This window comes from Methanofollis formosanus (assembly GCF_019633745.1).
GTDB classification, from domain to species: domain Archaea; phylum Halobacteriota; class Methanomicrobia; order Methanomicrobiales; family Methanofollaceae; genus Methanofollis; species Methanofollis formosanus.
This window is the reverse complement of sequence record NZ_CP037968.1, coordinates 1-57,671: the sequence shown is the minus strand read 5'-3', so window position 1 is coordinate 57,671 and position 57,671 is coordinate 1. Positions and strand designations below refer to the sequence as shown.

Here is a 57,671-nt window from a genome sequence, read left to right as displayed (position 1 = left end):
CGCACCTCCTCGTCGCAGAGCGGCGAGATGGTGATGATGTGGTCGAAGCCCTGGTATATGCCGGGGTAAAAGTTGTTGACGGTATCTGAGAAGGCGAGGTTGCCGGCGTTGAGTCTGGGCGTTGAGTGGGCGGTGAGCACGGTCACCGCTCCGCTCAACCGTTTGTTTGCCAGGGCGAGGGGGCCGAAGGTGTGGTAGTGGACCAGGTCGAAGTCCCGCCCGTGGGCGTTCCATGAGACCTCGGGGCCACCGTTGCCGTCGGCAAGCGCCCGGTACAGCGTCTTTGCCAGGGTCGCGCAGCCGATATATTTGAAAAAGAGCATGTCCTCGACGAAAAAGTTGACTTTCATGAAAACTCCTTCGCAAACTCGATGACGTGACGGATGCATCCGTCCATATTGAGGTACTCGAACTCGGAGAACCGGCCGACGAGCCCGATCCCGAGGCCCTCGCAGTAATCCCTGACGATCTTGATATTCTCCAGGTAGGCGAGGTCGTAGATGACGTAGGCGTATTTCTGGCGTTCGACCGAGGTGGTGAGCACCTGGTCGCGCGAGGCGATGACCCCCATCTCCATGAGGCCGTCGACGGTGGAGGCGACGAGGTCGTCATCGGAGAGGGCCGCGGTGGGGTCGCCGTCGCGGTAGGTCACTTCGGCGAGGACCGAACTGCATCCTTCGGGGGCGTTGGTGTCGCTGTAGCCTGAGGGGAAGGAGATCCGGTTGAAGGGGCCGAGTTCTTCCTGCGGGACATAGACCCAGGAGTACGGCGGGACCTCGCCCTTGAGCCCGAGGCAGACGCAGGCGACCGAGTTGTACTTGAGGGCCCGGCAGGCTTCGGTCACGTCGGCCGGGACGCCGTCCAGCGCGGGGAGGAGGGCCTGGAGGGGGATGGTGGAGACACACCGGTCGGCGACGACCTCTTCGGTGCCGTCGGATATCACCCAGCGGTCGCCCTCGCGCCTGACCGACCTGACCACAAACCCGGTCCTGATGGCGTCTTCCACCGGGGCGGCGACGGCCTTCACCATCGCTTCGATCCCGCCCTCCTGCGGGTACGAGAAGATCGACTGATGGGTGTAGCCCTCGGTCTCGATCCCGACCGCCGACCTGACCACGTCCTCCACCGGGGGCCTGGGCACGCGGCCGTCCATCCAGTGGGCCGACATCTCCTCCGGCGGGAACTTCCAGATCTTTCGGTTGTACGGGAGCATGTAGCACGCCGCGATCCCCTCGCCGAAGGTGGTGCGGATCCACTCGCCGAAGTTCTCGGGGGGTTTCACCTCACCCTTCTCCGCGGCGATGAGCGCCTTGATGAACTCGTTGATGCAGAAGAAGAGGTCGTCCTTCGGGAGGTCGGCAAGCCCGTTCTCGAAGGGGTACTTCACATACCGCCCCTTGTAGAAGATCTTCGTCTTTCTCTGCCGTTCGGTCCGGTTCTCCCCGAGCGCCTCCTTCATGAGGGAGAGGACCTCCGTATCTCTTGAAAATATAATGTGCGACCCGCCGGTGTCGAAGGTGAAGCCGTCGATGACCTTCGACCGGCAGAGCCCGCCGTACCCGGACTCTGCCTCGAGGACCACCACGTCCTCGCCCTGCTGGCGCAACAGTCGCGCCAGCGTTACGCCGGTCAGTCCGCCGCCCAATATCGCCGTTTTCACGGTGTAATAGGTTTGCGGAGGATTCATTTATGGTTGTTGATATTCGGTGGACGGCCGGGTGCGGGGGTGTGGGGCGGGAAAATTACTCAGCAGTGACCGAGGCGATCGTTTGCGCCTTCAGGCCGCTGCGTCGTCCCGACAATTAGATGAAGTGATCACTATATTTATCCTCGCAAAAAAGGGATGCTCTGTCATGAAAACCCCGGGAAAACGTACCTCGACCCTGCTTATCGCCATCGTCCTCCCTCTCGCCTTCATGGCATACTGGCTGGTGCGGATGTTCAATATCTCCATCGGCCCTGAAGCGATCGCCGGGGCGGTGTTCATCGCCGGGGTGTTTGTCGCCGTGGGCCTCGGCGCCGTCGCGCTGAAAAAAGGAGCGAAGGTGCATTGGGTGGCGGTCTCGTTCGTCGTCGGCGCCGTTCTCTGCGTCCTGATCTTTCTCGGCATCAGTCTCAGTCTCGCCTGGCATGAGAGCGTCCCTCCCCTCGTCTCCTACCATGTCTCGGTCGTCGGCCTGGATGGTCGGACCGGCGACGGGTCCACCACGATCCTCGTCCCTCTCCCGATGAAGGACGGCGAGGTCGTCATCCCGTCGTCAGAACTTGCGGACCGGACCTTCGACAACTGGACGACGACCATGGTCGGGACAAAGGACGGGACGATGCTGGCATTTCAGCACCGCCAGAAAAACCTGACCGATATTGATGCCCGTTTTTATCTGTATGAGAAAGATATCAGCGGGACCGAGCGTCTCCCTGAGGAATATCTCTCCCCGGTCCTGGAAAAAATCACCGACGAGGAGTATACCACGGTGATCTATGTGGACGAGGGGGTCAGGCCACCAGGAGACCTGACCGTGAACCTTGAACTGAGTGCAGGGGGCGGGCTCTTTCATGGGATGTTTGAGGACATGTACCAAACAGAGGTCCAGGAAAGTGTGCCGGCCGGGACTGCCGGGCGGATCGTCGTGACGGCGGAAGTTGAAGAGTACAGGCCGTCGGGACCGTGAGAGTGTTGGTGGTGAAGAGCGAGAGGGACATTCTTTTTGATCTTCGTGAGGGACAATTTTCCCTCATCATGGTCTCCCCTCCGCCTTCCTGTCTCTGTTGTCATCCCAAAGGGCCAGCACGATGTTCGACTTCTAGTCGCTCCTCGGCCGCAAGGAGGGGGATCAAGGATCGATCAAACTGCGATATGAGTTTTCATCACGTATGCTTGAACCACTGGTTCATGAACAATTCCACAGAGTCTGAAGATCTGATCTTCCTATCAAGAAAATGCTCTCCATTTTCTGTGCGCGAAAAAATATTTCATATTTTATCATCATGAAATTTTTGATTGCCTGTGTTCTCAAGATTTCATCCAGTGCACCGCTTGGACCCATGGGATCGGATTTGGCTATGAAAATATCCCAAAACTCTCTGAGGCTTGAACTGAAACCCTCCTTTCCAGGAATTTTGAATGTGAATCTTCCGCCGGGGGGCTGCCGCCCCCCGGTCCCCCCGCAGAAGATAGGAGGAGGACGCTCATCGCCTTTTCAGGATCATCAAGGATGCCTTCCCGTCCCTATCGCCATCCCGGGGGTCCGGGGGCAGCGCCCCTGGGAGGGGCGTGGGGGAAGGCGACGAATGCGTGGGTACGCGATGAAAAAGCAGGGATCTCTTCACTATCATCCATCGCTATCATCGGTGAGGATGAGGGCTGGAGAGTTTTGGGATGACCTCTATGTTAAAAAGGCAGAGAGGAGATTGTGAACAGAACTCTTATCATCCTCCGTGATCTTTTTGCAGGGTGGCTTTTTGTTCTTGAAATACATGATGAGGATGTATAAAAGTAGAGAGATACCTTGACCAATACCTACTCAAAAATGTAATCCAATCAAAGATAGAGAGGTAGTATCCCTCTGGTTTACGGTCCCGGCGGCCTGTACTCTCCAACCTCCGCTGTCACGACAATCCGCCCTGTCGTTCCAGCTGGCACAGTTTCCTGAATCTCTGTTCGGTACATCTGCTCAAACATCCCATGATAGAGTCCACCCCCTGCACTCAGTCTGAGGTTCACGGTCAAATTTCCTGGTGGCCTGATCCCCTCGTCCACGTAGATCACGGTGGTATACTCCTCGTCGGTGATATTTTCCAGGACTGGAGAGAGATATTCTTCCGGGATACGCTTAGTACTATTTATATCGTCATTTGCGATATAAAAATCGCCCTGAATATCAGTCAAATTATTATGCCGGTTCTGGAATGCCAGCATCCTCCCGTCCTTTGTCTTTACCATGGTCGTCGTCCAGTTATCGAAGGTCTGGTCCACAAGCCTTGAAGATGGGATGACCATTTCCCCGTCCTGCATTGGGATAGGGACGAGAATCGTTGTGATGAGCCCTCCGGTTCGACCTTCCAGGCCGTTAATCGAGACATGGTATGAGACGAGGCCAGGACGGGTTTCAGACCAACCAGCCCATAGATTTATACCAAGAAAGATCAGGGCACAGAGAATGGCACCAATAATGAATGAAATCGCCACCCATCGGGGTGCCTCTCCTTTCTTGAGTGCAACAATGCCAAGGCCTATGCTGGCGATCACGCCCCCTGAGAGTATAATCTCTGCACCTGGTGAGACAGCGCTCATTCGAAGAAACCAGTAAGTAAGATAGGCAAGGGGGAGTATGATAGCAATGAGCAGGGTTGATAACTTTTTTCCTGAAATTTTCATGACAATCACCCAAAAATGTTGGATTTATTTTTAAAAAACATAATTAATGACCAGAATCAAGAATAATTCACAGCATAGTCGACAAGACCCATATTATAACGCAACGCCTCCTCCAAGACATCTTCTGTATATTCGACTACAGTGGGATCATTCTTCCAATCGGGATCGTTATTGATTTTATCGTCAATGTAACTAAAATAACGACTTGAGAAATCTGCGAGGTTGCCTGCACTTTCTGCGGGACTAGAAATTTCATAGTAATAAAGTGGAGCGTTTGTAATCACTTGTTTGAAGTTATGGCCACTTACCATCTCGTCCAAAACGTAACCCTTTTCGTAGGTTTCATGATTTCCCTGAGCCCAGAGTTGCTGGGTGTGCCAAGGATTGGCAACATCTGACATATAATGCATTGCCCATGATAGATATTCATAACCTTGAGGATCATTGGGATCTTCCATAAAGACTGCTGCTGCGCGATTTGCATACTCTTGCGTTTTTTTCCCTGCCCCACCCCATGAATAGTGTTCTACCATTTGCGGTATGCCCCAGGTGTCTGGATCAGCAGAATTTTCATTGAGAATTCTACATTTCTGTGAGGATAGTCCCATATTTTGTCCAGCAGTTTCTGCAAGCACATTATGGGTACCATCTGCATTATATTCTGTATATCCAGACCAGAAGGGCCGAATGTTAGAATCAATCCTATAATGACTGAGAACAATAAGTGAGGCCTGATTAATTATTTCGTTCCGTTCACTTTCAGATAAATTTGGATCCAATGACCATACTTTCTCTAAGTTGTTTATCAGGTCGTCTTTCTCATCCTCTGAAAGGGAGCTTGATTCAATCGCTGTTATGACGTAATTTTTCTCTTCAAATGAAGGAATAAAATGATCATCAACAGGCTCCACATGCTCCGGTTCGATGGGGCCGTATCGCTCTCCATCGATGGATGCACTCACTGCCGACACCAGAAATGTGCCGGCGATCATCAACGCTATGATAGCGCCGAGTCTGCATTTTGTTTGCATGGTTTTTCCTCTGTTTTTTGCATCTCCAGAGGCACAGAACCGACAAGGATATATCAAGTGAATAATCCATAGTTACATTGCCTCCGGGCAGCGTGGGGGTCTGGAGCAGTTCTGTACAAACACTCAGACCCCTGCGGGACACCCAATCGGGAATCCACGACATAGAATATAATATTGGTTGAATATATGCCTTATGAGCTATCTCTCTAACTCTCAGAGGGCAGATAGACGATTAAACCACAAACATTAAGGTTAGAGATCTTTATCCCAAATATTTCGATGTCATACTGGCAGAAAAGACTGTTCCATTCTCATCATCGCTGCGCGCTCAAACCGCTCTGACAAAAAAATATGGATTGCCGATCGATAAAGATCAGTCTCCTCCTCGTATCGATCTTCAAAATTTTTTCAGAATCTCCCATCCCCACCAGTATCCCCCCTTGCGGAGAAGAGAGATAGACCCAGGAAAGATCTCTCCCCTCACTTCAGGTACCGCGAATAACTCTCTATCGTATAGACCGCCGCGAGGGGGTTGTGGCCGAGCAGGCGGTCCTTGGCGGCGAGGACGGTGCAGGGCGCCTCTGAATATTTCATGAAGAGGGAGTCGTGCCCGACGCAGAGACCGAGCATGATGTTGAACTCGGTCTCCGCGGCATTGAGGAGCATGGCCTGGAAGATCGGGTTGCAGATCTGCTCGTCGGTGCCCGGCGCCACTTTTTCGTGGTCGGAGACGCCGAGAGTCTCTTTCGGGACGCGGCCCGCCTTGCAGACCACCGAGACCACCTCAAAATCCCGGCCCCTGAAGAAGCGCTCCACCGCCGCCGCCTCCTTTGCAAGGCCGGTGCAGAAGGCGAGGCCGAGGCGGCGGTACCCCATCTTCCCGGCAAACTCGGCCGTCTCCTCAAGCCGGCACTTTATCGGTCGGAGCCGGCCGTACCCCCCCTCCTTCTCCCCATAGCCCTCGCCCTCCTGGACGGCCGCCGCCCTCGCGAACGCCGCCACGGCAGGGCGGCGGTATTCCTCCATCGCAGCGGCCAGGAGATCGGTCTGCCCTGCCGTCGGGCATCCGGGGATCGACCTCCCGTCTTTTGTCCTGCAGAGTTGGTCGTCTTTTTTGATCCCGCATCTGGCGCATGCGGGGTAGCCTCCTTCCATGGATCACTCCTGGGAGGCGGGAGAAAAAAAGGCTGTGGAGAAATATTCCGGGACGCTCTTGTTGCAAGAGAGGGACCGGTTTTCCGATCTTAAACAACCTCTTCACGATCGACCCTCTCTGCCTTCCCTGCCCGATCTTCATCCCGGGGGTCCGGGGGCTGCGACCGAAGGGAGCTTGAGAAGATCTTCGATCTTCGACAGCGTCCCCCGCGCGAGCATGCGGGAAGGCGTGATGGAATGATCAGGCGTGCCGCCCTCATCGCAGAATCTTTCCTGGAATCTCGCGCCTGGGGTTGCACCCCCGGACTCGAAGACCTCCGGCCTTCTCGAACTCGCTAACGCTCGTTCCCCCCACGGACAGAAGATGGCCGGGGGGTGGCGATGAAACGAGATTCTCCGGGCGTCCTGTCGTAAGAAGAATCCACACTTTGAAGCGCCGCTTAGAACAATTGTTCAATTGCGTATGCTTGAGCCTCTGGTTCATGACCGATTACTATGAAAATGATCTCAAAGATCGGCACTCTAGATCCGCTTGAGGATTTGAACGCATCAAGGGCCATCATACCTGATCTACAGAGACCAAAAACACTCTCAGAACGATCAGGCTCTCTGCCTTCCCGGCCCTATCTTCGTCCTGGGGGTCCGGTGGAAACGAGCGTCAGCGAGTTCGAGAAAGCCGAAGGCTTTCGAGAGAGCCCCCGGCACGAGGATGTGGGAAGGCGGGATGATCAGGCATGCCGCCCTCAATTGCAGCATCTTCTCCGCCGTCTCGCGCCGGGGGTTTCACCCCCGGACCCCCACGGACAAAGATAGGCGGGGGCGGCAGGATGCTCGATTTCTGTTCATTCCTCGGTCGCAAGGGAAGGAGCAAGGATCCTTCCACACATCGGAGATCTGCTCAGAGCAATTTTCATTCGGTATGCCTGAGGCACGCTCTCGACGCATGCCCTATTCAACAGAACAAAAAAAGAAAAATTGCGGCAGTCCGTTCACCGGAGGTGGATGAACTTGCCGGTCAGCGTGGCGTCGAGCACCTCGGAGTCGGTCTTCGTGGTCGCCATGCTGACGACGACCATCGTGACCGCCGAGAGGAGGAAGGCATACATGCTGAAGTGGAAGGGCATCTTGTCGACCACATAGTACCAGTAGCCAAGCGCCCCGCCTGAGATCAGGCCGACCAGCATCGAGGCGATGGCACCCTCTCTGGTCGCACCCCGCCAGTACAGTCCGGCGAGGAGGGGCACCGCAAAGGTGGAGAGCATAATCCCGATCCCCGACCACATCAGCCACGCGAGCATCGCCGGCGGGTTGATCGCGAGGAGGAGCGTCCCGCCGGCGGCGACGACGACCGCCACCCTGGAGACCAGGAGCACCTCTTTGTCGCTGGCCTCAGGCCTGAAGATGTTCTTCCAGACATCCCAGGCAAACATCGAACCCACGGTGAGCATCAACCGGTCGGTCGTCGACATCACGGCCGCGAGCACGATCACTGCGAAGAACGACCAGACCCAGAGGTTGGGCATGGCGTACTCCAGGCCGGAGACGAAGATGAAGTCCTGGGCGTTGGGCACATCGGGAAGGACGATGCTTCCCTCCTCGACGAGCACCCGGCCGGCAAACCCGGCGAACTTCACCAGGAGCATCACGGCCGCGTAGACGGCGAAGGCGATCAGCGGCGACCACTTGAAGTAACGCTCTTCCTTTGCGGCCAGCACGTTGTTGACGACGTGCGGGGCACAGGCAAGCCCCACGGTGAGCATCAGTCCGAACGAGAAGAGGAACTCGGGCGTGAAGGCCATCCCTTCGGTGAGGTATGGCTGGACCAGCGTCGGGTTGATCCCGGCCATCACCTCGTTGATGTGGGTCATCCCGCCGGCCTTCATGATGAGAATCGGTGCGATCGCGAACACTCCCACGATGAGGAGGCCGCCCTGGATCACCGTCGTCCACGAGACGGCGTACAGCCCGCCGACCACGGTGTAGGCGGTGATGATGACGCCCGAGATGATCAGCGCCTGCCAGTGGGGGATCTCAAAGAGCCAGACGAGCACGATGGAGATCGCAGTGTACTGCCCGATCAGGTAGATGAGGGAGACGATGATCCCGGCCACCGCCGAGAGCCCCCGCATGACCTTCGGGCTCTCGAAGCGGTCGGCGAAGTAGTCCTCGACCGTCAGGTAGTTGTTCTTCTTCCCGATGCGGTGGAGCTTGACGCCGAAGACGATGATACAGAAGGAGGCGGCCAGCGGGACGAAGAGTTGTTCCCAGATGGAGGGCCACCCGGTGGTGAAGCCGAGTCCGCTCACTCCGAGCAGGGTCATACCCGAGCAGATGGAGGAGACCATCAGGATGGTGAAGACCCAGAAGCCAAGCGACCTTCCGGCGACGATGTAGTCCTCGGTGTTGTGGATCTTGCCCGAGGCCCAGGCGCCGATCACGATGAGGACCAGAAAGTAGAGGCCGATGATCGCGGCCGTGACCGGTTCGATCATACCCTGTCCTCTTTGAAGACGAACGCCCAGAGGGTGAGCATGACGGTGACCGCAATGAAGGCGGTGCTGACGATGGCAAGTGTCTCGAATGGAAGGCCGATCATAGTGCTATGTCAGCGTGTGTCATGCCAACATATAACATGATCGGTCGGAGCGGTCGTCGGCCCCCGAGCGTGAGGAGAGGAAAGCTCTGGGGGGAGGGGGGAGAGCGGGTACGAATAAAGGGGTGAATACAAGATTTGGCCCTCTGTAGGATCTATCCAGATTGATATCTTTGCGGAGGCTCGCCTTTGAAGATCTCAGGTCTTCCCATGCTCCTTTCAGTCGCACCAGACGTCAGGATAGTGCCGGTGAGTTACTCATCTCTTCAGGATCTTCAAGGTGGTCTCTACCCAGACCAATTACAAAATGATTCCCGTGAATCTTGACTTTCGAGATCCATTGGGCCGCGCCCCTGGCGAGAGCGAGAGGGAAGGCGGTTGATTCGTGCTGTTATTGAGAATGGACAAGATTTTCTGCAGAGCCTCTTGTTCCATTTTCAGGAACCTATTCCATCCCTATATCCTGATATGATGTTCCATCAGAACGATGATGATGCCGCCGACACACCAGAACCGCAAAGCACATATTTTGTGTCACCAGGGGTTGAATCATGGGAATCTTTAGATGTATGATCGTGGCACAGAAGGAGTTTGTCGACCACCTCACCAGCAAACGTTTCTTTGTCATCATGGCACTCTTTCTGATCATCTTGATCATAGGGATGTACCAGGGCCTTGGGGAATACAACGAAAACCTCGCAGCATACCAGGAAAAGATGACGGCTGTTGAGAGTGGCACTTTAACCGGATGGACGCCAGATAAACCCTCCATACTCTCCGTATTCTCAGCGATTTCAGATCAGGTCGTTATCATCGGGGCGGTCCTCGCCATCGCGATTGGTTTTGACCTTGTCTCAAAGGAGAAGGAAACAAAGACGCTCAAGACTCTTCTTTCCCACCCTATTTATCGTGACGAAGTGATCAACGGGAAAGCCATCGGCGGGAGCGCGGCGATCCTCCTCGCGATCGGGGTGGTCCTCCTTGTCTCTCTTGCGATGCTCCTTATCGTCGGCATCCTCCCAACCATCGACGAGTTTTCTGCCATCCTCACCTTTGGGGTGGTCTCCGTCCTCTTCCTCCTCGTCTATTTCACCCTCGCCCTCACACTCTCCACCCTTGCGCCGGACAGCGGGAGCGCACTCATCGCCACCCTTGTCGTCTTCATCATCCTCTCCTCACTCCTGCCCATCGCAGGCGAGATCACCATCGACACATGGGCGGGGGAGCAACCGGAGGCGCCGTTCGTGCAGACATTCATAATGTCAGGGGATGGTGCCCTCATCTCAACAGGGGAAGAACGAGATCCCCAGGAAGAGAAAGAGGTGATGATGAAATATGAAGCTGAAGCCGAGGCATATTATGAGAAAAAAATGACCGTCACCGCCATCGTCGAGGCCGCCTCCCCGCAGACGAACTACAAAAAAATCATCGGTGCGATCGTCGATCCCTATCATGTCGCAGTGAAGGAGAACAGTCCATCAGGCCCGTTCACTGTTATGGTCACCGACCCTGACACCGCGCCGCCGCACTTCATGGACGTCCTTGCAGGTATCTGGGGGAACATCGTCCTGCTCCTGGCCCTCCCGGGCGTGCTCTTTCTCACTGCCTATCTCTGTTTTATGAGGATAGATGTGCGATGAGGACAGAATAACGCCTCATACAAAGACCAGTTCCAGTAAATAATACTGGATCCGAGGAAAAATAAATATCAGTTTTATTTTTTGAACCCTTTATCCCACCTCACGCTGAAATGATGTTTCATCAAAGAGGAACAGAGGGGTGTTTCATCTCTGAAATCGTTGACCACCACAGAAATGACCCCCAAGGAGGTATTAAGTCATGAAAAAACTTGGCATTACTGTGATCCTGCTGGTATCACTGTGTGCGTTCTATGGCGGGGTAACTGCCTCTCCGATCTGCGAGAGTAGCAATGCCCTGGAGTATCCCGTAATTTCGGGATCATCAGATGTGTATAACATCATAAACCCTGAAATTGGGATCCTTAGTTATACAGATTCCTTAAATCCCGGTGAGGCACATGTTTTTTCCACTGAATTCTCTTGGTCGGAGGGAATCCAGATCAGCCTCTCTGTCTCATGGACTCCTACGAACCAGACATTGTATGCTGGCGTCTATGACGGGGCGACAGGAGAGTATAGTCTTGCAGTCTGCACCGGTGGTTCTGCTGAGCCCACTATCACCATACCATGGACCAGTGATCACTGGCAGATTATGATTGCAAGTCCACATGAAAACACAGAAACTATCACGTACACGCTTCATGATTGAAATATGTACGCCAGTTCCTGTGAAAAGGATCCCTTTCAAAGGGGATCCACCTTTTTGGAGAAAAGACTGAAATCATTTCTGTGTTGTGAACCAGTTGGCACTGGCCGGAACCTAAAATGTCAAGCAGGTGAAACCATGACTTACAATAGATGAGAGCGATCTCCTTCAAAGATCGCAAACTGATATTCCACAACATTACGACCAGTTCAAATAAATATCTTTGCTGTCGTGATAGAGATACTCTACAGATCAGATAAAAGAGCCTATTTCAGCCTATGGGCATAAATATATTGATAGTTCACCTGCGGAAGTTCGAAACGATGATGGATCACGAGAGCCGGCATTCCAATCAACCACAGAGCACCCATGGGAAGATTGGTATTGCGTGCAGATCGAGGCATCATGTTTCCCCCAAAACACTAAAACGTCCTATATATTCTGTTTTTACAATGCTATATGGAACCAGGACTGATTGTGTGTGGGCAGTTAGCCGATCCGCTCACAAAGTTTAAGCCTCCCGTTTCAGAACCAATGGTTGGAAGGCTATCCGTACAGGAGAAGGGCATGACTTCACACCGGAAAAACCCATTTTCACCATTAAATGATCCAGACTGCATAAAAAAATACCATAAATCCAAGAAAGAGCCGAAATTCTCGAAAATATGATAAAAATGGATCAGAGAGGAAAAACTGCTCTTGCAGGAACAATTCTCATAACTGCGCTATTCACTCTTGCATCTATATTCATCCTCCCACAGCAGGTGCAGATTGTCATCGGAGAAGAGACTCCAGCGATCTATTATGTGCCTTCTGTCTATGCTCTCTCCGACTGCCTCCTCCTCGCGTCTGCCTCATTTCTTCTCGGTGCAAGTCTGTCTTATCTTCTGATAGTCTGGCGCCCCTTCTCCGGGGAAAAGACGCTTGGGTCAGTCGTCCATGAAGAAGAGAACGAAGACGTCCGGATCACGGCACCAGACGTGCCGGAACCTGCCGAGACGATGGTTTCAATCCCCACGGATGTCTCGTCAGATTTTGAGGCTACCTCACCGGTGCAACTTCATGTCACCGAAAGGACAGATCCCGTTCTTGTCGACTATCAGCAGGTCATGCTGAGAATGTTGAAAGGGAACGAGCGAAAAATAATCGAGACATTGATCGATCACGGGGAGATGAACCAGACCGAACTTTCTGACAGAACGGAAATTCCCAAGTCAACCCTTTCACGGACGCTCCAGGATCTTGAGGCACGCAGTCTGGTACATAGGTACGAGAACGGGATGAGCAAGATGGTAAAACTGGAGACATTAAAGAGTGAGATAGGCTCTTGCCATCACACAACCACATCTCGGGATTTTTGAGAAACCTTCATTGTTCTGGTGAATTATCCCTGTATGAGTATGGATCTCCCACCTTCACCTTGTCTCGCGCTGGAGATTGCACCCCTGAACAGCGAAAATCATAGATTGTCTCAGTTTCTATCGGTTGTTCCTCAAGATTGGGCCGGGAAGGCAGAGTTAGATATCCTGAAGAGCATGGTGTCCACCCCCGACTCTATCCTGATGCGGAGTGACCAGGAGGCAGCCACCCCCCTCCTTCGGTACACCAGAATAGAGATCTTTTACAGAGAGCATATCCCAAAACCCTCTGAGACTTGAACTGAAACACTCCTTTCCAAGAATTTTGAATGCGTATCTTTCGCCGGGGGGCGGCCGCCCCCCGGTCCCTCTGCAGAAGATAGGGAGGAGGACAGTAATCCCGCCTTCGTGATTATCAAAGATGCCTTCCCCCTCCTATCGCCATCCCGGGGGTCCGGGGGCAGCGCCCCCGGCGCACGTGTGGGGGAAGGCCAGGGGTGCTTCTTTGTGCTATGAGGGGCTGGGGATCTTTCAACCATCATCCATCGTTATCTTCTGTGAGAATCAGACCCGAGAGTTTTGGGATGACCTCAGAGCCAGATCCAGAAGCGTTCAATGAAGGTTGCCCGGGCTCTCTCTACCTTCCGCCTTTCATCCCCCGCATCAGCGCAATCTTCCCGGTCCGCACGAACTCCTTGATCCCGTACTGGCGCAGGAGACGTTCCAGGGCGTCGATCTTCTCCGAGTCTCCGGCCACCAGGAGGATGACGCTCTTCGGGCCCACATCGATGATCTGGGCCCTGAAGATACCGGCCACCTGCATCACCTCGGCCCTTCCCTCGCCGGGTTCGGCCGCCACCTTGATGAGCGCGAGTTCGCGGTCGACCGTGCTCTGCTCGGTGATGTCGGAGACCTTGATGACGTCGATGAGTTTGTTCAGCTGTTTTTTCACCTGCTCGATCCTGGCGTCGTCGCCCAGGACGACGATGGTCATCCTGGACATCCCAGGCTCCTCGCAGGTGCCGACGGCAAGGCTCTCGATGTTGAACCCCCGGCGGGAGAAGAGGCCGGCGACCCTGGAGAGGACGCCCGCCCTGTTCTCGACGAGGACGTGGAGGGTGTGCGGCCTCATCCGCCCCGCCTCCCGATCATCTCGTTGATCGCCGCCCCGGCCGGGACCATCGGGAAGACGTTCGCCTCCCGCTCGATCCTGACGTCCAGGACGAACGCCCCCTCGGCATCGAAGGCCGCCTCCAGGGCCGGCCCGACCTCGTCCGGGTTCTCGACCCGCATCCCCTCGACCCCGTAGGCCTTTGCAATCCCGACGAAGTCGACAGGACGGAGCTCGGTATACGAGTACCGCCGGTCATAGAAGAGTTCCTGCCACTGCCGCACCATCCCGAGGTAGAGGTTGTTGAGGATGACCACCTTCACCGGGAGATCGTACTCGACGACCGTGCCCAGTTCCTGGATGTTCATCTGGAAACTCCCGTCCCCGGCCACCAGGGCGACGGTCTCGTCCGGGCATGCGAACTGCGCCCCCATCGACGCCGGGAACCCGTAGCCCATCGTCCCGAGCCCGCCGGAGGTGATCCAGGTCCGCGGCCGCCTGAAGCAGTAGTGCTGCGCCGTCCACATCTGGTTCTGCCCCACCTCGGAGACGACGATGGCGTTCTCGTCCAGGAGAGCGTTCATCTGCCTGATCACCGCGGCCGGGCTGAGTCCGTCGGCGGTCCCGGCCGCCCCGGCCCCTTCCTCCTGCCACCGCCGCACCCTGGAGAGCCAGCCATCTCCCCTCTCCTGGCGGGCGAGTTTTGCGGTGATCGCCCTGAGGACCAGTTTTGCGTCCCCCACGATCGGGACGTCGACCGGTTTGTTCTTCCCGATCTCCGCCGGGTCGATATCGATGTGGATGACCGCGGCGTTCGGGGCGAAGGCCTCCACCCGGCCGGTGACCCGGTCGTCGAAACGCACCCCGACGGCGATGAGCAGGTCGCACTCGGTGACGGCAAAGTTCGCCGCCTCGGTCCCGTGCATCCCGATCATCCCCAGGGAGAGCGGATGGTCGCACGGCACCGCCCCCAGGCCCATCAGCGTCGAAGCCACCGGGACGGCCGTCAACTCCGCGAGGGCGAGGACTTCGACGGCCGCGCCCGAGGCGACGACTCCGCCGCCGATATAGAGCAGAGGGCGCTCGGCCTCCCGGATGAGCGCGACCGCCCGCTCGACCTGCCTGGGGTGGCCCTCGTACGTGGGCTGGTAGCCCCGCAGCCGCGCCTCGCGCACCTCGGGGACGTGCTCGACCTGCGTGGTCATCACATCCTTGGGGAGGTCGATGAGCACCGGGCCCTGCCGTCCGGTCCCCGCGATGAAGAAAGCGTCGCGCACCACCTGGCCGATCTCGGCGGCCTCTTTGACGAGATAGTTGTGTTTGGTGATCGGGAAGGTGATTCCGGTGATGTCAGACTCCTGGAAGGCGTCGTTGCCGAGCATCGTCGTCGGTACCTGGCCGGTGACGGCCACCAGGGGTACCGAGTCCATGTAGGCGGTGGCGATCCCGGTGACCAGGTTGCAGGCGCCCGGGCCAGAGGTGGCCAGACATACCCCGGTCTTCCCTGAGGCGCGGGCATACCCGTCTGCCGCGTGGGCCGCCGCCTGTTCGTGGCGCACCAGCACATGCCGCAACGGGGCGTCGTAAAGTTCGTCATAGATAGGCAGGACCGCACCGCCGGGGTAGCCGAAGATCGTCTCGACCCCCTCGCGCTGCAGCCCTTCGACCAGCAGTCGTGCTCCAGTCTTCATCGTCTCTCCTCAATCAGTCTGTTCATGCCGGCGATCATCGCCTCCACGCTTGCCATGATGATGTCGGTCCTCGCCCCCCGCGCCGTGAGTGTCCGACCTTCGTGGCTGAGCCGCACCGTCACCTCGACGAGGGCGTCGGTGCCCCCGCTGATCGCGTCCACCCGGTACTCTTCGAGCCGCACCTCGGCGGCACCGGCGACCGCCCGCCGCACCGCCTCGACGGCGGCGTCGACCGGGCCGTTCCCGGTGGCGGCGCAGGTCACCTCCTCGCCGTGTACGAGGAGGGTGACCGAGGCCGTCGGGATGACGGTGTTGCCCGAGACCATGGTCGCCTGTCTGAGGGTGATCGCCGGTGCGCTGCTCACCCCCGTGACCGAGTCGGCGATGGCCATCAGGTCGGCGTCGGTGACCCGCCGCCCTTCGTCGCCGAGGGCCTTGACCCTGGCGACGATCTCGGCGTGCTGCACCTCGGTGCAGTGGTAGCCGAGTTCTTTGAGTGCGGCCCCGACCGAGGCTGAGCCCGAATGTTTGCCGAGCACGATCCGCCTGGTCCGCCCGACGCTCTCGGGCGTGAGCGGTTCGTAGGTGCTCGCGTCTCGCAGGACGCCGTGGGCATGGATCCCGCTCTCGTGGGTGAAGGCCATCTCGCCGACGATCGCCTTGTTCGTCGGGAGCGGGACGTTGGTCAGCCGCGAGACCGTCGTCGCAAGCGGGTAGATCTTCTCGATTCTGAGCCCGGTCTCCACCCCGTAGAGGTGCTCCAGGGCCACGGCCAGTTCTTCGAGGGCGGTGTTCCCGGCGCGTTCTCCCAGGCCGTTCACGGTCACATGAGCGGCAGTCGCCCCGGCCTTGAGCGCGGCGATGGTGTTGGCGAGGGCGAGGCCGAGGTCGTCGTGGCAGTGGATGCTCAGCGGCGCAGAGAGGAGTGCGGGGATCTGCTCCGCGACCAGTTCAGGAGTCATGAGCCCGACCGTGTCGCAGAAGCAGAGGCGGTCGGCCCCCCGCTCCACCCCGCCCGCAAAGAGCATGGCCAGGAACTCCTGGTCTGCCCGTGAGGCGTCTTCGCCCGAGAGTTCGACGACGAGCCCGTGGTCTTTCGCATACTCCACCGCCTCCCAGGCCATGGTGCAGACCGCGTCCCGCGTCTTCCTCAGTTTTGCCTGGATGTGCAGGTCGCTCACCGGCACGACGAGGTGGACGCAGTCGACCCCGCACGCGACGGCATCGTCGATGTCGCCGGGCAACGCCCGCACGAAGGTGGCGACCTCCGCACCGAGGCCGGCGTCGGCGATCAGAGCGATGGCTTCACGCTCTCCTTCCGATGCGGCGGCCGATCCTGCCTCGATGGTGGCGATGCCAAGGTCTGCGAGCATGGTTGCGATCTGAAGTTTTTCGGCGGGCTTCAGCGAGACGCCCGGCGTCTGCTCCCCGTCCCGCAGGGTAGTGTCAAAAAAGCGGATCTTTTCAGAGAATAAAGCAATCACTCATAGTGATAGTCACCACCTGATGTGGGGGGCGGCCGATATATATTAGTTTGTATATCCTGTCCGGCGGCATAGAGGTCACCGTATACTCCGGGGAGGTCGTGAAAACCAGCACCCATAAATCTCCTGAGGACGACGCTCTTCTGACATTTATGCCGAACTACTGCCCGAACTGCGGCACTCCGCTGAAGGAGAGGGACGGCGCCGTCTGTCCTGAGTGCGGCACGCCCTTCCGACACACCAGGGAGAAGAACCCCACGATCGCCGTCATCTGTGCATTCCTGTGCCCCGGCCTCGGGCAGGTGTACAACGGCGAGATCGGAAAAGGAGTGCTCGTCCTCCTCGGGACGGCGGTGGGCATGCTCTTTCTCATCCCGGGCCTGCTCGTCTATCTCTATGGTATCTATGACGGGTACCGGACTGCAGAGAAGATGAATGTCGGGGAGGTTCCATTCAGGGAGACCAGCATCCTCTTCATGCTCCTCTTTGTCGGCCTCCTGATCCTGGGCTCTATCGTGCTCATGCTGATGGTGATCTCGGCCGCGTTCATGTACGGGGTGACCGGGTTCTAATGTTTTTTTATTCCTGAGATTGAGAGATCTCAAAGACACGAATCGAAGAGAAAGCCCAGAACAAAATAAGAAATCACAAATATAGTCACATCAATTTTTCAAATAGTATGGCTGGCTACTGTTCCAACTGCGGCACCCCCCTTGAGCAAGAGAACGCCGGGTCATGCCCGGAGTGCGGTGTGCAGATACGGCCCCCGGAGGAGAAGAGCGCCGGGCTCGCCGCGCTCTGCTCATTCCTGATACCCGGTCTCGGGCAGGTGTACAACGGGGACCTCAAGAGGGGGTTTATGGTCCTCCTCGGGGCCGCGATAGGTACGGCTCTCCTCATCATCCCGGGCATGATCGTCTGGATCTATGGGACCTATGATGCGTATAAGACGGCACAGAGGATCAATGCCGGAGAAGTTCCGTTTGGGGCGACCGGCGGCCTCAAGATGATACTCTTCGCCGGTCTCTGGTTCGTGGCTTCCATCGTCGCCAGTGTGTTCCTTGCGGTGATCCTGCTCTTCATCGGATACGTTCCTTGAAATGGGCTTTGTAGAATCAGGCATGAACCCCCGGCTCAGGCATACGCGTTTGACCATGATCGTGTGTCTCTGGAGTAGGCATGGATCCCTGCTCCCTCTTTGAAGCAAGACATCACATAGGATCACCCTCGAATTGCCGCCCCCGCCAATCATCGCCGTGGGGGGTCGGGGGGCAAAGCCCCCCGGTACACAATTCCAGGAAAGATTCTACGATGAGGGCGGCACGCCTGATCATCATGCAAACCTGGAAAGATGATTCTCAGGATCATTTTCATGGTAAACCATCTATTTTTATCAAAGAGCATATCCCAAAAGTAGCCGGAGCTCGATCAATCGCCTTGATAGAGACTCTGATCGGTCATTCCTCTGCCCTCCATGCTTCAATCACAATCCAAGGGATTCTTGGGACGCCGCCCCCGGCGTGATTACTAGTGGTGGGCGGATCGATCAGCCATCTCGCGAGAGGATAGGGGTGGGACGGCATGAGATCGTGTGCTCCTCGGAATCATGATCAGCCCATCCCTTCCGGGATCCATCCTCAGGGTCATGATGCCATGACGACATGCTGATCAGAACATGCCACCCCTATCGCACGATCGTTCCTGCCGTCTCGCGAGGAGATGGGGTGGGGGCGGCGATGGAAAACGATCCCCACGGGTTCTCCTGTCATGAAAAGAGAGAGAGAGAGCAAGCGACGAGAAACTCACATCGTGTATGCTTGAGGAGTCCTCTCGCCTCATGCAGAATTACTATGAAAATGATCCTGAAGACCATCTCTTCAAGTTTGCATGAGAGTTTGAACTCGCCATATCCCGTTGAAGCCATACGCAGAGGATAGAAAATTCTTCTGATAGATCGGCCGTCCCCCATCGTCGAGATTTCCCTGCCATCTCGCGCCGGGGGGAGACCCCCCGGACCCCCCACGACGAAGATAAGTGGGGGCGGCACGACGCTCGACTTCGATTCGCTCCTCGTTCGTAAGGATAAGGGTCAAGAACCGATCCAGACCTGATCTGATATGTTCATCCCGTATGCTTGAGGCGGGCGCTCGCCTCATGAAAAAATTCTACAAAAGAAAAAAAAGAAAATTACAGGTTCACGCAGGTGCCGCGGCGCTGTCATAGATGAGGGTCATATACCGGGCAATGAAGATCTCGATCACCGGGGTGAGGAAGAAGGCGATGAGCCAGCCGATGAACGGGATCATCATGAGGATGCCGACGACGACACTGATTGCCACGGCCGCCACCCAGAGAATAATCAGGGCGATGAGGTAACTGCCCCACCCGATCGCACCGATGTGCGCCAGGATCGCCGAGATGTTGAAAGCCTCGCCGAAACTGTCCGTCCGTGCGAACCTGATGATGCCGAAGGCGGCGATCAGGCCGATGATGAAGGCGACCACGAACGTGACGAGTATCCCGAGGAGTATCGATCCGGCTCCGGCAGCAACTGCAGCGTCAGAGCCGCTTGCCATGAGAGCGATAGAACCGCCGAGGAAGATCGCCATGACGATAAGCGCGGGGATGCTGTAGATGAACCCGACGATGATGAGTTTGATCCCGTCGATGAGAAGTTTGACCCAGTCCTCAAATTCGGGTGCAGGCGTCTTCCCGCGGTAGATCTCCATCACATAGCCGTAGAGGAGGGGGAAGATGATAGTGGCGATGACGAGGAAGATCCACTTCATCCATTTTCCCCAGACTGCTTCCTTCGCATATTCGAAGGAATTGCCAAGCATTGAACCATAATCCATAAGAGTACACCTCCTGGTGTGTAGATCTCAGTACAAGCCGTTTTGATATATACGTTTCGTAATCCGGAAATATATGTAGTTTATTTAACTCGGAAAAGTCGGGAGATGCCTGGCTTTTGCTTGATGGAGGATCTTTCTTTGGTCTGCCGGATTCATCGCTGTGGGAAGCGATCGTTCGCGGAGAGGGTGCCGCTGCAAAAATAGAATATGAGAGATTTACCGGATCCGCTCCCCGCACTGAGTGCAGAACGTATCGCCGTCGCCGACCTTCGCCCCGCAGTGAGGACAGAAAGACCCCGACGCCCTGACCTGATATCCGGCAGGTTCGGATGAGAGCGCCTTCTGGAGAAGGTCGTTGTTGGTCGTGCTGTCGATGACCAGGTTGCCGAAATCTTCGGGTACGAACTGGTAGAGACGGTACACGGCATACAGGCCGCCGGCGAGGGCGAGGATCGCCAGGAGCAGGTTCAGGGACGCCATCAGGTTGTACACGAAGTGGAAGATGACCGCCAGGCCGAGGAAGTACAGGATATCGTAGGTCTGGATCCGCTGGAACACGTCGGAAAGGTTCTGGATCTTTCCCCTGGACGCGGTGAGCCCCAGGAACACCAGGCCGGCCCCCACCAGGGAGGACGCCCCGATATGCATCGGCACCGGCAGGAGGGCGCGGGCGATGACGGTCTCCGGGCCGATGCCCTGCATCAGGTAGACGATGTTCTCGGTGAAGGCAAACCCGAGGCCTGCAAGGCCGCCGAGAAGAAAGCCGCGAGTCTTCGAGGTGATGGTGGAGGGGTACCAGGCGGCGAGGTACGCCACCCCGATCACCTTCAGCGGTTCCTCGACAAAGGGTGCGACGAGGGGAGTGAGCGAGCCTGCAAACAACCCGATAAAGGTGTTGACCGGGAGGATGACGATGATCGCGGAGATGATGCCGCCGAGAAGGGCGATGATCTCCGGCACCAGGGGACCAAGCTCCGGCCGTTTTGTTGCATGAACTGATTCGGACGTCATGGATATCACGCTGTCGTGGATAGGCCGGGAGGTGAAGAACAATACCCGGATCCTCCGGCCTGGAATGGTCACTGATGGGTTTCAGTAACAGAATGTTATTTTTCTGGCATATTAACCATCTCAAATGCTTTTCCCCCTCCGGCCCGCCAGGGGTTGCGGGTGTGGCGGCCGGAGAGAATGGTGCGGGTTTGAGGTGGCGCCCACCCATCCTGATCATCACCCGATGGAAGGCCTTTCGACCTTGAAAATAGAGATGAGGTTATTCTGACACCGCCGCGCTCTCGTAGATGAGCGTCACGTACCGGGCCATGAAGACCGAGATCGCCGGCGTGATGATGAGAAGGATCAGACCTCCGATGACCGGGATGAGCATCAGCACGAAGGTCAGCACCCAGACAATGATATACGCGATGACCAGGGCGACAAGATACTGCAGCCACCCGACCGCCCCGATATGCCCGACGATCGCCGAGAAGTTGAAGGCCTCGCCGAAACGATCGGTCCGTGCAAGCCTGATCCCGGCAAAGATCGAGACCAGACCGATGAGGACGGCGAGGACGAAGACGACGATCGTACCGACGATGAATGTCGTCGAGGCCGCTGCCGTCATACCGCCCCCGCCATAGAACGCCAGCGCCGCCCCGCCGAAGAAGAGCATGGCAACGATGATGATCGGGATGCTGTAGATCAGTTCGACGATGAAGAGTTTGACCCCGTCGACGAAGAGTTTGATCCAGTCCTCGAGTTCAGGCGCAGGCGTCTTTCCCCGGTAGATCTCCATCATATACCCCATGATCAGGGGAAAGATGATCGAGCAGATGATCAGGAGGATCCACTTCCCCCATTTTCCCCAGACGGCCTCTGTCGCATACTCGTACGACCTGCCAAGCAATGTACCATAATCCATTCACTACCCCCCGCAAAGTGCGACGAGAGATGGTATGAGAGGATATAAGTCTGCCGTGGCGAGCGGGCACCCGCCGGTGCCGGGCGGAAAAAAGAAGAAAAAGTTTAGTGCCTGAAATACCGCACGCCGGTGAAGACCATCGCCACATTCAGTTTGTTGGCGGCGTCGATCACTTCCTGGTCGCGGATCGAACCGCCCGGCTGCACGAGGGCCGTCGCCCCGGCCGCTGCGGCGACTTCCATCGTGTCGGCGAAAGGCAGGAACGCGTCGGACGCTACGACCGCACCCTTCAGGGACGACCGCGCCTTCTCGACGGCGATCTTTGCCGAGTCGACCCGGTTCATCTGACCGGCGCCGATCCCGATGGCGGCATGGTCGTTGGCATAGATGATCGCGTTGCTCTTCGTGTGCTTGCAGACCTTCATCGCAAAGTGCATCGCCGCGATCTCTTCCTTCGTCGGTTCGCGCTCTGAGACGACCTTCCACTCTTCCTTGGGCTCGGGCGTCCGCTGCACCAGCACGCCGCCGTCGATGGACCTGAGCCTGTCGGCCGTGGACGGCTCGGGCAGGACGAGCACCCGCATGTTCGGCTTCTTCTTCATGATCTCGATGGCCTCGGGAGCGTACGACGGGGCCACGATCACTTCGACGAAGGTGCCGCAGAGTTCTTCGGCGATCGGCGTGTCGACCGGGGTGTTGAGGGCCACGATCGAACCGTAGGCCGAGACGGGATCGACCTCGCGGGCGGCGAGGTAGGCCTCGAGCCCGTCCTTCCCGATGGCGACGCCGCACGGGTTGTTGTGCTTGACGATCACCGAGGCCGGTTCCTCGAACTCACGGAGCAGAGAGACTGCCGCGTCGACGTCGAGGTAGTTGTTGTACGACATCTCCTTGCCCTGGAGCGGCGTCTGGCCGGCGATGCCGTGGTCGCCGTAGACTGCCGCCTGCTGGTGCGGGTTCTCGCCGTACCGAAGGCTCCGGCGGTTCGTGAACTGCACGGTGTAGACTTCAGGGAAGTCGCCGTCGAGTGAGTGGAGGTGGTTGGCGATGGCCGCGTCGTAGGCGGCGGTGCGGGCAAAGACCTTCTTCGCAAGTCCGAGCCGCTGCTCGTAGGTGAAACCGCCATTCGTGACGTTTTCCTTCACCATCGGGTAGTCGGCCGGGTCGACGGCGACCGAGACGTACTTGAAGTTCTTGGCCGCCGCCCTGATCATCGCCGGGCCGCCGATATCGATGTACTCGATGAGTTCGTCGAGACCGAGGTTCTCACCGGCCATTTTCTCGAAGGGATAGAGGTTCACGACCACCAGGTCGATGGGGTTGATGTCGAGTTCCTTCATGATCTCGGCATCCACGTCAGGCCTGCCGAGAAGTCCGCCATGGACGCGCGGGTGGAGCGTCTTGACCCTCCCGCCCATGATCTCTGGCGAGCCCGTGTACTCGGAGACCTCAACAAAATCGATCCCTGCTTCTCCGAGGGCCCGTCCGGTCCCCCCCGAACTGATGATACGGTAGCCGTTCTCAACAAGGGTCTGTGCAAGATCCACAATCCCGGTCTTGTCCCAGACAGAGAGAAGTGCCCATTTCATGATGTATATGTGGCTCTCTGAGGTCTTATATCTTTCAAGGGCATGATGCAACTTCTTATCCGGCCGCCCGACAAACAGGGTTGAGATCATATGCAGGAACCCGCCGTCAAGAAGACGCTGTACTGGTGCCCGGTCTGCAACCTCCCTCTCATCGGCAAGAAATGCCGGTGCGGAGCCGAAGGCGTGGCCGTCGCTCTCCAGAAACCCTACGATGTGAGGCCGGCGCTCAGCCACGACATGGAACTCCTGCGCTCCCTCCTCCGTGACCGCTTCGGGACCGACCGCCTGCCGCAGGTGGTCCTCTTCAACAAGATCGGCGGGGTGGACCGTGCGGAGTCGGTCATCGCAGACGGAGTCGTCTTCGGGCGCCTCACCTTCGACCCGGCCTCCAGAACCTATACCTTCGACCTCTCCTTCGAGGCGCTGTCATATCTCCTCCCCTCCATCACCAGAAACGTCGTCGACATCACCGATGCCGCCGCCAGCGAGGGGCGGATCGGCGGGAAGAGAGTGGCAGTCAGGACCGACCTTCCGGACGGGCCGGTGGTGGTGAGGATGGGCAACCTCGCCGGTGTCGGGACGCTCAGGGAAGGTGCGGTAAAGGTGAAACAGATCGGGCGGGTCGACCCGGTCGAGGTTCCCGACCCCTCCTGGGAGGAGACCGGGAAGGCAAATGCCAAGCACCTCAAGAACCTGGAGAGGACGGCGATCCGGTTCATCAGGCAGCACATGCACGACCGCCCCAGAGCGAACGTCTCGTTCTCGGGCGGGAAGGACAGCACCGTCGTCCTCGAACTCGCGAGGCGGGCCGGGATCGATGAGGTCTATTATGTGAACACCGGCGTGGAGTTCCCGGAGACGGTCGCGTTTGTGAAGGAGTGCGGGATCGAGAAGGTGCTCCACGGCCCTGACTTCTGGTCCGAGCTAAAAAAGTACGGCCTGCCCAGGAAGGACGACCGGTGGTGCTGCGAGCGGCTCAAACTTCAGCCGGTGAAAGAATGGCTCGAACGGGAGGGGCCGTGCGTCACCGTCCAGGGCAACCGGTGGTACGAGTCCTTCTCGCGCTCGACCCTCCCGCCGGTGGTCGAGAACCCCTTCAACCCGCGGCAGTTGAACATCTCGCCGGTCCGGAACTGGCGGGCCCTCGAGGTCTTCCTGTACCTCTGGTGGCGGCAGGTGCCGTACAACCCCCTCTACGAAGAGGGGTTCGAGCGGGTGGGGTGCTGGCTCTGCCCGGCGATGCTGGAGAGCGAGGCGGCGCGGACGCGTGAACTCCACCCAGAACTGGTCTCCAGATGGGAAAAACACCTCAACGCCTGGGCGAAGAAGGAGCGGATCCCGCAGCGCTGCGTCGAGCTCGGGCTCTGGCGGTGGCAGGAGCCGCCGCCGAAGATGCGGGAACTCGCGGCGCAGTGCGGGATCAGGCTTCCGAAGAAGAGAGAAAAGCGATAAAAACTATATTTTTTCCTCCGATTTGATAATCCCGTGATATTTCATCCCTATATCGCTGGCCCCCACAAGAAATTATATATAGAACTACATTGCAACTGATATTGTATCATTTACGAGGATTTCCATGGAGACGGATATGAATCGGAAGGTGCCCGGAGAAAATACGGCACCGAAAGAGGCCGGCCCCCCGCATACCGGCACGGAAGGAGGAGCCGCCGACGAGGCATACGAGGAACTCAGAACTGAGAACGAGAACCTCAAGAAGGCCTCCGAGGAGCTGAACCAGCGGTGCCTCCGTCTCGCCGCGGATTTCGACAACTTCAGAAAGCGTACCGCACGACAGACCGAAGAGAACAGGCAGTTCGCGCTCGAAAAGTTTGCCGTCGAACTGCTGGAAGTTGCCGACAACTTCGAACGGGCATTGAAGGCCGACGATGCCTCTCTGCGCGAGGGGCTCGAGAGCATCAGAAAAGAGTTCACCGGGATCCTGGAAAAACACGGGGTCAACCCGATCGAGTGCGTGAACCGGGATTTCAACCCCGAAGAGCACGAGGCGGTGGCCTGCATCCCGTCCGACCACCCGGAAGGCACAGTCGTTGAAGAATTCATCCGCGGCTACTGCATGCACGACAAGGTCATCAGGCACGCAAAGGTCGCAGTCTCCAAAGGAAAACAATAAAGGAGCATAATCAATGGCATCAGAAAAAGTACTCGGCATTGACCTCGGCACGACGAACTCCTGCATGGCGATCATGGAAGGCGGCAGCCCGGCCGTCATCGCGAACGCCGAAGGCGGCAGGACGACCCCCTCGGTCGTGGCATTCAGCAAGGACGGCGAGCGCCTCGTCGGCAGTGTCGCCAAGAGACAGGCGATCACCAACCCCAAGAAGACGATCATCTCGATCAAGCGCAAGATGGGAACCGACGAGACGGTCGGGATCGACGACAGGCAGTACACCCCCCAGGAGATCTCGGCCATGATCCTCCAGAAGCTGAAGCTCGACGCCGAGGCCTACCTGGGCGAGGAGATCACGAAGGCGGTCATCACCGTCCCGGCCTACTTCAATGACGCCCAGCGGCAGGCAACCAAGGACGCCGGCAAGATCGCGGGGCTTGAAGTGATGCGGATCATCAACGAACCGACCGCGAGCGCTCTTGCCTACGGGATCGAGAAAGAGGAAGAGTCGACGGTCCTCGTCTACGACCTCGGCGGCGGCACCTTCGATGTCTCCATCCTCCAGCTCGGCGACGGCGTCTTCGAGGTGAAGGCGACGGCCGGGAACAACCGTCTCGGCGGCGACGACTTCGACCAGCGGGTCGTCGAGTGGATCGTCGCTGAGTTCAAGGCAAAGGAAGGGATCGACCTCAGCAAAGACCCGATGGCGATGCAGCGGGTGAGAGACGCCGCCGAGAATGCCAAGAAGGAACTCTCGAGCGTCCAGAAGACGAACATCAACCTCCCGTACATCACCACCGACGAGACCGGGCCGAAGTTTCTGGACCTGGACCTCTCGCGTGCAAAGTTCGAGCAGCTCGTCGGCGACCTGGTCGAGAAGACGATCGAGCCGGTGAAGCAGGCACTCTCCGACGCGAAACTGACCGCCGCCGAGATCGACCACGTCCTCCTCGTCGGCGGGTCGACCCGTGTCCCGCTCGTGCAGGAGATGGTGAAGAAGGTCACCGGCAAGGACCCTGACAAGGGGATCAACCCTGACGAGTGTGTGGCCGTCGGCGCCGCCATCCAGGGCGGTGTGCTCACCGGCGAGGCGAAGGACGTCCTCCTCCTCGATGTCACCCCGCTCTCCCTCGGGATCGAGACCCTCGGCGGGATCGCCACGAACCTGATCGAGCGCAACACCACCATCCCGACCAGGAAGAGCCAGATCTTCTCCACGGCCGCAGACGGCCAGACCAGTGTCGAGATCCATGTGCTCCAGGGCGAGCGTGCCCTCGCGAAGGACAACTTCACCCTCGGACGCTTCCAGCTCACCGGTATCCCGCCGGCACCCCGCGGCATCCCGCAGATCGAGGTCACCTTCGACATCGACGCCAACGGCATCGTCCATGTCTCGGCCAAGGACCTCGGCACCGGCAAGGAGCAGACCATCACCATCAAGGGCGGCAAGGGCCTCTCCGACGATGAGATCGAGAAGATGGTCAACGACGCCAAGAGCGCCGAGGAAGACGACAAGAAGAAGCGCGAGGAGATCGAGGTCCGCAACAATGCCGACTCTGCGGTCTACGCCGCCGAGAAGGCGATCAAGGAGGCCGGCGACAAGATCAGCGAAGACGAGAAGAAGAAGATCGAGGAGAGTTCCGACGCCCTGAAAAAGGCTCTCGAAGGTGACGACACCGAGGAGATCAAGAAGAAGATGGAGGAACTCACCGAGGCTGTCTACGCCGTCACCGCCAGGATCTACCAGGAAGCCCAGCAGGCAGCGCAGGCCGAGCAGGCCGCCGGTGCCGCGGGTGCGGAGAAGAAGCAGGACGACGATGTCGTCGATGCCGACTTCGACGTCAAGGACGAGAAGAAGAAAGAGTGAGCCTCGATGAGTGCGGGAAGCTACTATGATGTCCTCGGTGTCTCGAGGGATGCCGGTCAGCAGGAGATCAAGAAGGCGTACCGCAACCTTGCACGCAAGTACCATCCTGATGTCTGCAAGGAACCGGACGCAGAAGAGAAATTCAAGGAGATCAACGAGGCCTATTCGGTCCTCTCAGACGAACAGAAAAAGGCCCAGTATGACAATATCGGCCACGAGGCGTTCACCAACGCCTCGAAAGGCTCGTACTCGGGCGGCGGCGGATATGGCGGCGGGTTCCAGGCAGACTTCAGCGGGTTTGGGGACATCTTCGACACCTTCTTCGGCGGAGGCGGCGGGGGCGGCCCCAGGGGCCCGAAGCCCGGCGCCGATCTCCTCCTCAGGATGAAGATCAGCCTCAGGGACGCCGTCTTCGGGGTCGACCGCGAGGTGGAGGTCTACCACAGCGAGGCCTGTCCTGACTGCGACGGGACCGGGAGCAAGACGAAGAAGATGCGCACCTGCTCGAAGTGCGGCGGGAGCGGGCAGATCCGGCAGGTGAGCCAGTCGATCTTCGGGCAGTTCGTGAGGATGAGCACCTGTCCGTCCTGCAACGGCAGGGGGAAGACTCCAGAGGAACCCTGCTCGAAGTGCGGCGGGAGCGGCCACACCAGGGTGAAGCGGAAGGTCACGGTCCACATACCGGCGGGTGCGTATACCGGCATCCGTCTCAGGATGGAAGGATACGGCGAGGCCGGGGATTACGGCGCACCGGTCGGCGACCTGTACGTCGAGGTGCTGGTCGAGGAGCACCCGAAGTTTGTCCGCACCGGTGACAACCTGGAGACCGAGGTGAAGGTCACCCCGGCACAGGCGGCGGTCGGGTCGAAGGTGGAGGTGAAGACCATCGACGAACGCACCGTCGAACTGAAGATCCCGGCCGGGATCCAGCACGGCACGGCCCTCCGGATTCCCGGCGAGGGGGTGCGGCGGCGGGGCAGGCCCGGCGACCTCCTGGTGCGGGTGCGGCTTGTCGTGCCCAAGAAACTCTCCGACGAAGAGAAGGAACTCTACGAGAAGCTCCTTGAACTCGAGAAGAAGAGTTCTGAGAAGAAGGGGTTCTTCAAGGACTTCGTCGATAAGATGCGGGGCGGGTCTGAGGAGTAGGGCCCCCTCGTTTTTTTTCTCCGTCGTACGTTCTCGTCATTCTGTCGCGGCGCTGTTTCGATTGTCTCTCAGCATAGAGATGCTGGAGACGTTTTCGAAGTACTTGAACGTCTTTTTTCCAGGACCATTGCTTTTATCGGCTCTGTAGAATTTTTCATGAGGCGAGCGCCCGCCTCAAGCATACGCGATGAAAATATCAGATCAGATCTGGATCGATTCTTGACCCTCATCCTTGTATTCGAGGAGTGAATCGAAGTCGAGCATCATGCTGCCCCTCGGCTATCTTCGTCGTGGGGGGTCCGGCGGGTGCAACCCCCCGGCGCGAGATGGCAGGGAAATCTCGACGACGGGGGCGGCCGATTCCATCAGAAGAATTTTTTTATCCCCTGCATATCGGCTTCAACGGGATATGGCGAGTTCAAACTCTCATGCAAACCTGAAGAGAGGATCGTCAGGATCATTTTCATAGTAATCAGGCATGAACCTCGGGCTCAAGTATGGGCGATGAAAATCTTTCTGATGAAATCTTCACGTGCGGAAGAGTCCTTGGCGCCCTCGGCCGCGTCGGGCGCACCGGCACGATGCGCAGGGTCGTGGACAACCGGGTTTGACCGGGTCACAAACCCCTGAGCACCGCCGCAAACTCCTCCAGGTACTCCTTCCTGCTCAGGCTCCCGTCAGGGAACCGTGCCGCCGGATCCCTGCACGCCGTGATGGTCTCGTCGGACGGCACGAGGGTGACCGGGATGCCGGTGCGGGCCGATGCCGCTCGCATCGCTTTCCGAAACTCGCCGAGGCAGTAGGCCACGCGGTGCCGGTACGTCCTTTCCGTCTTTCTGAGATATCCTTCCAGACGGACAGTCTCGATCCGCAGAAACGACTCGTGGACCGCCGGGTCGGGAGAGCGGCCGAGCATGTACCGGTACGAGGCATAGGGATACATCAGTTCGAGTTCCCGCGGCACCACCCCGCAGGTGCCGAAGACCACCCGGTGCACCCGCTCCTCGGGCAGGGCCGAGGCGATCACCCGGTCGAAGAGTCGGTGGCTCGGGCTGGTGCTGTACGGCTTGTGGACCGAACAGGGGAGAAAGACGGCCACCTCCCGCTCGGGGACCGGATAATGCCTGAGGATATACTGGTAGGCCTCCTCGAACTCGGGTTTGAAGAACGGGGGAGTGCCGGTGGCAATCGCCGGCGGCATTGGAGCGTTGGACGCACCCCGAGTGGGGGTTTGTGGAGAGAACGGACTGGTTTTGTCATCGGTTCCGGCCGTACTGCTTTGCACGCCTCTATATATCTGAGAATCCCTTAATAATGGGTAGCCATGAAATTGCTCTTCGAGCTCTCAGGGGAACACCCGACCCTCCCCTTCGCCGAACTGGAATGTGTGGGCCGGATCACCGACAGGCGGACCAGGGTGGCGGTGGCGGAGTGTCCCGACCCGGCGGCGACCGACCGACTGGCCCTCACCCACACGGTGATGGAGTACCTCGGCGAGTGCGAACCGACCGCCGACGCGCTCGCCGCCCTCCTCGACGACCTGGCGATCGAGACCGACCGCCCCTTCGCCGCGCGGGTCAAGGTGGTCGACGGCGCCGCCGGTCATCCCCCGCAGCTCTCCCTCGAGCGCCTGATCGGGAGCCATGTCAGGGGTCCGGTCTCGCTGAAATCGCCGGAAGTCGTCTTCAGGGCCGTCATATCCGAAGACCGTTGCTATTTCGGCCGCGTCCTCGTAGGGGGACTTCGCAGCACCTACGAGGAGAGGCGACCGATCACCAGGCCCTTCTTCCACCCCGGCGTCATGATGCCCAGGATGGCGCGGGCGATGGTGAACCTCTCGCTCGTCGTACCCGGCGAGGTGATGTACGACCCCTTCTGCGGCACCGGCGGGATGCTCGAGGAAGGGCGGTTGGTCGGGGCCAGAATACTCGGCAGCGACGCTGACCTCTTCATGGTGAGAGGAGCAGAGCGGAACGTCCCCTCCGCCGACCTCCTCGTCGCCGACGCCACCGCCCTCCCGGCCTGCGACGCCTCGTTCGACGCCGTGGTCACCGACCTGCCGTACGGCCAGTCGGTCTGCATCAAAGCCGAGAGCCTGAACCGGTTGTACGAAGGATCTCTCACCGAGATCAGGCGGGTGCTCAAAGACGGACGCCGGGCGGTCGTTATCGCCCACCGCGACATCAGGGAGATCGCCGGCCGTCACTTCACCGTCCTGCAGTACCACGAACAGCGGGTGCACAAAAGCCTCACTCGCCGGGTTCTGGTGCTTGAGAAGGATGCAACAGACTGAACATCCATAAACGTTTATACAAAAAGGCAGATCACAAAACGGGAAGACAGGAAATCCAATGGCATTCAATAACGGGCTGGAGATGATCGAGTGGCTGCGGAAAAATTTCCATACCATTGCCCCGACACACGCACTCGCCCTGAAGGCAACCAGGCATCTCCGGAAATCTGAGAAAAAATATTTGTTTTCTGAGGACATCTCCCTGATGCGGACCGCAGAGGGGCGGTGGTACGAGGGACTCATCTACGAGATGATGATCCTGGCGGCCTCCAAGTGCGACTTTGTCAAGGGCGTGATCAGGAAGGGGGCCGACGCTCCCTACACCAGACACAAGATCTCACAAAACCAGAACGGGACCTTCTACTCAAACTACGGCGATATCAAGGTGAGAGGCAACGGTCAGGACCTTGCAGAGGTCGACCTCCTCCTCATCGACCAGCAGAACACCGTCGCCTTCGCGGAGATCATCACCTCCCCCACCGACCTCAAAGATTTTGAACAGGAGATCGTCTTTAAGAAACGGCTCATCGGCTATCTCTACGGTCAGCCCATCGTACCATTCATCCTCATCTCGTCGGTGGACATCTCAAGGAACGCCATCGTCCAGCGGATCATGAATGAGCCCGACTCGGTCCTGATCGTCACCTCGTCGTGCGAGGAGATCAAGAAGACACTCAACCCGCGGGATATAAGATACAGGCCGAGAAAACCGATTGCCCACCCGAAACTGATCCCGCTCGGCGACGTCCACCCGAAACGTCCCTTCGATTACCGCGAACTCCATGACCAGCGCCGGGAACAGATGATCAAACTGATGGATGAAGGGGCGTCCTGCGAGGCGCTGACCGCCCCGGACGAGATCCCGCCGATCGTCAAGAAGATCGTCTTTGGCGCCCTCCACCCACCGGCGATCAAGTCCCTCTTCCAGTCCACCACGGTCACGATCAAGGGCGAACCCATCACCTATGAGGAAGTGATGAAACGTTTCTCCAAGGTGATCTTCGCCGTCAACCTCCCCGAGTGCCGCCCGATTCTGTACTTCAGGACGCGGAACAAGAAAGAGTATTTCAAGATGGTGCCGGCAAAGGCTGGCGGGTTCAAGTACGAGAGCAGACGCACGCCGCATATGGCCGGCTTCTTCCTCTGGCTCGAGGGCACCCAACCGTCCCTCGGCACACGCAAGACGCGGATCCTCCTCGAATATTTTGTCGAGAACGAGAAGAAGGAGAGCATAAAGAAAGAACCCGCGAAAAAATCGAGAAAACCGAAGAAGTCAAAGAGACGCAGGAAATAATCGTTCTTCGGGCTTTGTAGAATCGGGCATGAACATGGGGTTCAAGCATACGGGATGATAATTTCTCGTCGCTTGATCGCTCTCTTTTCAAGACAGGAGAGACGGTGGAGACCTCGTTCCGTCGCCGCCCCCACCTATCGTCGGTCCGTGGGGGGTCCGGGGGGTTTCCCCCGGCGCGAGATGGCAGGGAAATTTCGACGATGGGGGCGGCCGATCCATCTGAAGAATTTTCTATCCTCTGCGTATCGGCTTCAACGTGATATGACAAGTTCAAACGCTCATGCAAACCTGAAGAGAGGATCGTCTGGATCATTTTCATGGTAATCCAGCATGAGGTGAGATCACACCTCAAGCATACATGATGAACATATCATCTCAGAACTGGATCGATTCTTGACCCTCATCCGTGCGTTCGAGGAGTGCATCGAAGTCGAGCATCGTGCCACCCCTCGGCTATCTTCGTCGTGGGGGGCCCGGGGGGTTTCCCCCCGGCGCGAGATGGCAGGGAAATCTCGACGATTCGGGGCGGCCGATCCATCAGAAGAATTTTCTATTCTCTGCGTATTGGCTTCAACGAGATATGGCGAGTTCAAACTCTCATACAAATCTGAAGAGAGGATCTTCGCGATCATTTTCATGGTAAATCATCTTGATGGTTCTCTTCGCCGGGGGGCTGGCCGCCCCCGAACCCCCCGCGTGAGCGATAGGCGGTGGACGGCAACCCCCCTTTCAGGGTTATTTCTCCGCCTTCCCGCCCCAATCTTCATCCGGGGGCAGCGCCCCCGGCGCGATTGATGTGAGAAGGCGATGGATTCGGTTCACAGAGGGTTGAAGTGATGATAAAAGGATGGTTTACCATGAAAATGATCCTGACGATCCTCTCTTCAGGTTTCCATAATGGTTTGAATCCACCAAACGCCTTCAGGACTGATACACAGATTGCAGATGCATCTCCTGAATGATCGGGCCTCTGCCTTCCCGGCCCTATCTTCATCCCGGGGGTCCGGGGGCAGAGCCCCCGGCGCAAGGGTGCGGGAAGGCATGATGATCAGATGTGCCGCCCTCATCGCAGAATCTTTCCTGGAATCTCGCACCGTGGGGTTGCACCCCCGGACCCCCCACGATGAGGATGTGCGGGGGCGGCAATGAAGTGGTCGCCCCATGTGGTGTCCTGCTCCGAAGAGGGAGCAAGGATCCACTCACCAGAGACCACCAGGAATGTTCATCCCGTATGCTTGAATCCAGGGTTCATGCCCGATTCTACAGAGCCGTTCTTCGTGCTTTCATGTGGGGTGTAAGGACACTGTTGAATCCCCCTGATTGATCTTTTTTGAGGGTTGGCCGCTCCCTATTTCTCCCGCGCTAAGATAGACGCGAGGAAAGCAATAGTCTCTTCTGGGTCGCCTGTTCCGCCTTCCCCGCCCAATCTTCGCGCGGGGGTCCGGTGGTCGCAACCCCGGCGCGATTCCTACAGAGCCATTCAACCAGAAAAACCCGCGCCGTTCACGCCCGCCGCCGGCCCGCGATGAACTCCTCGGTCATCGCATATGCCTCGTCGTCGGGATATTGTTCGGGCGGGTGCTTCATAAAGAACGACGACGGCGAGACGAGCACCCCGCCTATTCCCCGCTCGAGGGCGAGTTTGCAGCACCGGATCGCGTCGATAACCACCCCCCCCGAGTTCGGGGAGTCCTCGACCGAGAGACGGAGTTCGAGGTTCATCGGAACATCGCCGAAAACCCGCCCCTCCATCCGCAGGAAACAGATCTTGTTGTCATTCTGCCAGGCGACATAGTCGCTCGGCCCGATGTGGATCTTCTCATCCTCGAGACGGTGAGGGAGGACCGACTGGACCGCCTCGGTCTTTGAAACTCGCTTCGAGGCAAGCCGCTCGTGGTTGAGCATATTGAGGAAGTCGGTGTTCCCACCGGTATTGAGCTGGTAGGTCCGATCAAGGACGACGCCCCGCTTTGCAAAGAGGTCGGCAAGGGTCCGGTGGGTGATCGTCGCCCCGAGTTGTGCCTTGATGTCGTCACCGACGATCGGAACCCCGCGGGCCCTGAACCGTTCCGACCATTCGGGGTCACTCGCAATGAAGACCGGCATATTGTTGATAAGCGCCACCCCGGCCTCGAGGGCGCACCCGGCATAGAACCGTGCCGCCTGCTCTGAACCGACCGGGAGATAGTTGAGGAGGATCTCCGCGCCCGAGGCCTTCAGTTCGGCCACGATCTCCTCCTTCGTTGCCTCGGGCTCCCGGGCAGGGACAAAGATCCGGGCCTCCGGGTAATGTGCCATATGCTCCGAGCACCCGTCGAGGACCCGCCCCATCTTTACCGTCTTCCCGGTCTCTGGGACATCAGGGCAGAAGACCTTCGTGCAGTTCGGCGGGGCGAAGATCGCCTCCGCGATATCCCGACCCACCTTGCGGACGTCGATGTCGAAGGCGGCGACGACCTCGATGTCCCCCGGCGTATAACCGCCGATATCCCAGTGCATCAGCCCGATTGCATCCTGATCGGTACGGTTCCTGTAATACTCGATCCCCTGGATGAGGGAAGACGCACAGTTCCCGACTCCGACGATGGCGATTTTTATCTGATCCATAGAACCGTCCACTGATATGGATGTCGGTCTGCAATACTTTAATTTTAACGAAATGGCCCGGGATGAACGGGAAATTATCTCTAAAAATGAAGAATAAATGAAGAGTACCCGATCCCGTCACCAGTTAGGGGACGTACGGGCTCTCCTCGAAGAGTTTCAGTGCGGTCGGAACGTGCCTCTTCACCTCATCGTAGAAGTACCGCACGTACTGCGGGTCCGAGGTATCGATCGACCCCTGGATCGTCCTCCTGAGCCACTCAGGAAGCGTTCCCTCCTCTTCGACCGAGTTCATGACCACGACCACCGTCTCGTCGACGTCCCGTCTGCTTGTCCACCGGTATGGCATACTGACATCCCCCTTCGGGCTTATCATATGGGCCCGACATTTATAGATTCCGCATACCCCGACCCCTCGAAACCCTTTAATAGGGGACAGCCAATCACCATCCATGACCTGCTGGATTGCTGTCTCTGAAGAGAATAAATGGGAGACTATCAAGGAAAAGATGGTCTGGGCCGTTGCCCAGCGTCACGCCGACACGATCAGCAAGGTCGAACTCGGCGACCGTCTCCTTGTCTATATCCATGACCTGGAAGAACCTTCCTTTCTCGGGGCCTTTGAGATCGCGTCCGAACTCTTTATCAATCGGATCCCGCTGTTCCCCGGGACCGAGGAGATCTATCCGCTCAGGGTCAAACTCAAACCGGCCACAGCCTTCAACGAACCGGTCCGGGTCGCTCCTCTCGCCACAGAACTGAAGGTGCTCAAAGATATGGGGAACTGGCAGGAAGAACTCGCCGCCCAGGCGATGCGGGCGATCCCTGAAGAAGACTACGTGCGGGTTCTGGCCGCCGCAGCCGTGCCGGTTCAGAGATAGATAAGATAGACCAGGAGAGTTGAGACCAGCGCGAAGAGGGGAGTGAGAACCGCCCCGGCCCGCAGGTAGTCGCGGGTATGATAGCCTCCGGGCCCCATCAGCAGGGCGTTGACCTGGTGGGTGGGGATGAGAAAAGAGTTGGAGGCCGAGATCCCGATGAGCAGGGCGAGTCCGGCGGGATCGATGCCGGCTCCTCCTCCGACCGCGAGGGCGAGGGGGACCAGGAGGACCGTCGCCGCGGCGTTGGACATAAAGAGCGAGAGGAAGGTGGTGAGGAGGGAGAAGGCGAGGAGCACCAGGAAAATGGGGCGGCCGACCAGAACCGCCGTCAGCCCGGAGGCGATCGCGGCCGCGGCCCCCGAGGTCTCCATCGCGATCCCCAGCGGGATCAACCCGCCGATCAGGACGATGGTCCGCCAGTCGACAGCGTGGTAGGCCTCGCCGATGGTGACCACCCCGAAGAGGACCATCCCGACCGCTCCGGTAAAGAAGGAGAGGCCGATCGGAGCGCCCGTGAACGTGAGCAGGAGCGCCCCCGCAAAACACGCCGCCGCGGCCGGGGCCCTCGACTCCCGCAGCCCCGCCTCCTCCAGAGGCGTGGCCAGCACAAACCTGGCGCCGTCGGCGAAGGCCCTGACCCGTTCCCACCGGCCGTGCACGACGATGATGTCTCCGGGTTTCAGCGGCCGGTCGGAAAACTCGTGGAACGGCCCCTCCTCACCTGAGACCAGCAGAAGCGGTTCGATCCCCTGGTTCTTGCGCAGGGCAAGTTCACGGAGTGTCTTTCCCACCACCCCGGCGTGCGGCCTCACCACCACCTCGGCAAACCCCGCGCTGGCCGGCGAAAGTCCGAGCACCGTCTGCTCCTCCCCCCTGCTCACCTCGAGTTCATAGTCATCGACGAACCTGAGAAAGTCCTCTTCTCTCCCGAGAACAGCAAGTTCCTGCCCGGGTACAAAACGCGTGTATCGCCACGGCGCATAGAGGACGTCGCCTTCCTCCTCGAGGGCGAGGAGGTGGAGGGCGTACCCGGCGGTGAGCCCCGACCCCTCCCTCGTCAACCCGACGAGCGGGCTCTTCTCGGGGATGCGGCAGTAGCGCACCCCGGCAGGAAGGTTCCATCCGGCGACCAGTTCTTCCTGCGTCCCCTTCACCGGGACGCCGGCTGCGGAAGGGAGGAGATGCCGACCGAAGAGCGTGAAGACCGCGATCCAGGTCAGGAGGAGCGTGAGCCCGATCGGTGCCGGGGCGAAGAGCCCGAAGGGTTCGTACCCGCTCTGGAGCATGATATCGTTGAGGAGGATGAGCGGACTTGAACCGACCATGGTGATCGTCCCGCCGAGGATCGCCGCAAACCCCACCGGCATCAGGAGCTGCGAGGGCGGGGTCCTGACACTCTCTGCAATCCGCAGCAGCGCCGGGAGGAAGACGACCACGGCCCCGATATTCTGCATCACCGACGAGACCACGCCGACGACCGAGGAGACCCTCACGAAGAGGCGCCGCTCCGACCCCTCGCCCCTGGTCATGAGAATCTCAGAGAGCCGGTGCATCAGCCCGGCCCGGTCGATCCCGTACCCGAGGACCATCACGCCTGCCATCGCGACAACGGCATTGCTTGCAAACCCCGAGAAGGCCTGGGCGGGCGTGACCAGTCCCAGCCACGCAAGCGTCAGCAGGAGAACGACAGCGGTGACGTCGACCCTGAACCGCTCGGTCACAAAGAGCACGACCGCCGCGAAAAGCACGCCAATGACTGCGATCATCCCGATATCCATCTCGGCCGCCCCCTCTGATCGCCGGGAGATCGCACTGCGTCTTCATAAAGATGCATGCCGGGACGGTGCAAGACCGGTCAGATTAAAAAGCGGTGACTGACCATAGGTATACGGACAGATCCCATGGCGGACCATAACATGGAAAACTACGAAGAGACCTATGCGGACTTCGCGATCGACGTCCCCGAGTACTTCAACTTCGGGTACGACGTCATCGACGCATGGGCCAAAAAGGACCGTAACCGCCTTGCCATGATCTGGGTTGACCAGAACGGTGAAGAGAGGAAGTTCACCTACCGGGACATTGCAAACCTCTCGAACCAGGCGGCAAATATTCTGCTCAAGTACGACATCTGCAAGGGCGACCGCGTACTCATTCTTCTTCCAAGAGTACCCGAATGGTGGATCTTCGTCACCGCCCTCATCAAACTCGGTGCCGTATACTGTCCGTGCCCGACGCTCCTCACCCCCAAGGACCTGAAGTACCGGGTGAACGCGGGCAAGTTCAAGATGGTCATCACGAACATGGAGCACTCCTGGAAGGTCGAGGAGATCTGCAACGAGTGCCCCACGCTCAAGTACCGCTTCCTGGCGGACGGCGAGCAGGAAGGCTGGGCGAGCTTCCCGTACGAGTTGATCTATCCCGCTCCGGTCTCACACCGCAAGGTCTCGATGCCGGTGGTGAAGAAGACCAGAGCCACCGACCCGATGCTCATCTACTTCACCTCGGGCACGACCGGCGAGCCGAAGATGGTGCTTCACAACGAAGCCCATCCCCTCGGTCATATCATCACCGCGAAGTACTGGCACGACCTCACCGAGCACGACCTCCACCTCACGCTCTCCGACACCGGGTGGGCGAAGTGTGGATGGGGCAAGATCTTCGGGCAGTGGATCTGCGGCGCCGCCATCTTCGTCTACGACATCCGCGGCAAGTTCTCGGCGACCGAGATCCTCCCGCTCCTGGAGAAGTACGAGGTCACCACCTTCTGCGCCCCGCCGACGATCTACCGGATGCTCATCCTGGCGGACCTCAAGAAGTACGACCTTCGCGAGCTGCGCCACTGTACGAGCGCCGGCGAACCCCTCAACCCCGAAGTGATCAGGATCTGGGAGGAGGGGACCGGCCTCACCATCAAGGAGGGCTACGGCCAGACCGAGACAGTCTGTGCCATCGCCACCTTCCCGTGCATGAAGCCGAAACTCGGCTCGATGGGCAAACCCTCTCCCGGCTGGCATATCGAGCTCCATAACGACGACGGCACGCCCTGCGAACCGTTCGAGGAGGGCCGTATCGCCATCTCTCTCCACCCGCGGCCGCCCGGCCTGATCGTGGAGTACCTCAACAATCCGGAGGCGAACGCGGAGTCCTTCCAGAACGGCTTCTACTACACCGGCGACCGGGCCTATTACGACGACGACGGCTACTTCTGGTTTGTCGGCCGTGACGACGACGTGATCAAGAGTTCGGGCTACCGGATCGGACCCTTCGAGGTCGAATCTGCGCTGATGGAGCACCCTGCGGTGCAGGAGTGTGCGGTCGTCGGGTCGCCCGACCTGATCCGCGGGATGATCGTCAAGGCCTTCATCGTCCTCAACGAGGGTTTCGAGCCGTCGGAGGCGCTGGTCAAGGAACTCCAGCGGCACGTCAAGAAGACGACCGCGCCGTACAAGTACCCAAGAGCCATCGAATTCGTCGACGACCTCCCCAAGACCATCTCAGGCAAGATCAAGCGGAAGGAACTGAAGATGATCGAGATGGAGCGGTACGAGAACAATCAGGCCAGGGACCAGGACGACTGAACCCGGCCCTCATTTTCTTTTCTATCCCGGCCCTGCAAAGGGTTTTGAATACGAACAAGTGGCTTTTCCGGCGGCATTGAATCCCTTGATCGTTCTCCTCACGACAGGGTCGCAGGCGGGGGAACACACGCCCTCGCCGCTCCCCGCCTATTCTCGCTGATGGGGTCGGGGAGGCGGCCAGCCTCCCCGGTGAGATAGCCATCCCGGGGAATTCTTCAAAGTCGGATAATCCTTTTCCGGACCTCCCGGATCATCGCATACTATATCAACCCTTCCTTCCTATGCTATACCGCTATGCAAAACGCCGAGCATACATACCAAACCTACGAGGACGTCTATGCCTCCTATCACCCGGAGGTGCCGGAGTTCTTCAACTTCGGCTTCGACGTCGTCGATATGTGGGCAGAGAAAGACCGCAACAGACTTGCGATGATCTGGGCCGACCAGGAAGGGCATGAGAAGAACTACACCTTCCGCCACCTGATGAACCTCTCCAATCAGGCGGCGAACATGCTCCTCAAGTACGGCATTAACAAGGGCGACCGGGTCATCATCATGCTCCACCGCATCCCTGAGTGGTGGATCTTCGCTATTGCGGCCATTAAGCTCGGCGCCATTTTCTGCCCCTGTCCGACGATGCTGACCCCGAAAGACCTGGAGTACCGGGTCAATGCGGGCAAGTTCAAGATGGTCATCACCGACAGCGAGAACGCCTGGAAAGTCGACGAGATCTGCGCCGAATGTCCCTCGCTCGTCTCCCGCTTCCTTGTGGACGGTGAGATGGCCGGGTGGATCAGCTACCCCGTCGAACTCACCTACCCGGCCCCCGCCTCCACGGTCTTCATCCGTCTCCCGGGCATGAAGAAGACCAGGGCGACCGACCCGATGCTCATCTTCTTCACCTCCGGGACGACCGGCGAGCCGAAGATGGTCCTTCACAACCAGGCCTATCCGATCGGTCACATCGTCACCGGAAAGTTCTGGCTCGACCTCAAACCAAACGACCTCCACTTCACCCTTGCGGACACCGGGTGGGGCAAGTGCGCCTGGGGCAAGTTCTTCGGTCCCTGGATGCAGGGGGCCTGCACGCTGATCTATGATATCCGCGGCAAGTTCAAGGCGACCCAGCTCCTGCCGATCCTGGAAAAATATGAGGTCACCAGTTTCTGCGCCCCGCCGACGGTGTACCGGATGCTCATCCTCGCGGACCTGGAGAAGTTCGATCTCTCGCAGCTGCGTCACTGCGTCAGCGCGGGCGAACCCCTCAACCCCGAGGTGATCAGGGCCTGGGAGAAGGGGACCGATCAGACGATCTACGAGGGCTACGGCCAGACCGAAACGGTGCTCTGCGTCGGGACGTTCCCGTGCATGGAACCGAAGCTTGGCTCGATGGGCAGGCCTTCGCCAGGCTGGCAGGTCGAGCTCCATGACGACGAGGGCAGACCGGTCCCGGCGGGCGAGGAAGGCCGGATCGCGATCAGGGCCGAGCCCAAACCCCCCGGCATGTTCATGGAATACTTTGCCAACCCGGCCGCAAACGAGGAGTCTTTCCATGAAGGCTGGTACTACACCGGCGACAAGGCCTACATGGACGACGACGGCTACTTCTGGTTTGTCGGCCGTGACGACGACGTGATCAAGAGTTCGGGCTACCGCGTCGGACCCTTCGAGGTCGAGTCAGCCCTCATCGAACACCCGGCGGTGCAGGAATGTGCCGTGGTGGGATCGCCCGACATAATCCGCGGGATGATCATCAAGGCATTTGTCGTCCTGGCGCCGGGCTTCGAGCCTTCGGACGCTCTCGTCAAGGAACTCCAGAAGTTCGTGAAGCGGACGACCGCTCCGTACAAGTACCCGAGGGCCATCGAGTTCGTCGAGGATCTCCCCAAGACCATCTCCGGCAAGATCAAGCGCAACGTCCTGCGCGACCTCGAACTCGAGCGGTACAATAGCCAGGGCGGCGACGAGAAGGAGTGATCGAGGACCGGCTTTTGACCGGCCCCTGAATTTTTGGCTTTGTAGAATCGGGCATGAACCCCTGGCTCAAGCATACGGGATGAAAATTTCTCGTCGCTTGCTCTCTCTTTTCAAGACCGGAGAATCTGGGGGGATCGTGTTCCATCGCCGCCCCCACCTATCTTCGTCGTGGGGGGTCCGGGGGGTGCAATCCCCCGGTGCGAGATGGCAGGAAAATCTCGACGATGGGGGCGGCCGATCCATCTGAAGAATTTTCTATCCTCTGCGTATCGGCTTCAACGTGATATAAAGAGCTCAGACTCTCATGCAAACATGAAGAGAGGATATTCTGGATCATTTTCATGGTAAATCATCTTGACGGTTCTCTTTGACGGGGGGCTTGCCGCCCCCCGAACCCCCCGCGCGAGCGATAGGCGGAGGGCGGCACGCCTGATCGATCATCACGCCTTCCTCCATCATCTCGCCGGGGGCGCAGTCCCCCGACCCCCGGGATGAAGATAGAGGTGGGAGGGCACAATCAATGGACTTGAAGAGAGAGATGCCGTCCACCACACCTCTCTTCGCGCGCGGTGACCGGGAGGCGGCCCTCTGATCATTTACCGGTTCATTCACCCACACCGATCGCTCTCACGCCTTCCCCTGCCTCACTCTCTCCCGTACTGATTGAGCACATGGATCAGCGCGGCGAAGCCCTCCATCTCCATCAGCAGGACGTCCTCCCGGCGCATTCCCATCGAGGTCTCGGCGTCTGCGGTGAGCATCTCCGGCCCGCGGACGACCGTGCGGGCGACGCCGTCGCGGGAGAGCACCTTCGCGGCCTCCCGGTCATGGACGAAGGCCCGGCCAGGGATCACCACCGCTTCCTCGAGTGAGGCGAGGTCGAGGGCCGCAAGGTCGTTGCGGGTGATGAGGCACGCGATCTCCTGGGGCGTGGAGACCACGCGGCACCCGCCGCCGCAGGCGTCGAGCACCTCCTGGACGTACGGCGCAGCGACACCGCCGCTGACCACCGTCGCCCGCCGCCTGACCCTGGGGAGTTTGGCCAGGAGGTCGGGCTCGTTGAGGATGACAAAGGGAGACCCGATCTCGGGATCCCAGAGGGGCGTACCGCTGATCTTGAGGGAGTGGGCCGCAGCAAGGGCGGTGACCCGGTCCCTGAACGCCTCCACCGTCTCGACCTGCTGCCCCTCGATGACGGGAGCGTTCCCGAGGATCAACCCCTGCTCCGTGGTGTTTGCAAACCGCATCAGGATCAGGCCCTTCGCCCCCGCGTCCTCCAGCCAGGCACAGGTCTCTTCGAGTTTTTCGCCGTCGTTGACTCCGGGGATCACCACCGCGGCCGCATAGACATCGATCTCCTCGCAGAGCCGTCGCATCACCGCAAGCGAGGCCTCGGGGGTGGGGTCGTGCATGTACCTCCGGCGGAGGGCCGGGTCCGCGGAGAAGATGGTGTACGAAACCTCGGTGAGACCGTTCTCGATGAGCATATCGGCGATACCCGGGTCGTCAAAACCTTTCCCGCTGGTGTACCCGATATGGAGCGGCGCCTCCATACTTCCGAGCAGTTCGACGAGGTCGGTGAAGGCCGGGTAACAACTCGGGTCGCCGCCGCCGCTGATGGTGACGCGGCTGATATCGTCGGTGAGCATCTGGAGGTTGGCGAGGATATCGTCTGCGACCGTGGAGAGAGACTTGAACCCGCTGTACTGCTCCTTCACCCCCCGCGTGCAGTAGTCGCAGCCCACCTTGAAGGGCGGGCAGTACTGGCAGCCGAAGGGAGCGACGTCGCCGACATGCTTGAAATAACAGTACTCACAGAATCCCCGGCAATCGACACCCGGGCGCCCCCCGATATCCACGGTCAGCTGAGCCATCTGCTATTTCTTTCTCTCCTGCAAGGTTAAATGCTATGGGATCGCCGTTTCACGGGATCCGAAAAAAAGAGATGGCCCGGGACGGCCACGTCACCTGAATCTGCCGCGGCTGAGGACAATGCCGATGCCCGCAAGGGCGATCAGGCCGAGGGCGGCGTACCCCAGTATCGCAGGCACATTTCCGGCATTCTCATCAGATCCGTCCGGCCCCCCGATCTCAGAATATCCTTCCCCGATCCTGACGTCTTTGAGAGCGGTGGAACCGCCCGGAGTTTTCACCCCGTCACCGCCACTCTTCGGAACCAGAGTCTCGATTCCGGCGGCTCCCTCGTTTGCCTCGGTACTTTTCTCTTCAGAAGAGGTCGAGGAGGACCATTCGCCGCCCTCGCTGTCAGAAGAGTACTTTCTGGGCTCTGCGTTGGAACCAATGGTGAACTCAGTCTGGTCGACAGCGACGACCGATCCGTTTTCACCGGTACCATACAGGATAACCTGATAGGTTCCTGCCTTGAGTCCGCCGAGCGCTTCGGCCGGCACAATCACCTCAGATCCCATTTCAGCCCCGGCAACTCCATAGCCGGTGGAGATCGGGACAAATGTGTTGAGATCATCGGGACCCTGTGTCTCACCGTCGACGATGAGGCTGAACATCACCGGACTATCCTCATAGGAGTGGCCTGGCACCTCCTGCATCAGGAAGTCGAGGAAGCATGTCTGGGTGATCATCGGGTGGTCCTGCAGGGCCATCAGATTCTCAATGTTGATCCCCATTTCAGCATCGAAAACGGCATCCTCTTTGAAGATGATATAGGCCAATCCTTCAATCGCGTTCCCCTCTTCGAAACCGAGGGCAACGTCTCCTCCGTCAGTGTAGATCTGCGGTGGTGCCCCGCCGTTCCAGGTAATGGCACGGTCTGTGTCCATCACGACGACCGGAGCGCTGCCGAGAATTTTCATGGCCGAGTTTTCCTGCTCGTATCTGAAGATGAGACAGAGGTACTCCCCTGGTGATGGGACGGTGTTAGAATGGGCGTCGCCCATACTCTTCGCCACAGTGGGGTCGGCAGAGAAGTTGTCGAGATCGACCTCCGAGTTCGTCAGGATCGTGCCAAAGTCATTGGGGTCAGAGCCGATAGCGAACCCGCCCCAGAGCACAAATTCATTTGTCTGCGGGTTCACAAAGACGATCCCGTCCTCGGTGTAGAGATAAATCCGATCGGTGGCGGCAAAGAGTGCCTCAAAGTCTTCTGGGCCGCCGACCTCCGAGACTTCGGGCGGGATCCTCAGCAGGAGAACATTTCCTGTCTCGCCGGGCACCTTTGCGGAGATCGTCGGGATCACCGCTTCTTTGTAGACTGCATGGACGTTGTACCCGCTCCAGTCCACCTCTCCGACTTCTGTAGCGGTGACGGTACATCCGTCCACCTCAAATGTACCGCTTGGACAGTCTCTGGTGATGTACCTCACCTGGGGACAGGTGAGCATCTTCAAGTCACATCCAGAGGTGCTCTCAAGGCCGATCCAGGTCACTTCAGGGTCGGCGAGATCGACGACCGATATCTCGGAGACCACAAGACCATTGAAACTGAAAGAATCATTGCATGAGACCGTGACGACCGGATCTGCAGCAGATACTATCGTCACCGCCCCGAATAGCAGAACTAAAAGAAAGATTACCGGATAATATCCAAAGGGCGTTTTCATTCCTCCCCCCCGTAACCCAAGTAACTTTTATAATATATAAATGTTTACTGCCCTCAGATAAGGAGGGGACAAAAAAATGGACTTCAAAATCTTTGTCTTGACCCTGTTTCTGCTATCATTATGCGTCCCTCTGGGATGCGCCGCAGCCAGTATATCGGTTTCACCTGATGCCATCGAAGAAGGGGACGAGATCGAGATCAATATCCAGGATCTCCCTGATGGTGCCTCATTTGCCATCCTGGTGGAGAGCCGGATCGAAGTGGAAGGCGGAGAGAAGTTCACCTTTGAGGTGCAGGACTTCGTGCTCCCAGTCTCGCTGAGCGGAGGATGGATCTTTGCATCGACCAAAAACACAGCCTTCACCACGCTCTCGACAACGTTCGACGGGAGTTCCATCAATGTCGGCGGGCCGTCGAAGGATGGAGTCTTCACATTTTCACAGCAGATGGATATCCCGGCAGGGACGTATCGCTCCCTCAAACTCGAGGGGCAGGCGATGCCCGATGTCTCGGAGATCACCACGCAGATGCGGTTGAGCGGAGAGAAGACCGGGGCTGCGGACAGCACCATCTCCTTCACGCTCAATGGCGTCAGCAAGGGGTCGAGCACCATCGAGGTCTCGGTGGACGGCGAGACCACGCTGAGAGAGACAATACCGATCGGCGGAGGAACACCAGAGGAACCGACGACGAAACCAACAAAAGTACCCACAACTGAGAAACCGTCGGGCACTCCAGGATCCCCGGGGTCTCCGGGATCATCTGGGCCTTCGGGGAGCACGACGCAACAGAATGACGGAGTGACCCCAACCGGGGCGGTGACCACCGCTCCCGGTGTCGGGGTGGTCTGGTCTGAGGACAGAATGGTACGCCTCGAAGGTTCCGGACTCGAAGGAGTCGGTCTGACCAGGGCTGAGAGTGGGAATGTCCCCGACGGATGGGTGCCTCTCGGGGATGCGGTCTCGATCACACCGGCGAACCGCACGTTCGAAGGGCCGGTACAACTCATCTTCACGCTCCCTGAAGGAGAGGCCGAAAACCAGGCAACGATTTTCATTGCGGTTTTCAACAATGAAAAATGGGAGATCCTCCCGAGCAACCTCGAAGACGGGACCGTCGTCACCGAGATCACCGGTGCAGGCACCTACCGCCTGATGCACTTCGCCGAAGCCGAAACGACTGCAATTCCGACAACAACTGCAACCACGCTCCCGCAGACTACTCAGTCCTCTGTAGGGTATGCCTGCCTTATTGCAACGGTTCTGCTCTCCTTTGTCCTTCTCAGGGGCAAAAAGTAATCTTTTTTTTTTGCTCCGTTGAATTGCTCATCAAACGGAGCGGGATGTCATTGCGGAACCAGATCTTCTGTGGGGCATTCCTGAAGAGGGTTTGAGAAAATCAGATCTGTAAAATTTCTATTCCTGAGTGCGAACGGATGGAAGCTTGTAACTTGAATCTCGGTCCCTCCGCGAGAGGATTTGGGAAGGCAAACCGATCAGAAGGGTCGCCCCACCGAAGAACTCTCACCTGCACTCTCGCACCGGGAGACGAGTGCCCCCAGAACCCCTCACGACGAGGATGGGGGCGGCGGTTGAACGAAGTCTCCACCGATTCTCCTGTCTTGAAAAGAGAGAGAGCAAGCGACGATAAATGTTCATCAGGTACGCTTGAGGCGTGCTTCCGCTTCATGAGTGATACCATGAAAATGATCCAAAATATCGATCCTTGAGATTTTGATGGGGATTTGAAAATACCTGCGCCAGGCGCGACCCATATGCAAAGAACAGAGGCGCCTTCTGAACAATGGTCTCTCTGCCTTCCCGGCCCTATCTTCATCCCGGGGGTCCGGGGGCAGGGCCCCCGGCGGGAGGATGGGGGAAGGCGAGATAATCAGGCGTGCCGCCCCCATCGTAGAATATTTCCTGGAATCTCGCGCCGGGGGGCTTTGCCCCCCGGAACCCCCCACGACGAAGATAGGCGAGGACGGCGATTGAGAGGGATCCACCCACATACCGAAGCGAAGCTCAGAAAATTTTCATCCCGTATGCTTGAGCCGGGGGTTCATGCTCAATTCCACAAAACTAACTATTTCAAAGGACAACAACGCTCTTCCACGGAAAAAATATTTCATGCGATATGCCCGGCTCATACCCACGCCAGATTCCACGGATCTATCACTCAGGGAAGGAATACACGAGGGTCAGGTCGCCGTGTCCCTCGTCGACCTGCGCTTTCGAAAGACTGCAGGGTTTCCCGAACCCTTCGGTCAGGATGCAGGCGACGAGGCTGCAGACCGGACATCCGACCATGGTGCAGCACTTGGGTGACTCAGCGCGTACGGCAGCACAGCAGGAAAGGAGCCTGAACTTGCCCATGGTCACGACGACCGCGTCGCCGCTCCGTTCCACAGCGGCTATCTCGGCCACCTCAAGGACATCGGAGCAGACTTCCTGGATGCAGGAGAAGATATTGGCTTCTTCGGCCGGTATTCTGAGTCCTGCATCATGCTTCAACTGTTCGAGGAGCGGAAGCCCCATCGGGAGGAATACCAGACCTTCAGAACCGTCTGCCATTGCAAAAGAGAAATCTTCCCTGATCGTCGCTCCATGGTATGACCCCGCCGGGATGAACTGGAGTATAGGGGAATCTTTCGTCTGATGAGGGAGGTAGACACCGTCGCCCATCAACCCGAGGTCTGAGGCCACGCGGCTGAGATTGATGGTGCCGGCGGCAGGGAGAGCGCCGACATAACCCGGGTCGAAGGGTTCTCCTTTCGAGAGAGTGAGGAGAAAGACCCCGCCGACAAAAGATGCGATCCCGCTCATAGCCAGCGTCGCACTGGTCAGGTCACCGCGGTTGGTGAGGTACGCAATCGTCAGCACCAGGGCCGCGGCCGCGATCAGCGCCGCCCCTGCCATGAAATAGTCGTTGTATCCATTTTTTTTCATCGTCCGATCTCCACTCTGGATCTCATCTGATGTTCGGCAAGCCATACAAGGGAAAAAGCAGAGAGCAGCAGTCCGCCCACGGCAAGCAGCGCAGGGATGAGGTCACTCAGGGCGGCGATCATTGCTCCTCCGGAGAGGACGAACCCGGCCCCGACGAGCACCCATCCCCACCATGGTGCTGATCGGTCCGGCGTGGTGGCGACCGCCGCCCAGAGCACCAGTACCTGGAGGAGGACCGCGGCTTCCCACGACTTCCCGGCAGTGACCAGTACCAGCGGTTCGCCGCCGCAGAAAAGAAGAATCCATCCGTCGGATCCCCACTCCTCCGCCAGACGGAGAGTTCCAAGATAGAGAAGTGAGAAGACGAGAGTATCGAGCCATACACCCGTGAGAAGACCGGTCGCCAGGGCGAGGGGTATCGGGAGAAAGAGTACCGGTTTCACCGCACCGCCTCCGCTTTCCCTTCGGCGCTCTCCGGGTGTTTATGCCCGTTCTGTTTCCAGAGATCTACCTGAACTCCGGCACGCTCCGCGATGCAGACCACAAAGTCAAGATGGCTCTGGTCGCCGTCCCGGCAGGAGAAGAGTTCGATGCGACGAGGTTTGAGTCGCCACACCGCCTGTGCCAGCTGCCGTTCATAGACTGTCCGCTCCCGCCCTCTGAGGACCGATCCATAGACTGCAGAGAGCTTCTCGCGATAGTCGAGAGTTGCTCTATGGCCGTTTCCATCTCGGTTTCCGTTCCCCGCCCCATAGAGAATGGCGTTCAGATTGGTGCGGAGGGAGGGGGCGGTGCGGGCGCGGTAAAAGTATGTCTCTTCTGCCGTCGTGTTCTCCCCACCGGCAAGTGCCTGCATGGCCCGTGTATAATCGGCTTCAAGGGGCAGATAAATGAGGAGGTTGGGTCCTCTGACTGCCATCAGGGAGGTGCGACCATGTGTCTGCACCGAAGCCGCGACTGCACTCCGCACGGCCTCCTTCAGGGCGGTACGAGCATGCTGACTGGCTCCTCCTCTGGGGAGGTCAACAAAGATGAGCGGCGGCCGATCTTCCTCATCGGCATACACCTTCACATGGAGGGAGTCTTGTTTTGCCGAAACTTTCCAGTCGATCCTGCGTACATCGTCGCCGTTGACAAACTCCCTGAAGGAGCGGACCGTCCCGCCTGTTCCTCCTGAGAGGTGGGGGGACTCCGGCCCGGTACCACCCTGCTCCCCTTTCTGGGTGGTGAAACGGCGTTCCGGCCGTACCATCAGCGCCGGGAGGCGCATACCCTCCCCCCTGAAGATAGCAGACCTCGGGAAGAAGGGGTCGGGAATTCTGAGCACAAATCCCATGAAGACGACCTCCCCCTCCGTCGGGACGACCATCGAGTAGGAGATTACCCCTTCCTCCGGCAAGGGACCGATGAGGGAGAGACAGGTCGATCCGCCGACCACCTGCACCCCGGCCGGGGGGAGGTCTTCGACCTCGACCCGGCAACCCGGGGGGAGGGCGGCGCCGACCCGCACCTGCACGCTGACAATCGAATCCTGCCTGACGGCTGTATTCCCCAGTTCTCTGGTGACTTTCAGGCCGGAGGCGACCGTCGCAAATCTGCGGGAGGCGACGGCGTACCTGATGAAGAGAAACGTGCCTACGGCACACACCCCGAGCAGCGCAGCGCGACTCTCCGCCAGGAGCGAGAAACCGACGAGTGTCCCAAGAAAAAGAAGAGCCCCATAGGTACCGCTCCCGCCCGACACCTACTGCACCTCGACGGCGGCAAGAATCTCGTCGGTCACTTCATGCGCCGTCACGCCCCCGAGGTCGGCCTCCCGCCGGATGATTAAACGGTGAGGAAGGGCAAGATGAGCGACCTGCTTGATGTCGTCGGGGATCACATAGGTCCGGCCATGGAGCGCTGCAAGGGCCTTCCCACCCCGCACCATAGCAATGGACGCTCTCGGGCTCGCACCGAGCCAGATGTCGGCATGCTTCCTGGTGGCAAGGACGATATCCCGGATGTACTGGAGCACCGGTTCTTCGACCCTGACTGCACGAACCGCATGGATAAAACGCTCGATCCTGGTGGGGGAAAGGACCGGGGAGACCCCGGTGCTATAGGTCTCCCAGTCAAGGAAACCCGTGCTCTCCCGTCTGATGATCTCAAGTTCGTTCTCGGCTTCCAGATAGTCGAGCCTTGCACTGAACATAAACCGGTCCTTCTGCGCCTCGATGAGGGGAAAGGTCCCCTCGAACTCGTACGGGTTCTGGGTCGCGACCACGAAGAACGGACTTGAAAAACGGTGCAGAGCACCGTCAATCGTTGCCTGCCGCTCACTCATCGCCTCAATGAAGGCGCTCTGTGTTCTCGGGCTGACCCGGTTCATCTCATCGATCAGGACAAAATTCGAGAAGATCGGCCCCTTTCTCAGGACAAAGTCCCGACGTTCGGGGTCATATATTCGCACTCCGATGATGTCTGCGGGTTGCATATCGACCGCACACTGGATACGGCTGAACTCGCATCCTGAAAGAAGGGCGGCCGTCTTTGCAATAACGGTCTTGGCTGTTCCAGGCACCCCTTCAAGGAGGATATGCCCCTCGCTGAGCATCCCGATATAGATCATCTCGATAAGGGGTTCGTTTCCAACCACAAACCGGCCGATGGTCTCGGTTATCTTTCCATATGTCTCTGATATAACATCCAGTTCTGTTGCAACAAGATCAGGTTCCATCTACCCACCCTACCCTGTACTTCTTTCTCCAGAGGACTGCAACGACAAAGAGAGACGCGGCGAGCAGACCTGCCTGGAGTGACGACGAACTCCGGAGACCGGCAAGGACTGCACGGTCACGGGCTGCGGCCGAAGTTACGCCGTCCACCAGCATCACACTCCGATACGACCTGAGGTTCTCGACAAAGGCCCTGTTCCCCTCGGGCGCCTCCCTACCCTGCATGGCATTGATGAGAAGACTCGGATCGGAGCAGACGATCACTTCGCCGGCACCGATCTCCTCCCGTGCGAGGAACGAAAAGGTTCCCGTCGGTTCACCGGCGTCCATTCTCCCGTCCCCGTTCAGATCCTGCCAGCTGAAGAGCCCTGAAATGAGGAGCGACTCGCCGCCGGTCACATGAGTCGGGCGGTTGAAGGCGAGCGTCTCCACTCCGACAAGGAGGGGATGACCCGCGGCCGGGTGACCGTTCGGGAAGAAGGAGCCAGTATAGGTGGTATCAAGAGAGGAGACGTTCACCGGCACCACCCTCATCGACGACCCGATACCCTGGAGCATGACATTCGAAGCCCCTGTCTCGTCTGCGATGAAGATCGTGTTGTTCTGGTGAAGATACGTCCGATAGATCCCGAAGTCGCCCTCTCCAGACTCGTCAGCCGGTGCCACGAGAAGGAGAAGGGAGTCCTCATAATCATTGAAGAGAGAAGTGTCGGCAATCACCGTCCCCCCCTCCTCCAGCACAGCGTCGAAGAAGGCCGAGGTCCCGTTCCACCCGGGGTTTGAGATACCATACTCGTCCCCCGTCGTCGAGAAGTGGACGGAGAGGACAACCAGCACCGCGAGGATGAGGGCCGCCGCACATTCCCAGGCCCGGCTAATCGTTCTCACCCCCATGGCCGTCGGCATGGTCGTACAACCGGTGAAGACATGTCGTCTGTTCGTACGATGGCTCGGACCGGCCGTACCTCACCTTTTCATAGGCCCTGATAAAACCGGAAAGACCACCGGCCGGTGCGGCCGCCGTCGCAATCCCGAGCACCTCGCGCGGTGTCAGAGCAGTATAATTTCTGATCTTCTGTTCTTTCCCGATCCTGGCGGCGATAGAGAGATACAGGAGGCGGATCGCATCCCCGTACCGTCCTGCGGAGAGGAGGTCGGTATAGCGTTCGTCGACCTGCGAAGGTGTCCACTCGCAGGCCTGCGAGACTGTGTCAGGTTCTGTTCCAAACCACACTCCTCCGAGAGGGATGTCCGTCCGCCTGGATGAGGCGAGCAGATTCCGTGAGGGCTGTCCGGCCTGCCTCCGTCTGATCCCCAGCACTGTCCCGATCGCTATGATCAGAAGGGCCGCGGCCTTCATGACAAGGGCCGTGACCCTCGCGCCGGGTTCGGGTACCTCCACTTCGACAGTGTCGCTGATGGTATAGCGGAGGGGTTGCGACTCTCCGGAGACGACGGCCCGCAGTTCCCGAATGCCCGGTTCGAGACGGCCGGTGCAGGAGTACGATCCCTCTGCGTCGGTCTCCGCGGCGAGGGTCGTGCCGTCGTCCGAGGCGATCGTGACCCTGGCACCTTCAACCGGTACTCCCCCGCAGAACAGCGTGCCACTGCAGAGGAGATTCTCTTCCCAGCCGGATGCGGCGGGCCCGGCTTCCAGCGCGAGGTCGGCAGGTGCGGCCAGCACTTCGAATTCTGCCACGTCCGAGTAACCGCCGTCATGGACGGCATAGAGGAGATGGCGGCCGGCCCGGATGGAAGAGACCGGGATAAACGCTGCGTATCGGCCGGTCTTATCGGCTGCTGCAGTGGTCCATTCCCTGCCGTCAAGGAAGATCGAGAGCGTCCCCGTGGACCTGTCTGGAATCACACCTGATACCTGGACCGAATCGCCGTACGAGGCCGAAGGCGGGCTGACCGAGATGCTCGGTGCGGGGCGATCGTTTTCAGGGGGGGTGTCCCATCCCTGATGGGTGCGGTCGTTCTCCTCCACCACTCCGGCAAATCCTGAGACACTCTGGACATAGGAGGATACGGGGAGGTCGTACTTCGTCCCGATATCGGTCATCTTTGTCTGCTGGTGCTGATAGCGCTCCAGAGCTTCTTCCATCTTCATCTGGAGTGCTTCTCCTTCGTAGGTAACAGAATAGAAGTTTTCAGAGTTTTTTTCGTCCTGGTAGATCACTTCGAGTCTGGAGAGTTCATCCATCCTTTTGCTCTCCTCGATGAGGGTGGCGAGAGCGTCCATGTTCTCCATGTTCCCCTCGGCAAACTCCCTGATGTCGCTCTCGGTCATGTCGAGACTGACGACCAGATTGTTGAAGGATCGAGAGGCCTCAATATAACGGGCAAGGTCTTCCTCCGCCTTTTCGAAGTCTCTCTCCCTGACATGGAGGACGATCGTTCCGGTCTGGTCCATGAGGTCCGCCATCGCGGGGACGACCATCTCCATCTGCCCATTCTGTGAGCGTTCGTTCGTTACGGGACGGGCGTGCGCAGGGGTGAACAGCACCTGTTCCTCTGAGTAGAGCACCGGTGATGCGATCATCATGCTCAAGAAGACAAGGCATACCAGAGAAAATGCCGCGACCAGTCCTTTTACGACCATTCTTCTCTTCATCAGATGAGAACCCTCGCCACTTTGTCGATGATGGCCGTTCCGAACATGACGAGTCCGATTGCGGCCAGATATTTGAGGTACAGCACATGGGAGGGCCTGACAAAGGCGGTGTCGAGCACCTCGACAAGGATAAAAAATCCGATCGAGACGAGTACAAAGAACACCATAAGGTCGGCGCTCTCCATCATGACCAGGAAAAAGGTCACCGTGAAAAGCCAGATCATGAACCCCCCCGCAACGAGGTGCCTCCCCGGACGGCCCATCAACACCACCGATCACAGTTCTTGTATATATCAATTGCGGATGGGCAGGAAATGAATAGGATGTGTTCAGTATATTTATATGGCGCTAATCTGATGTATGCGTGGTGATGAAAGAATGAAGGCATGGATTCGGATCCTGGCCGCACTCCTCCTGATCGCAGGTATGGTCCTGCCGGCAGGAGCCTTCACGGCCGAGGAACTGGACATCTCGGTCAATGAGAGTGGTGCGGCGACGATAGACTTTACATATTCACTTTCCTGGCTGGAGAGATTCGCCGTCTTCCTCAAGATCGCCGATCCGACCGAGGAGTTTGCCAAGGCGCTCCAGAAGTACTCGAACGGGCACGGCGTCGAGTCGGTCGCTGTAGACGATCAGACCGCGTCCTTCCTGGTGGAGGGGTTCGCGAAGGTGAGTGCAGGAGAGAACGGGACGACAATCTACACAACCCCGGCCCTCAACTTCGAGGACGCAGAGAAAGCACTTGAAGAGTACTGGTTTGCTCCGCTCGTCCAGGCTGACTTCTCCCCTGCAGAGACCAGGGTCGTCTTCGTAGGGAAGACCACAAGAACCTTCCAGGACACTTCAACGATCCCGATGATCTCGGTGGAACTGACCGGGCAGGCCTGAGAAGAATTTTTTTTTTGGCTTTTTAAAATCGCTCATGAGGGGAAAGCACGCCTCAAGCATACGTGATGAAAATATCATCTCAGAAATGGATTGATTCTTGATCCTCATCCTTGTGTTCGAGGAGTGAATCGAAATCGAGCATCATGCCGTCCCTCGGCTATCTTCGTCGAGGGGGGTCCGGGGGGTTTCCCCTCGGCGCGAGATTACGGTGAAAGTTCTCAATAGGGGCGACACATCCGATCATCACGCCTTCCCACACTCTTGCACCGGGGGCGCTGCCCCCGGACCCCTGTGATGGCGATTGAAATGGAGGAGGCAGAGGAATGGCCGGAAAGTGTCTCGATCCAATGATTGATCGAGCCCGGGATCCTTTGTGGATATGCTCAAGGGGGTGTTTTCGGTTCGTGCCCGCCTCAACAAAACTCTTTTTTCAGAGGCCGGCCCGTGATTTAGAGGAACACGCCGGCCAGCACCCCTGCTACAGCGACGACCAGAGACACTCCCATCAGGGGGAGAGTGTAGCGTCTCAGCACCGCAGTCGGGGAGTCTCCGGTTGTCCTCCCGACCAGCCAGAAATAGGGGTCGCTGAAGGCCGAGACCGAGAGGGCCCCCGCTGCAATGAGCAGCACGAGAGCGACCGGGTTGATGGGGAGCGACGAGGCGACGCCCGCAGTCACGACGGCGGTTACCACCCGCGAGCCCTGCGCCGCCTGGACGAGGATGGCAAAGATAAGGGGAAGGAGGAGGAGGGGCACGGCGCCGTCCAGCAGCCCGAACGCGTCCTGCGGGAAGGAACTTGCCAGAATGACGCCCCCCAGCGCACCGGCGCCACAGAGGTCGTAGATGATGACACCGGCATGTCTCGTCCCCCACTTGAGAGCGGTATGCCGCTCTTCGCCCGGGAGAAGGAAAAGAGCGCCGGCCATCCCGAAGAGCAGGGCCGCCTGGACCGAACCGTCGCCGAAAACCGGCCAGATCAATGCCGCGGCGGCACAGGCCAGGGGGAGGAGGAGCGGCACCCATGCTCGCCGACCGGCGATCGGAACCTCGGAGGGAGAGATCGTCTGAGCGTTGCCCCGGCCCATCGCCGCACCGGTCCCGATCAGGATCAACAGCACGAGCGGAAGGGCGATCATGAGATAATCGCCGGCGGAAAATTCCGGTGCCGCCGCCGCGGCCGCAAGGGTGACCGGCGTCGGGTAGATAAGCGTGAACGAGAGAGCGCTCCCGATGGCTGCGGCATAGAGAGCGCTCTTCCGGTCTGAGAGACAGGAGAGGATGGGTGAGGAGACGATGAAGGCGGTCATGCAGCACATAAACGGGACGGCAAGGATAGCACCCGTGATCGCGCCGACCCAACTCGGCCGTTTGAGCAGCACGGAGAGATCCCGTACGATCCGCTCCCGGTAACCCGGGGTTTCGAGCACCCCGGCGACGACCGACCCGGCGAAGACGACCACGGCCAGGAGGACGAAGACCTTTCCCGCACCGGCCGCGGCAGTCCCGACGACCTCGCCTGCCGGGATGCCTGCGAGAAGACCATACAGGATCGCCGCGGAGAAGAGGGTCAGGAAGGGGTTGAGGCGGAACCTGACGGTCACAACTGCGATGAGGAGAAGCGTGACGATAAATGCAGCAAATGTCTGCACAATTATCCGTCGCCGCAGTAGGATATTATCTTTACGCTCTGGAAGAGTTCTGGAAGAATATTATTCCGGCTTTGTAGAAATCATCGTGATGGTTCTCTTCGACGGGGGGCTTGCCGCCCCCCGAACCCCCCGCGCGAGCGATAGGCGGTGGACTGCAACCCTCCTTTCATGTTCGTTTCTCCGCCTTCCGCCCCAATCTTCATCCCGGGGGCCCGGGAGCGGAGCCCCCGGCGTGAGTATGAGGGAAGGTGATGGATTCAGCTCACAGGGGGATTGAGGTGATGAAAAGAGGATATTTTCTACAGAGCCATTATTCCAGCATGACTCCCCCAACCGCCCGCGCCCAGAGCCGCCGGCCACGGTACCGGATCTCGAGGAGGCGGTGGATGGGAATGTACTTCTCCTCCCCCTCCGGGCAGACAATGAAGTGCCCGCCCTCGATCGCCCTGATCTCCCTTCCCCGAACCGTCGAACGATCGGCCGGTGCCCCGCGGTCGAGGTACGCCACCTCCACCTCATCGAAGTCGTAGTCCGGGTCGTGAAGAAGACGGAGGAGGAGTTTGTGGCTTGTCCGCATGGTGAGCGGGATCGGTCTTCTGATATATATGGACGGCGGCACATGGGTCGGGGGGGTCTCAGGGTCAATGCAGTACATTTAACAAGAGATATTAACTTCACCCTCAAACCTCTTTCTGATGTCAAAATCAGTAATCACAGCTCTGCTCATCGGTGCTGCAGTGATGTGTGCCTGTTTTGCAGGCTGCACCGGCACCGAAACTCCCGGCGCCTCCTCTGAGACCGGGGCAGACAATGTGCCGACCTATATCGTCGGCATCGACGCCCCATACCCACCCTTCTCGCTGGTCGACAAAGAAGGCAAGCCCACCGGCTTTGATACCGAGTCGATGGAATGGATCGCAAAAGAACAGGGATTCAAGGTCGAGTTCAGGCAGATCGCCTTCGACAGCCTGGTCACGTCGCTTGAACACGGGAACATCGACATCATCTACTCAGGGATGACCATCACTCCCGACCGGGCGGAAAAGATCAACTTCACCCACCCGTACTGGCAGGTCAACCAGACGGTGATCACCAAAGCCGACTCGGCGCTGACCATGGATAATGTCATGGCCGGCAAGGCGACCGTCGGTACCCAGCGCGGCACCACCGCAGGGATCTGGATGGACGAGCACCTGGTCGCGAACGGTACGATGCCCAAGGAGAATGTGAAGCACTACGACACCATCTCTCTGGCCGTCACCGACCTCGAGAACGGCAACATCGACGCCGTGATGTTCGACAGCACGGTCATCAACGACGTCATGGCCGGCAAGAACCTCAAGAAGATCGGCTCCATCGACACCCAGGAGTACTTCGGGATCGGCGTCAGGAAGAGCGACACCGCCCTCCTCAACTCCCTCAACGAAGGGCTCGACACGTTGATGAACGATCCCTACTGGCAGGAACTGATCACCAAGTACAACATGGAGTGACCTTCCCGGGTCGCTCTCATCTTTTTCGCAGACTCCGGCCCTGCCCGGGGCCTGCCCGAACCTTTCGGCATTTGTTTTTCTCTTCAAAGCCATCCCAAAAGTATTCATGGCTTGAACCATCCCCGGATCAAAAACATTTTTCGGCTCTGAAAAACTGCTTTTCTGGAGTGGGAGTGCCGGGGAGCTGGCCGCCCCCCGGCGCGAGAGAGCAGTTTAGCATTCTTCGTCCTTCTGATGGGGTGGCACGTCTGATCGACATGCCTTCCTCCATCCTCACGCCAGGGGCTCCGCCCCCGGACCCCCGGGATTGCGATTGGGTCGGGAAGGCAGAGGAGAGATCGTGAAGAAGATGATTTCGTCCCTGACGCTCTTTTCGTGAGAAAGTACAGAATATTTTTCCTCGGTCAGAGATCTCTATCGTCCAGGTACATTCTATTGGCGACCTTTCGTTCTTGACTTGCCACTAGATAGAACAGTCCGTGTTCTCCATAAAGACGATACAGCAACCTTCCCCCATATCGTCTGCGGGGGAGGGTTCGGGAGGGGGTGGCAACCCCCT

47 protein-coding genes (1 of these 47 running past the window's edge) are annotated in these 57,671 nt (G+C 58.7%); 19 read left to right on the top strand and 28 right to left on the bottom strand.

Annotated features, from left to right (window positions below; all coding sequences use genetic code 11):
- Together E2N92_RS00235 and E2N92_RS00230 are read right to left on the bottom strand one after the other, a co-directional pair.
- Positions 1 to 350, bottom strand: partial view of a glycosyltransferase family 4 protein gene (locus E2N92_RS00235; RefSeq protein ID WP_220681705.1) — the 5' portion only. 631 nt of this gene lie to the left of the window's left edge; only the first 350 of its 981 coding nucleotides appear in the window; its start codon is at positions 348 to 350; its stop codon lies off the left edge, out of view.
- On the bottom strand, positions 347 to 1,687 hold the full coding sequence (locus tag E2N92_RS00230; RefSeq protein ID WP_220681704.1) for a protoporphyrinogen/coproporphyrinogen oxidase: 1,341 nt from the start codon (positions 1,685 to 1,687) through the stop codon (positions 347 to 349). Before E2N92_RS00230 ends, E2N92_RS00235 begins: the two co-directional genes overlap by 4 nt.
- Before the next feature lie 166 nt (positions 1,688 to 1,853).
- Here E2N92_RS00230 and E2N92_RS00225 point away from each other — a divergent pair, with 166 nt between their 5' ends.
- Positions 1,854 to 2,672 carry a hypothetical protein gene (locus E2N92_RS00225; protein WP_220681703.1) on the top strand — a complete coding sequence of 273 codons (819 nt, stop codon included), beginning with the start codon at positions 1,854 to 1,856 and terminating at the stop codon, positions 2,670 to 2,672.
- Between the two features lie 899 nt (positions 2,673 to 3,571).
- Here the strand turns inward: E2N92_RS00225 and E2N92_RS00220 are convergent.
- The 4 genes from E2N92_RS00220 to E2N92_RS00205 form a co-directional block, all read right to left on the bottom strand.
- Positions 3,572 to 4,378: a hypothetical protein gene (locus E2N92_RS00220; protein WP_220681702.1), complete on the bottom strand. Its 807-nt coding sequence runs from the start codon at positions 4,376 to 4,378 to the stop codon at positions 3,572 to 3,574.
- A gap of 56 nt (positions 4,379 to 4,434) precedes the next feature.
- A complete protein-coding gene (locus E2N92_RS00215; RefSeq protein WP_220681701.1) occupies positions 4,435 to 5,409 on the bottom strand; it encodes a phospholipase C/P1 nuclease family protein in 975 nt (324 codons plus the stop codon).
- A 480-nt stretch (positions 5,410 to 5,889) separates the two neighbouring features.
- Entirely contained in the window at positions 5,890 to 6,564 is a 675-nt protein-coding gene (locus E2N92_RS00210; RefSeq protein ID WP_220681700.1) for a DUF1847 domain-containing protein, read from the bottom strand.
- Positions 6,565 to 7,553: 989 nt separating this feature from the next.
- Entirely contained in the window at positions 7,554 to 9,056 is a 1,503-nt protein-coding gene (locus E2N92_RS00205; RefSeq protein WP_220681699.1) for a sodium:solute symporter family protein, read from the bottom strand.
- 652 nt (positions 9,057 to 9,708) lie between these two features.
- Between E2N92_RS00205 and E2N92_RS00200 the strand changes: the two genes are divergently transcribed.
- From E2N92_RS00200 to E2N92_RS00185, 4 genes are all read left to right on the top strand, one after another.
- A complete protein-coding gene (locus E2N92_RS00200) occupies positions 9,709 to 10,797 on the top strand; it encodes an ABC transporter permease (RefSeq protein ID WP_220681698.1) in 1,089 nt (362 codons plus the stop codon).
- 199 nt (positions 10,798 to 10,996) lie between these two features.
- A complete protein-coding gene (locus E2N92_RS00195) occupies positions 10,997 to 11,446 on the top strand; it encodes a hypothetical protein (RefSeq protein ID WP_220681697.1) in 450 nt (149 codons plus the stop codon).
- Between the two features lie 456 nt (positions 11,447 to 11,902).
- Positions 11,903 to 12,112 (top strand): hypothetical protein, encoded by a 210-nt coding sequence (locus tag E2N92_RS00190; RefSeq protein WP_220681696.1) that lies wholly within the window; start codon positions 11,903 to 11,905, stop codon positions 12,110 to 12,112.
- Positions 12,109 to 12,804, top strand: coding sequence for a helix-turn-helix transcriptional regulator (locus E2N92_RS00185; protein ID WP_220681695.1), 696 nt, complete (start codon positions 12,109 to 12,111; stop codon positions 12,802 to 12,804). The genes E2N92_RS00190 and E2N92_RS00185 overlap by 4 nt, the downstream gene beginning before the upstream one ends.
- Before the next feature lie 634 nt (positions 12,805 to 13,438).
- On the opposite strand, the gene ilvN is transcribed toward E2N92_RS00185, so the two are convergent.
- Genes ilvN through E2N92_RS00170 form a run of 3 tightly spaced genes read right to left on the bottom strand, consistent with a single transcriptional unit; the run spans position 13,439 to position 17,087 of the window.
- The gene (gene ilvN / locus E2N92_RS00180) at positions 13,439 to 13,933 is read right to left on the bottom strand and encodes an acetolactate synthase small subunit (RefSeq protein WP_220681694.1); all 495 of its coding nucleotides are present in this window, start codon (positions 13,931 to 13,933) and stop codon (positions 13,439 to 13,441) included.
- Entirely contained in the window at positions 13,930 to 15,603 is a 1,674-nt protein-coding gene (gene ilvB / locus E2N92_RS00175; protein WP_220681693.1) for a biosynthetic-type acetolactate synthase large subunit, read from the bottom strand. Before ilvB ends, ilvN begins: the two co-directional genes overlap by 4 nt.
- Positions 15,600 to 17,087, bottom strand: a complete 1,488-nt coding sequence (locus tag E2N92_RS00170; RefSeq protein WP_220681692.1) for a 2-isopropylmalate synthase — start codon at positions 17,085 to 17,087, stop codon at positions 15,600 to 15,602. Before E2N92_RS00170 ends, ilvB begins: the two co-directional genes overlap by 4 nt.
- Positions 17,088 to 17,188: 101 nt before the next feature.
- Between E2N92_RS00170 and E2N92_RS00165 the strand changes: the two genes are divergently transcribed.
- Together E2N92_RS00165 and E2N92_RS00160 are read left to right on the top strand one after the other, a co-directional pair.
- Positions 17,189 to 17,659: a zinc ribbon domain-containing protein gene (locus E2N92_RS00165; RefSeq protein WP_246589249.1), complete on the top strand. Its 471-nt coding sequence runs from the start codon at positions 17,189 to 17,191 to the stop codon at positions 17,657 to 17,659.
- A gap of 107 nt (positions 17,660 to 17,766) precedes the next feature.
- Positions 17,767 to 18,186: a TFIIB-type zinc ribbon-containing protein gene (locus E2N92_RS00160; RefSeq protein WP_220681691.1), complete on the top strand. Its 420-nt coding sequence runs from the start codon at positions 17,767 to 17,769 to the stop codon at positions 18,184 to 18,186.
- Positions 18,187 to 19,282: 1,096 nt separating this feature from the next.
- On the opposite strand, the gene E2N92_RS00155 is transcribed toward E2N92_RS00160, so the two are convergent.
- From E2N92_RS00155 to purH, 4 genes are all read right to left on the bottom strand, one after another.
- Positions 19,283 to 19,942, bottom strand: coding sequence for a DUF4013 domain-containing protein (locus E2N92_RS00155; RefSeq protein WP_220681690.1), 660 nt, complete (start codon positions 19,940 to 19,942; stop codon positions 19,283 to 19,285).
- Positions 19,943 to 20,158: 216 nt separating this feature from the next.
- Complete coding sequence (locus E2N92_RS00150; RefSeq protein ID WP_220682899.1) at positions 20,159 to 20,953, bottom strand: PrsW family glutamic-type intramembrane protease; 795 nt, start codon at positions 20,951 to 20,953, stop codon at positions 20,159 to 20,161.
- A gap of 259 nt (positions 20,954 to 21,212) precedes the next feature.
- Positions 21,213 to 21,860: a DUF4013 domain-containing protein gene (locus tag E2N92_RS00145; protein ID WP_220681689.1), complete on the bottom strand. Its 648-nt coding sequence runs from the start codon at positions 21,858 to 21,860 to the stop codon at positions 21,213 to 21,215.
- Positions 21,861 to 21,964: 104 nt separating this feature from the next.
- On the bottom strand, positions 21,965 to 23,449 hold the full coding sequence (gene purH, locus E2N92_RS00140; protein ID WP_220681688.1) for a bifunctional phosphoribosylaminoimidazolecarboxamide formyltransferase/IMP cyclohydrolase: 1,485 nt from the start codon (positions 23,447 to 23,449) through the stop codon (positions 21,965 to 21,967).
- Between the two features lie 90 nt (positions 23,450 to 23,539).
- Here purH and E2N92_RS00135 point away from each other — a divergent pair, with 90 nt between their 5' ends.
- The 4 genes from E2N92_RS00135 to dnaJ all read left to right on the top strand — a co-directional run bounded on the left by E2N92_RS00135 (position 23,540) and on the right by dnaJ (position 28,590).
- Complete coding sequence (locus E2N92_RS00135) at positions 23,540 to 24,901, top strand: phosphoadenosine phosphosulfate reductase domain-containing protein (RefSeq protein ID WP_220681687.1); 1,362 nt, start codon at positions 23,540 to 23,542, stop codon at positions 24,899 to 24,901.
- A gap of 136 nt (positions 24,902 to 25,037) precedes the next feature.
- Entirely contained in the window at positions 25,038 to 25,580 is a 543-nt protein-coding gene (locus tag E2N92_RS00130; protein ID WP_220681686.1) for a nucleotide exchange factor GrpE, read from the top strand.
- 13 nt (positions 25,581 to 25,593) lie between these two features.
- Complete coding sequence (gene dnaK, locus E2N92_RS00125; protein WP_220681685.1) at positions 25,594 to 27,444, top strand: molecular chaperone DnaK; 1,851 nt, start codon at positions 25,594 to 25,596, stop codon at positions 27,442 to 27,444.
- A gap of 6 nt (positions 27,445 to 27,450) precedes the next feature.
- Positions 27,451 to 28,590 carry a molecular chaperone DnaJ gene (gene dnaJ / locus E2N92_RS00120; RefSeq protein ID WP_220681684.1) on the top strand — a complete coding sequence of 380 codons (1,140 nt, stop codon included), beginning with the start codon at positions 27,451 to 27,453 and terminating at the stop codon, positions 28,588 to 28,590.
- A 616-nt stretch (positions 28,591 to 29,206) separates the two neighbouring features.
- On the opposite strand, the gene E2N92_RS00115 is transcribed toward dnaJ, so the two are convergent.
- Complete coding sequence (locus E2N92_RS00115) at positions 29,207 to 29,791, bottom strand: DUF5591 domain-containing protein (RefSeq protein ID WP_220681683.1); 585 nt, start codon at positions 29,789 to 29,791, stop codon at positions 29,207 to 29,209.
- 123 nt (positions 29,792 to 29,914) lie between these two features.
- Between E2N92_RS00115 and E2N92_RS00110 the strand changes: the two genes are divergently transcribed.
- Positions 29,915 to 30,883: a methyltransferase domain-containing protein gene (locus E2N92_RS00110; RefSeq protein WP_220681682.1), complete on the top strand. Its 969-nt coding sequence runs from the start codon at positions 29,915 to 29,917 to the stop codon at positions 30,881 to 30,883.
- A gap of 58 nt (positions 30,884 to 30,941) precedes the next feature.
- The gene (locus E2N92_RS00105) at positions 30,942 to 32,177 is read left to right on the top strand and encodes a hypothetical protein (RefSeq protein ID WP_220681681.1); all 1,236 of its coding nucleotides are present in this window, start codon (positions 30,942 to 30,944) and stop codon (positions 32,175 to 32,177) included.
- A gap of 1,503 nt (positions 32,178 to 33,680) precedes the next feature.
- Here E2N92_RS00105 and E2N92_RS00100 read toward each other — a convergent pair.
- Both E2N92_RS00100 and E2N92_RS00095 read right to left on the bottom strand, forming a co-directional pair.
- The gene (locus E2N92_RS00100) at positions 33,681 to 34,784 is read right to left on the bottom strand and encodes an inositol-3-phosphate synthase (protein ID WP_220681680.1); all 1,104 of its coding nucleotides are present in this window, start codon (positions 34,782 to 34,784) and stop codon (positions 33,681 to 33,683) included.
- 124 nt (positions 34,785 to 34,908) lie between these two features.
- On the bottom strand, positions 34,909 to 35,130 hold the full coding sequence (locus E2N92_RS00095) for a hypothetical protein (RefSeq protein ID WP_220681679.1): 222 nt from the start codon (positions 35,128 to 35,130) through the stop codon (positions 34,909 to 34,911).
- 103 nt (positions 35,131 to 35,233) lie between these two features.
- Here E2N92_RS00095 and E2N92_RS00090 point away from each other — a divergent pair, with 103 nt between their 5' ends.
- Positions 35,234 to 35,662 carry an EVE domain-containing protein gene (locus E2N92_RS00090; RefSeq protein ID WP_220681678.1) on the top strand — a complete coding sequence of 143 codons (429 nt, stop codon included), beginning with the start codon at positions 35,234 to 35,236 and terminating at the stop codon, positions 35,660 to 35,662.
- On the opposite strand, the gene E2N92_RS00085 is transcribed toward E2N92_RS00090, so the two are convergent.
- The gene (locus E2N92_RS00085; RefSeq protein ID WP_220681677.1) at positions 35,653 to 37,440 is read right to left on the bottom strand and encodes an SLC13 family permease; all 1,788 of its coding nucleotides are present in this window, start codon (positions 37,438 to 37,440) and stop codon (positions 35,653 to 35,655) included. The genes E2N92_RS00090 and E2N92_RS00085 overlap by 10 nt on opposite strands.
- 138 nt (positions 37,441 to 37,578) lie before the next feature.
- On the opposite strand from E2N92_RS00085, the gene E2N92_RS00080 reads away from it, so the two are divergent.
- Positions 37,579 to 39,243, top strand: coding sequence for an AMP-binding protein (locus E2N92_RS00080; protein ID WP_425515757.1), 1,665 nt, complete (start codon positions 37,579 to 37,581; stop codon positions 39,241 to 39,243).
- A gap of 294 nt (positions 39,244 to 39,537) precedes the next feature.
- Positions 39,538 to 41,220: an AMP-binding protein gene (locus tag E2N92_RS00075; RefSeq protein WP_220681675.1), complete on the top strand. Its 1,683-nt coding sequence runs from the start codon at positions 39,538 to 39,540 to the stop codon at positions 41,218 to 41,220.
- Between the two features lie 644 nt (positions 41,221 to 41,864).
- On the opposite strand, the gene mmp10 is transcribed toward E2N92_RS00075, so the two are convergent.
- A complete protein-coding gene (mmp10, locus tag E2N92_RS00070; RefSeq protein ID WP_220681674.1) occupies positions 41,865 to 43,094 on the bottom strand; it encodes a methyl coenzyme M reductase-arginine methyltransferase Mmp10 in 1,230 nt (409 codons plus the stop codon).
- Between the two features lie 90 nt (positions 43,095 to 43,184).
- Positions 43,185 to 44,798, bottom strand: coding sequence for a hypothetical protein (locus E2N92_RS00065; RefSeq protein ID WP_220681673.1), 1,614 nt, complete (start codon positions 44,796 to 44,798; stop codon positions 43,185 to 43,187).
- A gap of 76 nt (positions 44,799 to 44,874) precedes the next feature.
- Between E2N92_RS00065 and E2N92_RS00060 the strand changes: the two genes are divergently transcribed.
- On the top strand, positions 44,875 to 46,095 hold the full coding sequence (locus E2N92_RS00060; protein WP_220681672.1) for a hypothetical protein: 1,221 nt from the start codon (positions 44,875 to 44,877) through the stop codon (positions 46,093 to 46,095).
- A gap of 876 nt (positions 46,096 to 46,971) precedes the next feature.
- Here the strand turns inward: E2N92_RS00060 and E2N92_RS00055 are convergent.
- The 7 genes from E2N92_RS00055 to E2N92_RS00025 all read right to left on the bottom strand — a co-directional run bounded on the left by E2N92_RS00055 (position 46,972) and on the right by E2N92_RS00025 (position 53,342).
- Positions 46,972 to 47,745 (bottom strand): DUF7982 domain-containing protein, encoded by a 774-nt coding sequence (locus E2N92_RS00055; protein ID WP_220681671.1) that lies wholly within the window; start codon positions 47,743 to 47,745, stop codon positions 46,972 to 46,974.
- Positions 47,742 to 48,188, bottom strand: a complete 447-nt coding sequence (locus E2N92_RS00050) for a hypothetical protein (RefSeq protein ID WP_220681670.1) — start codon at positions 48,186 to 48,188, stop codon at positions 47,742 to 47,744. Before E2N92_RS00050 ends, E2N92_RS00055 begins: the two co-directional genes overlap by 4 nt.
- Entirely contained in the window at positions 48,185 to 49,489 is a 1,305-nt protein-coding gene (locus E2N92_RS00045; protein ID WP_220681669.1) for a DUF58 domain-containing protein, read from the bottom strand. The genes E2N92_RS00050 and E2N92_RS00045 overlap by 4 nt, the downstream gene beginning before the upstream one ends.
- Positions 49,490 to 50,464, bottom strand: a complete 975-nt coding sequence (locus E2N92_RS00040; protein WP_220681668.1) for an AAA family ATPase — start codon at positions 50,462 to 50,464, stop codon at positions 49,490 to 49,492. It abuts the gene before it with no gap.
- Complete coding sequence (locus tag E2N92_RS00035; protein WP_220681667.1) at positions 50,454 to 51,368, bottom strand: DUF4350 domain-containing protein; 915 nt, start codon at positions 51,366 to 51,368, stop codon at positions 50,454 to 50,456. Before E2N92_RS00035 ends, E2N92_RS00040 begins: the two co-directional genes overlap by 11 nt.
- Entirely contained in the window at positions 51,337 to 53,010 is a 1,674-nt protein-coding gene (locus E2N92_RS00030; protein WP_220681666.1) for a carboxypeptidase-like regulatory domain-containing protein, read from the bottom strand. The genes E2N92_RS00035 and E2N92_RS00030 overlap by 32 nt, the downstream gene beginning before the upstream one ends.
- Before the next feature lie 68 nt (positions 53,011 to 53,078).
- Entirely contained in the window at positions 53,079 to 53,342 is a 264-nt protein-coding gene (locus E2N92_RS00025) for a DUF8044 family membrane protein (RefSeq protein WP_485020611.1), read from the bottom strand.
- A gap of 115 nt (positions 53,343 to 53,457) precedes the next feature.
- Here E2N92_RS00025 and E2N92_RS00020 point away from each other — a divergent pair, with 115 nt between their 5' ends.
- Positions 53,458 to 53,970 (top strand): hypothetical protein, encoded by a 513-nt coding sequence (locus tag E2N92_RS00020; protein WP_220681664.1) that lies wholly within the window; start codon positions 53,458 to 53,460, stop codon positions 53,968 to 53,970.
- A 449-nt stretch (positions 53,971 to 54,419) separates the two neighbouring features.
- On the opposite strand, the gene E2N92_RS00015 is transcribed toward E2N92_RS00020, so the two are convergent.
- Both E2N92_RS00015 and E2N92_RS00010 read right to left on the bottom strand, forming a co-directional pair.
- Positions 54,420 to 55,619 carry a GntT/GntP/DsdX family permease gene (locus tag E2N92_RS00015; protein ID WP_220681663.1) on the bottom strand — a complete coding sequence of 400 codons (1,200 nt, stop codon included), beginning with the start codon at positions 55,617 to 55,619 and terminating at the stop codon, positions 54,420 to 54,422.
- A 310-nt stretch (positions 55,620 to 55,929) separates the two neighbouring features.
- Positions 55,930 to 56,196, bottom strand: coding sequence for a DUF504 domain-containing protein (locus E2N92_RS00010; protein ID WP_220681662.1), 267 nt, complete (start codon positions 56,194 to 56,196; stop codon positions 55,930 to 55,932).
- A gap of 118 nt (positions 56,197 to 56,314) precedes the next feature.
- Between E2N92_RS00010 and E2N92_RS00005 the strand changes: the two genes are divergently transcribed.
- Positions 56,315 to 57,112 carry a transporter substrate-binding domain-containing protein gene (locus E2N92_RS00005; RefSeq protein WP_220681661.1) on the top strand — a complete coding sequence of 266 codons (798 nt, stop codon included), beginning with the start codon at positions 56,315 to 56,317 and terminating at the stop codon, positions 57,110 to 57,112.
- The last annotated feature ends 559 nt before the right edge of the window (positions 57,113 to 57,671 follow it).

Excerpts from the sequence above, each read along its gene's own strand:
- E2N92_RS00230 (WP_220681704.1), bottom strand. The coding sequence starts at position 1,687 with ATGAATCCTCCGCAAACCTATTACACCGTGAAAACGGCGATATTGGGC.
- E2N92_RS00225 (WP_220681703.1), top strand. The coding sequence starts at position 1,854 with ATGAAAACCCCGGGAAAACGTACCTCGACCCTGCTTATCGCCATCGTC.
- E2N92_RS00220 (WP_220681702.1), bottom strand. The coding sequence starts at position 4,378 with ATGAAAATTTCAGGAAAAAAGTTATCAACCCTGCTCATTGCTATCATA.
- E2N92_RS00215 (WP_220681701.1), bottom strand. The coding sequence starts at position 5,409 with ATGCAAACAAAATGCAGACTCGGCGCTATCATAGCGTTGATGATCGCC.
- E2N92_RS00210 (WP_220681700.1), bottom strand. The coding sequence starts at position 6,564 with ATGGAAGGAGGCTACCCCGCATGCGCCAGATGCGGGATCAAAAAAGAC.
- E2N92_RS00205 (WP_220681699.1), bottom strand. The coding sequence starts at position 9,056 with ATGATCGAACCGGTCACGGCCGCGATCATCGGCCTCTACTTTCTGGTC.
- E2N92_RS00200 (WP_220681698.1), top strand. The coding sequence starts at position 9,709 with ATGGGAATCTTTAGATGTATGATCGTGGCACAGAAGGAGTTTGTCGAC.
- E2N92_RS00195 (WP_220681697.1), top strand. The coding sequence starts at position 10,997 with ATGAAAAAACTTGGCATTACTGTGATCCTGCTGGTATCACTGTGTGCG.
- E2N92_RS00190 (WP_220681696.1), top strand. The coding sequence starts at position 11,903 with ATGGAACCAGGACTGATTGTGTGTGGGCAGTTAGCCGATCCGCTCACA.
- E2N92_RS00185 (WP_220681695.1), top strand. The coding sequence starts at position 12,109 with ATGATAAAAATGGATCAGAGAGGAAAAACTGCTCTTGCAGGAACAATT.
- ilvN (WP_220681694.1), bottom strand. The coding sequence starts at position 13,933 with ATGAGGCCGCACACCCTCCACGTCCTCGTCGAGAACAGGGCGGGCGTC.
- ilvB (WP_220681693.1), bottom strand. The coding sequence starts at position 15,603 with ATGAAGACTGGAGCACGACTGCTGGTCGAAGGGCTGCAGCGCGAGGGG.
- E2N92_RS00160 (WP_220681691.1), top strand. The coding sequence starts at position 17,767 with ATGGCTGGCTACTGTTCCAACTGCGGCACCCCCCTTGAGCAAGAGAAC.
- E2N92_RS00155 (WP_220681690.1), bottom strand. The coding sequence starts at position 19,942 with ATGGATTATGGTTCAATGCTTGGCAATTCCTTCGAATATGCGAAGGAA.
- E2N92_RS00150 (WP_220682899.1), bottom strand. The coding sequence starts at position 20,953 with ATGACGTCCGAATCAGTTCATGCAACAAAACGGCCGGAGCTTGGTCCC.
- E2N92_RS00145 (WP_220681689.1), bottom strand. The coding sequence starts at position 21,860 with ATGGATTATGGTACATTGCTTGGCAGGTCGTACGAGTATGCGACAGAG.
- purH (WP_220681688.1), bottom strand. The coding sequence starts at position 23,449 with ATGAAATGGGCACTTCTCTCTGTCTGGGACAAGACCGGGATTGTGGAT.
- E2N92_RS00135 (WP_220681687.1), top strand. The coding sequence starts at position 23,540 with ATGCAGGAACCCGCCGTCAAGAAGACGCTGTACTGGTGCCCGGTCTGC.
- E2N92_RS00130 (WP_220681686.1), top strand. The coding sequence starts at position 25,038 with ATGAATCGGAAGGTGCCCGGAGAAAATACGGCACCGAAAGAGGCCGGC.
- dnaK (WP_220681685.1), top strand. The coding sequence starts at position 25,594 with ATGGCATCAGAAAAAGTACTCGGCATTGACCTCGGCACGACGAACTCC.
- dnaJ (WP_220681684.1), top strand. The coding sequence starts at position 27,451 with ATGAGTGCGGGAAGCTACTATGATGTCCTCGGTGTCTCGAGGGATGCC.
- E2N92_RS00115 (WP_220681683.1), bottom strand. The coding sequence starts at position 29,791 with ATGCCGCCGGCGATTGCCACCGGCACTCCCCCGTTCTTCAAACCCGAG.
- E2N92_RS00110 (WP_220681682.1), top strand. The coding sequence starts at position 29,915 with ATGAAATTGCTCTTCGAGCTCTCAGGGGAACACCCGACCCTCCCCTTC.
- E2N92_RS00105 (WP_220681681.1), top strand. The coding sequence starts at position 30,942 with ATGGCATTCAATAACGGGCTGGAGATGATCGAGTGGCTGCGGAAAAAT.
- E2N92_RS00100 (WP_220681680.1), bottom strand. The coding sequence starts at position 34,784 with ATGGATCAGATAAAAATCGCCATCGTCGGAGTCGGGAACTGTGCGTCT.
- E2N92_RS00095 (WP_220681679.1), bottom strand. The coding sequence starts at position 35,130 with ATGCCATACCGGTGGACAAGCAGACGGGACGTCGACGAGACGGTGGTC.
- E2N92_RS00090 (WP_220681678.1), top strand. The coding sequence starts at position 35,234 with ATGACCTGCTGGATTGCTGTCTCTGAAGAGAATAAATGGGAGACTATC.
- E2N92_RS00085 (WP_220681677.1), bottom strand. The coding sequence starts at position 37,440 with ATGGATATCGGGATGATCGCAGTCATTGGCGTGCTTTTCGCGGCGGTC.
- E2N92_RS00080 (WP_425515757.1), top strand. The coding sequence starts at position 37,579 with ATGGAAAACTACGAAGAGACCTATGCGGACTTCGCGATCGACGTCCCC.
- E2N92_RS00075 (WP_220681675.1), top strand. The coding sequence starts at position 39,538 with ATGCAAAACGCCGAGCATACATACCAAACCTACGAGGACGTCTATGCC.
- mmp10 (WP_220681674.1), bottom strand. The coding sequence starts at position 43,094 with ATGGCTCAGCTGACCGTGGATATCGGGGGGCGCCCGGGTGTCGATTGC.
- E2N92_RS00065 (WP_220681673.1), bottom strand. The coding sequence starts at position 44,798 with ATGAAAACGCCCTTTGGATATTATCCGGTAATCTTTCTTTTAGTTCTG.
- E2N92_RS00060 (WP_220681672.1), top strand. The coding sequence starts at position 44,875 with ATGGACTTCAAAATCTTTGTCTTGACCCTGTTTCTGCTATCATTATGC.
- E2N92_RS00055 (WP_220681671.1), bottom strand. The coding sequence starts at position 47,745 with ATGAAAAAAAATGGATACAACGACTATTTCATGGCAGGGGCGGCGCTG.
- E2N92_RS00040 (WP_220681668.1), bottom strand. The coding sequence starts at position 50,464 with ATGGAACCTGATCTTGTTGCAACAGAACTGGATGTTATATCAGAGACA.
- E2N92_RS00035 (WP_220681667.1), bottom strand. The coding sequence starts at position 51,368 with ATGCCGACGGCCATGGGGGTGAGAACGATTAGCCGGGCCTGGGAATGT.
- E2N92_RS00030 (WP_220681666.1), bottom strand. The coding sequence starts at position 53,010 with ATGATGATCGCATCACCGGTGCTCTACTCAGAGGAACAGGTGCTGTTC.
- E2N92_RS00025 (WP_485020611.1), bottom strand. The coding sequence starts at position 53,342 with ATGGGCCGTCCGGGGAGGCACCTCGTTGCGGGGGGGTTCATGATCTGG.
- E2N92_RS00020 (WP_220681664.1), top strand. The coding sequence starts at position 53,458 with ATGAAGGCATGGATTCGGATCCTGGCCGCACTCCTCCTGATCGCAGGT.
- E2N92_RS00010 (WP_220681662.1), bottom strand. The coding sequence starts at position 56,196 with ATGCGGACAAGCCACAAACTCCTCCTCCGTCTTCTTCACGACCCGGAC.
- E2N92_RS00005 (WP_220681661.1), top strand. The coding sequence starts at position 56,315 with ATGTCAAAATCAGTAATCACAGCTCTGCTCATCGGTGCTGCAGTGATG.